General features: G+C 63.8%; 60 protein-coding genes and 2 pseudogenes (2 of these 62 running past the window's edge). 58 read left to right on the top strand and 4 right to left on the bottom strand.

Features of this window, described 5'->3' with window-relative positions; translation table 11 throughout:
• The 53 genes and pseudogenes from AC4FS3_RS05305 to AC4FS3_RS05045 all read left to right on the top strand — a co-directional run.
• A pseudogene (locus AC4FS3_RS05305) lies at positions 1-393 on the top strand (transposase) (its annotated part extends 76 nt beyond the left edge of the window); the annotation flags it as partial.
• A 155-nt stretch (positions 394-548) separates the two neighbouring features.
• Complete coding sequence (locus AC4FS3_RS05300) at positions 549-767, top strand: hypothetical protein (protein ID WP_491019646.1); 219 nt, start codon at positions 549-551, stop codon at positions 765-767.
• On the top strand, positions 755-1,255 hold the full coding sequence (locus tag AC4FS3_RS05295; RefSeq protein WP_491019645.1) for a phage terminase large subunit family protein: 501 nt from the start codon (positions 755-757) through the stop codon (positions 1,253-1,255). Before AC4FS3_RS05300 ends, AC4FS3_RS05295 begins: the two co-directional genes overlap by 13 nt.
• Before the next feature lie 118 nt (positions 1,256-1,373).
• Complete coding sequence (locus AC4FS3_RS05290; RefSeq protein ID WP_491019644.1) at positions 1,374-1,601, top strand: DNA translocase FtsK; 228 nt, start codon at positions 1,374-1,376, stop codon at positions 1,599-1,601.
• Positions 1,591-2,133, top strand: a complete 543-nt coding sequence (locus AC4FS3_RS05285) for a hypothetical protein (RefSeq protein WP_491019643.1) — start codon at positions 1,591-1,593, stop codon at positions 2,131-2,133. The genes AC4FS3_RS05290 and AC4FS3_RS05285 overlap by 11 nt, the downstream gene beginning before the upstream one ends.
• 271 nt (positions 2,134-2,404) lie before the next feature.
• A complete protein-coding gene (locus tag AC4FS3_RS05280; protein ID WP_491019642.1) occupies positions 2,405-2,560 on the top strand; it encodes a hypothetical protein in 156 nt (51 codons plus the stop codon).
• A 3-nt stretch (positions 2,561-2,563) separates the two neighbouring features.
• Entirely contained in the window at positions 2,564-2,779 is a 216-nt protein-coding gene (locus AC4FS3_RS05275; RefSeq protein WP_283177597.1) for a hypothetical protein, read from the top strand.
• Positions 2,780-2,958: 179 nt separating this feature from the next.
• On the top strand, positions 2,959-3,219 hold the full coding sequence (locus AC4FS3_RS05270; protein ID WP_491019641.1) for a hypothetical protein: 261 nt from the start codon (positions 2,959-2,961) through the stop codon (positions 3,217-3,219).
• Positions 3,220-3,396: 177 nt separating this feature from the next.
• The gene (locus tag AC4FS3_RS05265) at positions 3,397-4,044 is read left to right on the top strand and encodes a site-specific integrase (RefSeq protein ID WP_491019640.1); all 648 of its coding nucleotides are present in this window, start codon (positions 3,397-3,399) and stop codon (positions 4,042-4,044) included.
• Positions 4,045-4,334: 290 nt separating this feature from the next.
• The gene (locus AC4FS3_RS05260) at positions 4,335-5,687 is read left to right on the top strand and encodes a tyrosine-type recombinase/integrase (RefSeq protein WP_030540685.1); all 1,353 of its coding nucleotides are present in this window, start codon (positions 4,335-4,337) and stop codon (positions 5,685-5,687) included.
• A gap of 67 nt (positions 5,688-5,754) precedes the next feature.
• Positions 5,755-6,201 (top strand): MerR family transcriptional regulator, encoded by a 447-nt coding sequence (locus AC4FS3_RS05255; protein ID WP_030540684.1) that lies wholly within the window; start codon positions 5,755-5,757, stop codon positions 6,199-6,201.
• Positions 6,191-6,766 carry a VapC50 family PIN domain-containing toxin gene (locus AC4FS3_RS05250; RefSeq protein ID WP_030540683.1) on the top strand — a complete coding sequence of 192 codons (576 nt, stop codon included), beginning with the start codon at positions 6,191-6,193 and terminating at the stop codon, positions 6,764-6,766. The genes AC4FS3_RS05255 and AC4FS3_RS05250 overlap by 11 nt, the downstream gene beginning before the upstream one ends.
• Before the next feature lie 205 nt (positions 6,767-6,971).
• A complete protein-coding gene (locus AC4FS3_RS05245) occupies positions 6,972-7,934 on the top strand; it encodes an ArdC family protein (protein ID WP_103023847.1) in 963 nt (320 codons plus the stop codon).
• Positions 7,931-8,326 (top strand): DUF2958 domain-containing protein, encoded by a 396-nt coding sequence (locus AC4FS3_RS05240; protein WP_030540763.1) that lies wholly within the window; start codon positions 7,931-7,933, stop codon positions 8,324-8,326. The genes AC4FS3_RS05245 and AC4FS3_RS05240 overlap by 4 nt, the downstream gene beginning before the upstream one ends.
• A gap of 126 nt (positions 8,327-8,452) precedes the next feature.
• Positions 8,453-10,564, top strand: coding sequence for a ParB/RepB/Spo0J family partition protein (locus AC4FS3_RS05235; RefSeq protein ID WP_030540762.1), 2,112 nt, complete (start codon positions 8,453-8,455; stop codon positions 10,562-10,564).
• Positions 10,565-10,661: 97 nt separating this feature from the next.
• A complete protein-coding gene (locus AC4FS3_RS05230) occupies positions 10,662-10,967 on the top strand; it encodes a hypothetical protein (RefSeq protein ID WP_030540761.1) in 306 nt (101 codons plus the stop codon).
• Positions 10,968-11,359: 392 nt separating this feature from the next.
• Entirely contained in the window at positions 11,360-11,524 is a 165-nt protein-coding gene (locus AC4FS3_RS05225; RefSeq protein WP_173830039.1) for a hypothetical protein, read from the top strand.
• A gap of 201 nt (positions 11,525-11,725) precedes the next feature.
• A complete protein-coding gene (locus tag AC4FS3_RS05220) occupies positions 11,726-12,274 on the top strand; it encodes a hypothetical protein (protein ID WP_030540760.1) in 549 nt (182 codons plus the stop codon).
• Between the two features lie 67 nt (positions 12,275-12,341).
• On the top strand, positions 12,342-12,821 hold the full coding sequence (locus AC4FS3_RS05215; RefSeq protein ID WP_030540759.1) for a DUF6878 family protein: 480 nt from the start codon (positions 12,342-12,344) through the stop codon (positions 12,819-12,821).
• An 11-nt stretch (positions 12,822-12,832) separates the two neighbouring features.
• Positions 12,833-13,252, top strand: a complete 420-nt coding sequence (locus tag AC4FS3_RS05210) for a DUF6915 family protein (RefSeq protein ID WP_030540758.1) — start codon at positions 12,833-12,835, stop codon at positions 13,250-13,252.
• A gap of 64 nt (positions 13,253-13,316) precedes the next feature.
• Positions 13,317-13,733 (top strand): hypothetical protein, encoded by a 417-nt coding sequence (locus tag AC4FS3_RS05205; protein ID WP_030540757.1) that lies wholly within the window; start codon positions 13,317-13,319, stop codon positions 13,731-13,733.
• Positions 13,726-14,370 carry a DUF8835 domain-containing pootine gene (locus AC4FS3_RS05200; RefSeq protein ID WP_103023845.1) on the top strand — a complete coding sequence of 215 codons (645 nt, stop codon included), beginning with the start codon at positions 13,726-13,728 and terminating at the stop codon, positions 14,368-14,370. The genes AC4FS3_RS05205 and AC4FS3_RS05200 overlap by 8 nt, the downstream gene beginning before the upstream one ends.
• A 150-nt stretch (positions 14,371-14,520) precedes the next feature.
• Entirely contained in the window at positions 14,521-18,843 is a 4,323-nt protein-coding gene (locus tag AC4FS3_RS05195; protein ID WP_030540755.1) for a strawberry notch family protein, read from the top strand.
• The gene (locus AC4FS3_RS05190; protein WP_030540754.1) at positions 18,843-19,880 is read left to right on the top strand and encodes a DUF7146 domain-containing protein; all 1,038 of its coding nucleotides are present in this window, start codon (positions 18,843-18,845) and stop codon (positions 19,878-19,880) included. The genes AC4FS3_RS05195 and AC4FS3_RS05190 overlap by 1 nt, the downstream gene beginning before the upstream one ends.
• Before the next feature lie 308 nt (positions 19,881-20,188).
• Positions 20,189-21,115: a DUF2493 domain-containing protein gene (locus AC4FS3_RS05185; protein ID WP_103023844.1), complete on the top strand. Its 927-nt coding sequence runs from the start codon at positions 20,189-20,191 to the stop codon at positions 21,113-21,115.
• Between the two features lie 152 nt (positions 21,116-21,267).
• A complete protein-coding gene (locus AC4FS3_RS05180) occupies positions 21,268-21,708 on the top strand; it encodes a hypothetical protein (protein ID WP_030540752.1) in 441 nt (146 codons plus the stop codon).
• A gap of 565 nt (positions 21,709-22,273) precedes the next feature.
• Entirely contained in the window at positions 22,274-22,600 is a 327-nt protein-coding gene (locus AC4FS3_RS05175; RefSeq protein ID WP_030540751.1) for a DUF736 domain-containing protein, read from the top strand.
• 193 nt (positions 22,601-22,793) lie between these two features.
• Complete coding sequence (locus AC4FS3_RS05170) at positions 22,794-23,051, top strand: helix-turn-helix domain-containing protein (protein ID WP_030540750.1); 258 nt, start codon at positions 22,794-22,796, stop codon at positions 23,049-23,051.
• 102 nt (positions 23,052-23,153) lie between these two features.
• The gene (locus AC4FS3_RS05165; RefSeq protein ID WP_081856769.1) at positions 23,154-23,420 is read left to right on the top strand and encodes a DNA -binding domain-containing protein; all 267 of its coding nucleotides are present in this window, start codon (positions 23,154-23,156) and stop codon (positions 23,418-23,420) included.
• A 117-nt stretch (positions 23,421-23,537) separates the two neighbouring features.
• A complete protein-coding gene (locus tag AC4FS3_RS05160) occupies positions 23,538-23,762 on the top strand; it encodes a transcriptional regulator domain-containing protein (protein ID WP_183754805.1) in 225 nt (74 codons plus the stop codon).
• A 223-nt stretch (positions 23,763-23,985) separates the two neighbouring features.
• Positions 23,986-24,312: a DUF2285 domain-containing protein gene (locus AC4FS3_RS05155; RefSeq protein ID WP_199797745.1), complete on the top strand. Its 327-nt coding sequence runs from the start codon at positions 23,986-23,988 to the stop codon at positions 24,310-24,312.
• A gap of 140 nt (positions 24,313-24,452) precedes the next feature.
• On the top strand, positions 24,453-24,725 hold the full coding sequence (locus AC4FS3_RS05150; protein WP_030540746.1) for a helix-turn-helix transcriptional regulator: 273 nt from the start codon (positions 24,453-24,455) through the stop codon (positions 24,723-24,725).
• A gap of 18 nt (positions 24,726-24,743) precedes the next feature.
• Positions 24,744-25,904 (top strand): replication initiator protein A, encoded by a 1,161-nt coding sequence (locus AC4FS3_RS05145; protein ID WP_030540745.1) that lies wholly within the window; start codon positions 24,744-24,746, stop codon positions 25,902-25,904.
• Positions 25,901-26,554 carry a ParA family partition ATPase gene (parA, locus tag AC4FS3_RS05140; RefSeq protein ID WP_030540744.1) on the top strand — a complete coding sequence of 218 codons (654 nt, stop codon included), beginning with the start codon at positions 25,901-25,903 and terminating at the stop codon, positions 26,552-26,554. The genes AC4FS3_RS05145 and parA overlap by 4 nt, the downstream gene beginning before the upstream one ends.
• Positions 26,551-26,805, top strand: coding sequence for a hypothetical protein (locus AC4FS3_RS05135; RefSeq protein ID WP_030540743.1), 255 nt, complete (start codon positions 26,551-26,553; stop codon positions 26,803-26,805). Before parA ends, AC4FS3_RS05135 begins: the two co-directional genes overlap by 4 nt.
• Positions 26,802-27,320, top strand: a complete 519-nt coding sequence (locus tag AC4FS3_RS05130) for a DUF2840 domain-containing protein (RefSeq protein ID WP_030540742.1) — start codon at positions 26,802-26,804, stop codon at positions 27,318-27,320. The genes AC4FS3_RS05135 and AC4FS3_RS05130 overlap by 4 nt, the downstream gene beginning before the upstream one ends.
• 17 nt (positions 27,321-27,337) lie before the next feature.
• Entirely contained in the window at positions 27,338-27,862 is a 525-nt protein-coding gene (locus AC4FS3_RS05125; RefSeq protein ID WP_369828446.1) for a S26 family signal peptidase, read from the top strand.
• Positions 27,841-28,233, top strand: a complete 393-nt coding sequence (locus tag AC4FS3_RS05120) for a DUF736 domain-containing protein (RefSeq protein ID WP_456071384.1) — start codon at positions 27,841-27,843, stop codon at positions 28,231-28,233. Before AC4FS3_RS05125 ends, AC4FS3_RS05120 begins: the two co-directional genes overlap by 22 nt.
• Positions 28,185-29,159, top strand: coding sequence for a transglycosylase SLT domain-containing protein (locus AC4FS3_RS05115; RefSeq protein ID WP_314187854.1), 975 nt, complete (start codon positions 28,185-28,187; stop codon positions 29,157-29,159). Before AC4FS3_RS05120 ends, AC4FS3_RS05115 begins: the two co-directional genes overlap by 49 nt.
• Positions 29,160-29,483: 324 nt before the next feature.
• The gene (locus AC4FS3_RS05110; protein WP_030540738.1) at positions 29,484-31,556 is read left to right on the top strand and encodes a relaxase/mobilization nuclease domain-containing protein; all 2,073 of its coding nucleotides are present in this window, start codon (positions 29,484-29,486) and stop codon (positions 31,554-31,556) included.
• Between the two features lie 231 nt (positions 31,557-31,787).
• Positions 31,788-33,773 (top strand): conjugal transfer protein TraG, encoded by a 1,986-nt coding sequence (locus AC4FS3_RS05105; protein WP_030540737.1) that lies wholly within the window; start codon positions 31,788-31,790, stop codon positions 33,771-33,773.
• Positions 33,774-33,801: 28 nt separating this feature from the next.
• Positions 33,802-34,245 carry a ribbon-helix-helix domain-containing protein gene (locus AC4FS3_RS05100; protein WP_491019639.1) on the top strand — a complete coding sequence of 148 codons (444 nt, stop codon included), beginning with the start codon at positions 33,802-33,804 and terminating at the stop codon, positions 34,243-34,245.
• A gap of 194 nt (positions 34,246-34,439) precedes the next feature.
• Positions 34,440-35,375: a P-type conjugative transfer ATPase TrbB gene (gene trbB / locus AC4FS3_RS05095; RefSeq protein WP_456071386.1), complete on the top strand. Its 936-nt coding sequence runs from the start codon at positions 34,440-34,442 to the stop codon at positions 35,373-35,375.
• Positions 35,372-35,704, top strand: coding sequence for a TrbC/VirB2 family type IV secretion system protein (locus tag AC4FS3_RS05090; RefSeq protein ID WP_030540734.1), 333 nt, complete (start codon positions 35,372-35,374; stop codon positions 35,702-35,704). The genes trbB and AC4FS3_RS05090 overlap by 4 nt, the downstream gene beginning before the upstream one ends.
• A complete protein-coding gene (locus AC4FS3_RS05085) occupies positions 35,704-35,985 on the top strand; it encodes a VirB3 family type IV secretion system protein (RefSeq protein WP_030540733.1) in 282 nt (93 codons plus the stop codon). The genes AC4FS3_RS05090 and AC4FS3_RS05085 overlap by 1 nt, the downstream gene beginning before the upstream one ends.
• 12 nt (positions 35,986-35,997) lie before the next feature.
• The gene (gene trbE, locus AC4FS3_RS05080) at positions 35,998-38,490 is read left to right on the top strand and encodes a conjugal transfer protein TrbE (RefSeq protein ID WP_103025280.1); all 2,493 of its coding nucleotides are present in this window, start codon (positions 35,998-36,000) and stop codon (positions 38,488-38,490) included.
• Entirely contained in the window at positions 38,487-39,260 is a 774-nt protein-coding gene (gene trbJ / locus AC4FS3_RS05075; RefSeq protein WP_030540731.1) for a P-type conjugative transfer protein TrbJ, read from the top strand. Before trbE ends, trbJ begins: the two co-directional genes overlap by 4 nt.
• Positions 39,261-39,273: 13 nt before the next feature.
• Entirely contained in the window at positions 39,274-39,540 is a 267-nt protein-coding gene (trbK-alt, locus tag AC4FS3_RS05070; RefSeq protein ID WP_030540730.1) for a putative entry exclusion protein TrbK-alt, read from the top strand.
• Between the two features lie 2 nt (positions 39,541-39,542).
• The gene (gene trbL / locus AC4FS3_RS05065; protein WP_030540729.1) at positions 39,543-40,916 is read left to right on the top strand and encodes a P-type conjugative transfer protein TrbL; all 1,374 of its coding nucleotides are present in this window, start codon (positions 39,543-39,545) and stop codon (positions 40,914-40,916) included.
• Positions 40,913-41,602 carry a conjugal transfer protein TrbF gene (gene trbF, locus AC4FS3_RS05060; protein ID WP_030540728.1) on the top strand — a complete coding sequence of 230 codons (690 nt, stop codon included), beginning with the start codon at positions 40,913-40,915 and terminating at the stop codon, positions 41,600-41,602. Before trbL ends, trbF begins: the two co-directional genes overlap by 4 nt.
• The gene (trbG, locus tag AC4FS3_RS05055) at positions 41,599-42,594 is read left to right on the top strand and encodes a P-type conjugative transfer protein TrbG (protein ID WP_030540727.1); all 996 of its coding nucleotides are present in this window, start codon (positions 41,599-41,601) and stop codon (positions 42,592-42,594) included. Before trbF ends, trbG begins: the two co-directional genes overlap by 4 nt.
• On the top strand, positions 42,591-43,721 hold the full coding sequence (locus AC4FS3_RS05050; RefSeq protein WP_030540726.1) for a TraB/TrbI/VirB10 family type IV secretion system protein: 1,131 nt from the start codon (positions 42,591-42,593) through the stop codon (positions 43,719-43,721). The genes trbG and AC4FS3_RS05050 overlap by 4 nt, the downstream gene beginning before the upstream one ends.
• A gap of 3 nt (positions 43,722-43,724) precedes the next feature.
• A complete protein-coding gene (locus AC4FS3_RS05045) occupies positions 43,725-43,952 on the top strand; it encodes a DUF2274 domain-containing protein (protein ID WP_030540725.1) in 228 nt (75 codons plus the stop codon).
• Between the two features lie 101 nt (positions 43,953-44,053).
• Here AC4FS3_RS05045 and AC4FS3_RS05040 read toward each other — a convergent pair whose 3' ends face one another.
• The 3 genes and pseudogenes from AC4FS3_RS05040 to AC4FS3_RS05030 form a co-directional block, all read right to left on the bottom strand.
• The gene (locus AC4FS3_RS05040; protein ID WP_030540724.1) at positions 44,054-46,705 is read right to left on the bottom strand and encodes an excinuclease ABC subunit UvrA; all 2,652 of its coding nucleotides are present in this window, start codon (positions 46,703-46,705) and stop codon (positions 44,054-44,056) included.
• Positions 46,706-46,856: 151 nt separating this feature from the next.
• Positions 46,857-48,722, bottom strand: a complete 1,866-nt coding sequence (gene nhaA, locus AC4FS3_RS05035) for a Na+/H+ antiporter NhaA (RefSeq protein WP_030540723.1) — start codon at positions 48,720-48,722, stop codon at positions 46,857-46,859.
• A gap of 54 nt (positions 48,723-48,776) precedes the next feature.
• Positions 48,777-50,089 (bottom strand): annotated as a pseudogene (locus tag AC4FS3_RS05030) (replication-associated recombination protein A).
• 328 nt (positions 50,090-50,417) lie between these two features.
• On the opposite strand from AC4FS3_RS05030, the gene AC4FS3_RS05025 reads away from it, so the two are divergent.
• The 3 genes from AC4FS3_RS05025 to AC4FS3_RS05015 all read left to right on the top strand — a co-directional run bounded on the left by AC4FS3_RS05025 (position 50,418) and on the right by AC4FS3_RS05015 (position 52,316).
• Entirely contained in the window at positions 50,418-50,681 is a 264-nt protein-coding gene (locus AC4FS3_RS05025; RefSeq protein WP_030540722.1) for a DksA/TraR family C4-type zinc finger protein, read from the top strand.
• A 207-nt stretch (positions 50,682-50,888) separates the two neighbouring features.
• The gene (locus AC4FS3_RS05020) at positions 50,889-51,233 is read left to right on the top strand and encodes a metal/formaldehyde-sensitive transcriptional repressor (protein ID WP_456071383.1); all 345 of its coding nucleotides are present in this window, start codon (positions 50,889-50,891) and stop codon (positions 51,231-51,233) included.
• A 162-nt stretch (positions 51,234-51,395) separates the two neighbouring features.
• Positions 51,396-52,316, top strand: a complete 921-nt coding sequence (locus AC4FS3_RS05015) for a LysR family transcriptional regulator (RefSeq protein WP_103025176.1) — start codon at positions 51,396-51,398, stop codon at positions 52,314-52,316.
• Positions 52,317-52,364: 48 nt separating this feature from the next.
• Here AC4FS3_RS05015 and AC4FS3_RS05010 read toward each other — a convergent pair whose 3' ends face one another.
• Positions 52,365-53,039, bottom strand: coding sequence for an SDR family NAD(P)-dependent oxidoreductase (locus AC4FS3_RS05010; protein WP_103025177.1), 675 nt, complete (start codon positions 53,037-53,039; stop codon positions 52,365-52,367).
• 400 nt (positions 53,040-53,439) lie between these two features.
• Here AC4FS3_RS05010 and AC4FS3_RS05005 point away from each other — a divergent pair, with 400 nt between their 5' ends.
• Both AC4FS3_RS05005 and AC4FS3_RS05000 read left to right on the top strand, forming a co-directional pair.
• Positions 53,440-54,651, top strand: a complete 1,212-nt coding sequence (locus AC4FS3_RS05005) for a glutathione-independent formaldehyde dehydrogenase (protein WP_229825135.1) — start codon at positions 53,440-53,442, stop codon at positions 54,649-54,651.
• Positions 54,652-54,988: 337 nt separating this feature from the next.
• Positions 54,989-55,488 carry the 5' portion of an S-(hydroxymethyl)glutathione dehydrogenase/class III alcohol dehydrogenase gene (locus AC4FS3_RS05000; protein WP_103025179.1) on the top strand. 610 nt of this gene lie beyond the right edge of the window, so 500 of the gene's 1,110 nt are visible here — the first part of the coding sequence; it begins with the start codon at positions 54,989-54,991; its stop codon lies off the right edge, out of view.

Raw genomic sequence — 55,488 nt, 5'->3', positions numbered from 1 at the left:
GCGGCATGGATGCGTCGATGATGAGCCAGATGAAGGCGCTTGAAGACGAGAACCGGCGGCTGAAGCGCATCTTCGCCGAGCTGAGCATGCAGTCCGAGTTGCTCAAGGAAACCCTTGGAAAAAAATGACACGGCCAGCTCAACGCCGGGTGAGCCAGCGAGCCGCCCTTGGTTCGAGGCCGCTGGCGAAGGCCGAGAAGGCTGTGGCGACGAAGGGGGTCAGCATCGCGCTGGCCTGTCGGGCATTTGGGTTGAGCCGAGACCTGCTTTCGCTACAGCCAAAGCGCGATGCCGAGAACGAGTTCATCGCAGACCTTCTGGAAGGGCTGACAAAGGCGCACCGGACCTGGGGCTTTGGATTGTGCTTGCCTCACACATGCGCAACGTCCAGGGGCAACGGTCGGCGACAGCGAGCCGCGTCACTGGCTTGAGCCGCGCCCAGATGGTGCAACTCGACGCCGAACTTCGGGAAGCGCTGCGCGAGATCGCCGCTGACCCCGAAAATCCCGCCGCCGCATCTGTTGACTGAGTTTTCCCGAGGCTGACCCTATGCAAACCGAACTCGCCCCTGCTGCGCCCGCTCTGGCGATCCTGCGCCGTGAGGCCCTCGCACTTCTCGCCCCGCCAGAACGCCTCGACCTGGCCGATTGGGTGGAGGAGAACGTGCGCTTGCCCTCGACCGTGGCGGCAACCGCAGGCCGGATGAGGCTCTTCCCTTATCAGCGCGAGATCGCCCGCAGCATGGGGACCCCGGAGTGGAGAGGGTGACATGGCTCAAATCTGCCCGCGTCGGTGCGACACAGCTCGGAGTCGCGGCCCTCGGGCACTACGCCTTGAACGATCCGGCCCTGACCCTTGTCGTGATGCCAAGTGAAAACGATTGTCGCATGCTGATGACTGCGATCATCGAACCGACTTTCGAGGCCTCGCCCGCGCTGCGGCAGGCCCTGCAGAAGGATGTGGCGAAGCGGGACAACATGCTCTTCCGCCAGTTCCCCGGTGGCAGCCTGACGCTTGTCAGCGGGGCCAGCCCGAAGAACCTGCGCGCCCGCACTGCCCGCGTCCTGATCCTGGATGAGGTCGACGCCTTGGAAGTGTCGGCAGGCGAGGAAGGCGGCGCTCTGGACGTGCTTGCCGATGGCCCGCCCGCTGCACCTTGCCGAGGAAACTGGTCGCGAACGGTTCTGGGCTGGCGCTGGCTTAGCTCGGCTGCCTTGGGCGGCCCGGCTCTACGACATTTACGAGGCTGGCGGTGACATGGGCGATGCCCTCGCGCTGGTCAGAGACATGCAGGACGCCGCCGATCGGGATTTTCTGGTCACGATCCTGCGCAAAAACCTTCCGCGCTGACTGCGCGAGACATAGGAGAGAGACGTGAGCGACAATAACGATATGCAATACGCATCCGCCGTGGGACTGATCGTCCTGACCGGAAAGTGCAGCACCAGCTTTATCCAGCGTAAGCTCTGGATCGGTTACAATGCGGCATCCCGGCACGTCGAGGCCATGGAGGACGCCGGCATCGTCGCGCGCCCAAACCATGTCGGCAAGCGCGAGGTTCTACTGCTCGCCGCCCGCACGGAGGCCCCTCATGACCACTGACACCGATACGCTGGTGGCGAGGCTCACCGAGGACGAGCTGACAGCGCTGAATGACGGCCTGATCGGCGCGGTCTATCTCGGGGCGGCGCAGATCCGCATGGATCTGGATCACGCGACCAGCTTGATTGCGATGGTGCGCGATAGCCTCGCCAGCCGCGCCCGCATCGAGGCGCTTGAGGCCGAGGTGGCGCGGTTGCGAGAAGAGCGTTGGCAGCTGGCTTATGTGATCGTGGGCGGTGAGGATGCGCCCGGCTACCTGCACAGCCTGACCGTCGAGGATCTGTCCTTGGTCGCTCTCAAGAATAAGCGGGATCTTGAAGCGGAAAGCGAGCGCTTGACCGCCCAACTCACCGAGGCCCGGGCGGGAGAGGATGAGCTGGCAGAGGCTGCCGCTCTGACGCTGGGCGTGAAACGCGCAACTTATTTCGGGCCGAACGCCACGCAAAACCACAATGCAGCGCTTCGTGGCGCTCACCGCAAGTTGAAAGCCGCCCTCGCCTCTCACGACAAACGGAAGGAGGGGCGCCCGTGAATTACTCCACCCGAACCGCGCCGCTTCCGCCGAGAGCGGCCCCCGCAACTGCGCCGACCGGTCCAGCCACAACCGCACCAGTCGCGGCGCCAGTGGTGGCGCGTGTCGCAGTATTTGGTCCGCATGCAGCAAGCATGAGCGAGCCGGCAGACAGAATAACTATCGAGAGAGTTTTCATAGCTGATCCTCCAGTTTTAAAGGCTGATGCATATCAACTGCCGACTCAGCTTAATTGTTCCGCCATCCTCCGCGCCTATCGGGGGATACAGGGATGAGCGGGCCGGATATCACATTCGCCAATTCCGAAATGGTGATCGGGCCGCGCGGTCTGCCGGTGCTGGTCCCGCGCCCACCGCGCACCATGGTGGAAATCGTCAGAAGGCAGCTGGAAGATCACCGCGCCGCGCTCGCGAAGATGGGGGAATAGGGGATGTATTATTTCGAACGCGGCCGTTTCAATATCCCGCTGTTCTGGCGAGAGAATGGCATACCGTTCTTCTTCGGCAACACTCGGGTTTCGCGGCGCAAGATCGTCTGGTGGATGCCGACGAACTGGGTCGCCTTCCCGCTGATCCTGCTGATTTGGCTGCCAGTCCTCGCTTGGCGCCTCGCCCGCGCCGCCGCGCAAGAGAAAGGGGGCGGATGATGGGGGCAATGCAGAACCGCATCGAAGATCGCACCGCTCTGTGAGATAAAGGATGCAGCCAGGGCGCTTGGTATCCCGCCAGCAAGCCTGAAATCCGCAGCAGAGAACCACGGCTATATCGTGCGAATGGGCCGCGCAATTCGTTTGGAGCGCGACCGTCTCAATGACCTGGTGAAAAAATGCCGAGACAAGCCAAGGGAGCCCGCCTCCATAAGTTCGCCCATCGCCCCCACTGGTACATCCGGGACACGGGTCAGCCCGACCGCAGCACGGGCTGCGAACGCCGTGAGGATGCTGAAAAAGCCCTCGCGGCCTACATCGCCACCAAAGGGCGCGACGGTGCTGCCAATGAGCCGGGAAATGTAACGCTCGGAGAGGTGTTGACGATCTATGCCGAGGAATATGCGCCGACCGTCGCGGACCCGGCGCGTATTGGCTAAGCGCTGGACGCTCTGCTGCCATTCTGGTCTGCGCTCAAGGTCTCACATGTGAAGGGTGAGACCTGCCGCCGATATGCAAAGACCCGTAAGAAGGTTGCAAGGCGCGGTCCGGAGACCCGCGAACCTGTCGAATGGGCCCCGGTAGCGCCTGCCACGATTCGGCGGGAACTTGGAACCTTGCAGGCCGCGATCAATTACGCTCACCGCGAGGGATATCTGACGAGCGCGCCTGTTGTGACGCTACCGGAGAAGGCAGATCCTCGCGATCGATGGCTCACGAGGTCGGAAGCTGCGCGCCTCCTGTGGGCCGCATACCGAGGACACAAAGCCGGCCACCTGGCCCGGTTTATCCTGATTGGCCTGTACACTGGCACCCGCAAGGACGCGATCACACGCATGGGGTTCACGCCCAATACGCGCGGCGGCTGGTTTGATCTCGAGCGTGGGATCATGTTCCGCAAAGCCGAGGATGAGCCGAGCACGAAGAAGCGCCGAACCCCGGCCCCTATTCCGCGCCAGCTGCTGTCGCATCTTCGGCGCTGGCAGAACAAGGGCGCAATTTGGGCGGTCGAGTACAACGGCGCGCCCGTGGTCGACGTGAAGCGCGCCTTTATCAAGGCGGTGGGTGAAGCGAATTTGCAGGCGGTAACGCCTCACACCCTCAAACACACGGCGATCACATGGGCGATGCATAACGGGGTTACCACCTGGGAGGCGGCCGGTTTCTTCGCGACCAGCCAGGAGACCATCGAAAAGGTCTATGGACACCATTCTCCGGGCTTCATGGAATCAGCCAGACGCGCGATGGAAAACCCGCGAAAATAGACGTTCCTGTTATGCGTAACAGTTTCGCCAAATCCTCAAACAGCGTAAGTGATTGATTTTGTGGCGCACCCGACAGGATTCGAACCTGTGACCTCTGCCTTCGGAGCATTTTGTCCTGGCTATCCTAAATACACGCCAGGGCACGCTATGATACGACAACGATTTGAAACATATGGACAATTCTGCTTTTCCCGCCGAAATCCATATCCAGAACTTCGCTCCGAATTCCATCCGGGTGCTTCCGTGGTGCTTCCGCGGAAGCAACCCTTCCTCAGCGGGAGGAATGGCTAATGTCAAAGCTGACAAAACGTGTGGTGGACGCCGCTGCCGTCCGTGAAAAGGACTATTTCATCTGGGACGACGAGCTGCCCGGCTTCGGCCTTCGTGTCTTCGCGTCCGGAAAACGCAGCTACCTTATCCAATATCGCGCCGCAGGTCGAACCCGTCGTTACACTATCGGCCTCCATGGCATCTGGACGGCAGAAACCGCCCGGCAGGAAGCGAAGATACAGCTCGGCCGGGTGGCCCAAGGTGACAACCCTTCCGAAGAACGCCAGCTCGATCATCAGGCGCTCACCGTCAAGGAGTTGTGCGCGATGTATCTCAAGGATCTCGACGCTGGTCTCATCCTCGGCAAAGGCGGACGCCCAAAAAAGGCAGGCACCATCGTCAGCGATGTGGGCCGAATTCGCCGGCACATCATTCCGCTGATCGGCAACCGCAAGGTCAAAGATCTGGTCAAGGCCGATGTCGCCAAGGTGTTGAAGGACGTCATGGCCGGCAAGACGGCGGTATCGGTCAAAACCAAGAAGCTGCGCGGCAAAGCCATCGTGCGCGGCGGCGCCGGCACGGCTACGCGGACCGTCGGGCTCCTCGGTGGCATTCTCACATACGCCATGGAGGCCGGAATCATCACCTCCAATCCCGCGCATGGTATCCGCAAGCCCAAGGACAATGTGCGCGATCGTCGTCTCACCGAAGCCGAATACCGCATCCTCGGCGAGATGTTGCGGGCGGCAGCCGAGAATCCGAAATATGAGATGACGGTCGAGATCATCCGGCAGATCGCGCTCACCGGCTGTCGCCGCAGCGAGATGATCGGCCTCAAATGGGCCGAGGCGGATATCGACGCGAGTTGCATACGCCTCAAGGAAAGCAAGGAAGGCGCCTCCATTCGGCCCGTTGGCCTGCCGGTGATCGAATATCTGGAAGAACGTCGCAAGACGGCGACGGGCACCTATGTGTTCCCCGGCCAAGGCGAGGACAACGCCTTCGGCGGCTTTCCCAACCACTGGAGACAGATGTTCAGGGACAGCCCGCTGGCCGACGTGACGCCGCATGTCTTGCGGCACAGCTTCGCCAGCATCGCCAACGATCTCGGTTTCACCGAGGTCACGATCGCCGCGCTGGTCGGGCACGCCAAGGGGTCGGTCACGAGCAAGTATATCCATTCGCTCGACACGGCCCTGATCATGGCCGCCGACACGATCTCCGGCTACATTCAGGGATTGCTCGACGGGATCGAATTCAAGCAGACCGCCTATGCGCTGGATCGCGATTCCCGCAAGGCTGCACTGTCGCGCTTCCTGCTTCAGGCGATCGGTGAGCCAGAAACCGAGGAGGATGAGCGCCTTGCAGCCTGATACCAGATTTTCAGTTATTGCAGTTAGCGTTCAGGGCGCCTATATTGGTCAGGAAGGAGAAACCGCCATGGCCAGCCAGGTTGTCAAATTCGCCGGTCTTTCGGACCGGGACCGCAAGAAGGTGCTCGCCCTTCCCAGTCTCGGGGCGGGCGACCGCTTCGAGTTGCGTGTCCGCCGCCGGGACGGAGAGGAGCAGACCGTCGTACTGCCGCCTGCCGCGGCCGATGTGGTCGAGGCCCTGCTGGACCATCTGCGCAGCGGCGAGCGCGTCGCCGTGCTGGCCGAGGATCAGGAACTAAGCCCCGCCGATGCCTCCGAAATCCTCGGCATCTCGCGGCCGCTCGTCGTCCATCGCATGGACATCGGCGATCTGCCGTTCCGCTATGTGGGAAAGCATCGCCGCGCATCGCTCAAGGACGTTCTGGCGCTGAAGGCGCAGATCGACGGCCAGCGCAAGGCGATGGAAGGCCTGGCGGCCGATGCCGAGGATCTCAACCTCCGCTATGGCATTTAATCCCGTTGTCGCGGTCTGCGATGCCTGTGTCCTGTATCCGTTTCATCTGAGGAACGTCATCGTGCAGGCGGCAGTCGACCGCCTGTTCCACGCGCGCTGGACCGATGCGATCCATGACGAATGGATGCAGAACCTCATCGCCAATACGCCGGGCCTTCCGCCCGATCGCCTGATGGGCACGAAGCGTCTCATGGACCTTGCATTGCCCGAGGCGCGTATTGCCGGATACGAACAGCATATCCCTGCCATCAGTCTCCCCGACCCCGATGACCGTCATGTCGCCGCAGCCGCCATCGCGGCAGGCGCATCGACGATCATCACTTGGAACCTGCGCGATTTCCCGGTTGGCGCGTTGAGAAAACACAATCTGGTGCGTCAGACACCAGACGCCTTCCTGGCCGATCTCCATGAACAGCTTCCGGAGCAGACCACCGGGTCGCTGGCGAATGCTCGGCGCAATCTCAGGCGGTCGCGTGTGTCCGCGTCCGACTTCCTCGACATCCTGCGAGGTCAGAAACTCACCAGGCTGGCAGCGCAGATCGAGAAGCATATCGACGATCTCTGAACCGGACGTCCATGCCTGCCGAAGCCCTGATTTACGGATTGCGGGGGAAAGTCTTCCCCCTGGCCGGCGCCTCGGTCGCCGGCGCACCCCCTTCTGCGGGGAGACCCCGCAACGCCCCCTTCAGAGTGAGAGTGCGGACGGGTTTTCCGTGACGGGTTGAGGGCCGGAGGAGAGGCTTCCGGCGCCCGTCGCGGAGATCATCCCGATGGCCAGAGAGCAACGCGCGGCTCGCAAGGGCGGCACGCGCACGAATCTTTACGACGACATCACCGACAAGATCATCGCCGACCTGGAGGAAGGGCGCTTTCCCTGGGTCCAACCTTGGGGCACGGCGGCGGCGAAAGCGCCGCTCGCCATGCCGAGGAACGCGGCGACCGCCCGGCAATATTCCGGCATCAATGTCCTGATCCTCTGGGGGGCCGTGATCCAGCATGGCTATCCCACCCAGCATTGGCTCACTTTCCGCCAGGCGCTGTCGCTTGGCGGCAATGTCAGGAAGGGCGAGCACGGCACCACCGTCGTCTATGCCGATCGTTTCACGCCGGAGGACGAAAAGCGCCGCGCCCGTGAGACCGGGGAGGAAGCCGGCAGCATTCCGTTCCTCAAGCGGTTCACCGTATTCAACGCCGCGCAATGCGAAGGCCTGCCCGACAACATCGCCGTCGAGGCCCCACCTCCACCGCCCGGCATGATCGAGCCGCAGGTCGAGGCGCTGATCGCGGCGACCGGCATCGATTTCCGGATCGGCGGGAACCGCGCCTATTATGCCCCCGCTCAGGACTATGTGCAGGTGCCGCCGCCGCAAGCCTATTTCGAGCCGATCAATTGGCACCGGACCGCCCTCCACGAGATAGGTCACGCCACAGGGCATGAGACCCGGCTCGGGCGGGATTTCTCGGGTAGCTTCGGTACGAAGAAATACGCCTTCGAGGAGATGATAGCCGAGATTTCGAGCGCTTTTTGCTGCGCCTCGCTCGGGATCGTGCCGACGGTGCGCCATGCCGACTATGTTGGTTCGTGGCTGGAGGTGATGCGCGAGGATTCCCGCGCCATCGTGCGCGCCGCCTCGCAGGCGAGCAAGGCGGCCGACTGGATTCTCTCGCATCTGCCGGAGGGCGACGCCGCAGAAGCCGATATGGCGGCCACCGAGCGGAGGGCCGCGGCATGATCCTCCTGACAGATGAACAGCGCGCGCAGCTTCTCGCCAATGGCCGCCAACCGGACGCCGATCACATCCCGGTCGTCAAATTCTTCAACCCCTTCGGCGCGGGTGTCTGGCTTGCGACCGAATTGGACGAGGATGGCGACACCATGTTCGGACTGGCCGATATCGGCTGTCCCGAACTGGGCTCATGGCGCTTCGAGGAACTGCGATCCCTCCAGTTGCCGTTTGGCATGGGCATCGAACGGGATCTGCTTTTCATCGGAGATTTCCCGATCTCGGTCTGGGCCGAGGCGGCGCGTGAGACCGGCAGCATCCGTGATGCCGAGCGCGTGCTTTACCGCGCGGCTCAATCCTTGAGCCGGAAATCCTCCGATACGGAAAGCCGGTTTCCCTGAATTCCGGGTTCCAGGCTCTGCGGGTTCGGCGTCGCTCTCTTCAGAGGAAGAGGGCGGCGCTTCGCTTCGTGACGGGCTGGTTGCCGGAGAGAGAGGCTCCCCGGCGTCCGTCATGGAGTCACTGACATGGCCACTGCCGTTCAGAAAATCACCCTGTCGTCCTCGCGCGACATCCCCTTCAACAAGCTGGTGCTCAGCCAGTCCAATGTCCGGCGCGTGAAGGCTGGCGTCTCGGTCGAGGAACTGGCCGCGTCCATCGCCCGCCGGGGCCTGATCCAGTCCCTGCATGTCCGGCCAGAGCTGGATGCGGAGGGCAAGGAGACCGGCCTCTTCGAGGTGCCCGCCGGCGGACGGCGCTACCGGGCACTGGAGCATCTGGTCAAGCAGAAGCGCCTCAACAAGACCGCGCCGGTGCCTTGCATCGTCTCGGAGGCCAGTGACGACATCCTGATCGACGAGGTGTCGCTGGCCGAGAACATCGAGCGCGCGCCGCTGCATCCGCTGGATCAGTTCCGCGCCTTCCAGACCCTGCGTGAGAAGGGCATGAGCGAGGAGGAAATCGCCGCCGCGTTCTTCGTCGACGCCAAGGTGGTAAAGCAGCGCCTTCGCCTCGTTTCGGTCTCGCCTTCGCTGCTCGATGTCTATGCCGAGGACGGCATGACGCTCGAACAGCTCATGGCCTTCAGCGTTTCCGAGGATCACGCCCGCCAGGAAAAGGTTTGGGAAGCGATCCGGGACGGCTGGCAGAAGGAACCTTATTATATCCGCCGCCTTCTCACCGAAACCACCGTGCGCGCTTCCGACAAGCGGGCGCTCTTCGTCGGGGTTGGCGCATACGAGGACGCCGGCGGCTGCGTGCTGCGCGATCTCTTCCAGCAGGACGATGGCGGCTGGCTCCAGGACCCGGTGCTGCTCGACAGGCTTGTCGGGGAAAAGCTGAAGGCCGACGCGGAAACCATCGCTGAGGAAGGCTGGAAATGGATCGAGATCGCGGTGGACTTCCCCTATGGCCACACCAGCGGGATGCGCCGTCTGGCCGGCGCCACCATCGACTTGACTGACGAGGAGCGTGCCGAACGCGAGAAGCTCCGCGACGAGTTCGACGCGCTGGAGGCGGAATATGCCGAGGCCGACGAATTGCCCGACGAGGTGGATGCGCGGCTCGGCGAGATCGAGGAAGCGCTGGATGCCCTCGAATCCCGGCCGATGATCTATGCCGCCGACCAGATGGCCCGTGCCGGTGTTTTCGTCAGCATCCGTCACGACGGTCAGCTCGCCGTCGAGCGCGGTTATGTCCGCTCCGAAGACGAGGTGGTGGAAGGCCAGGAGGGCGATGGCGCCCAAGGTGCATCTGTTGAAGGCGGCGAGCCCGGCAGTGTCCAGCGCGCCGTCATCACCGTGGGCGGTGCAGCGCCGGAAACCGAGGAGGACGAAGAGGTCGAGACCATCCGGCCGCTGCCCGATCGCCTCGTCAGCGAGTTGACTGCGCATCGCACCTTGGCGCTTCGGGATGCCGTGGCGACCAACCCGCATGTGGCGATGACGGCGTTGCTGCACCGGTTGGTCACGGATTGCTTCCTGCCTCATTCCGCCAGGGGCTGCCTCGAGGCCCAGGTCCGGGAGGTTCACTTCCCGGCGCAGGCAGAGGATCTGGGCGAAAGCGCCTCGGCAAAGTCCATCCAGGATCGGCATGAACGCTGGGGCGATCACATCCCGGCCAACGATGCCGCGCTCTGGGACTGGCTGGCCGATCAGGACGACGACACCCGGATGGAGTTGCTCGCCCATTGCGTTAGCTTCGGCGTCAACGCCCTGCACGAGAAACCCAACCCCTATAGCGGCATGGGCGTCAGCCAGCATGGTCTCGACGTGCGCCTGTCGCAGGCAGACCGGCTCGCTCGGGCGACCGGACTCGACATGGTGGCGGTGGGCTGGCGGCCCACGGTCGGGAACTATCTCGGCCGCGTGACCAAACCGCGGATCATCGAGGCGGTGCGCGAGGGCGCCGGCGACTGGGCGGCGCAGCTCATCGATCATCTGAAGAAAGGCGACATGGCGAAAGAAGCCGAGCGCCTGCTGGCCGAAACCGGCTGGCTGCCGGAGCCGCTGCGCATGGTGGACCGTGATGCCAAGGTCGATACGGACGCGGACGATCTGCCCGAGTTCCTTGTCGACGATGGCGAGGATGAAGAAGCCACCGAGGAGGAGGACGCGCAGTCGATGGTCGCTGCCGAATGATCCTCAGGCGGGGCGGCTTCCGCTGCTCCGTCTCCTCCGTTCCGTTTCCACACTTCGCCCGGTCCTCGTGACCGGGCTTTTTCTTTGGAGATATCCGATGCCCGCAAATATCGACATTGACCAGATCTTTCGCGAGGACAGCGCCACCCCTCCTTCGGAACGCTCGCTGCCGTGGGAGGAAACCCGCGATGGCATTACCGTCGTAGTGGAGCCAAAGCCCCATTGGGCCGACGACATGCGCGCCTTTCGTCTCGATATGCGCCAATATTGCCGCTACGCGGATTGGACCGCGCAGGGCAATGATGCCCGGTTCTACGATCACATCGACACTTGCGGCGATGACGTGATGATGAAGGCGCAAGCCATGATCGCGCGCGAGATCGCTGACGGACTTTGGGATTGAAGGTCGTCACGGACCCGGTACCGGCCTCAATGGTCCCGATACCAGCTTCATCATGATTCCGATGATCCGGTCTGGGCAACGGGTTCCATCCCCGGCCTGGAACACGATCCTGATGCCGCATGAGGGCAAGGCTGGCGCGGAGAAACATCTGCGACGGGTCTTCGGCATCCTGTCAGAGGCAAAACACCACCCCCGCTTCCATTCGCAAACCTTGGTCTGATCCGTCTCTTTGCAGTCAACCCGCAAGGGGTCGGCCTACGCGCGCGTGCCGCTCTCGCGGATTCGGGACACATGCCCGAACGCACGAGAGTGATTGCAGATCCAGTCAGACACTTCGGGCGCCTGTCGCGCGGGGGATGGTCCCCCGCCTCCAGAGACAGGAGCCGATCCCGATGTCCTACGCAGATGCCACCGCCTTCGCCGCCAGCCTCGCCGACACGCTGATGGTCGAGATCGTCGTGTTCCAGGCCGGGGACGGAACCCACGGTGCTTGCCCCGCCGCCGAATTCGACGGCGACAACGACATGGTGAAGCTGGAACTGGACCCATGGGCCTGAGGCGCGACACGCGCCTCATTCCCTCCGCCCGGATCGCGGCTTATCCCGCGACCGGGCGTCCGGTCCTGCGATGACCGCCTATCGCCGGCAGCGCAACCGGGGACGCGCCCCGGCCAGAGAGGAAGAGTGCGGGCCGTTCGGCCGTGACGGGTTGGTTGCCGGAGAGAGAGGCTCGCCGGCGCCCGTCATGGAGTGATCCCGATGACCCATTTCCGATCCGATACTTTCCGGCCCATCGGCCAGATTCTCGCAACCGAGGTGATGCCCGCGCTCTTTCGCGCCCGGAGGCTGCCGCTGCGCATCTCGTGCCTCGGCATCGCCAGCGATGACGGTAATGACAAGGCCGACCGGTTCGACCGCACCATTCCGCTTGGGGAATGCCAATCACCCGAAGAGGCCATGCGCTTTGCCTGCCTGCGCCTGTCCCAGAGCAATATCTGCACCGGCCCCGACAGCTTCCCACACTTCCGCCCACGGATCATGGTCATCGAGGATTGCGAGCATCGCCTGGTCCTCGCCGGTGAAATCCGTGCCGGTGTCATTCTCTGGCAGCAGCCCGTTGCCTCGGACCCCGAGGCGCGCCGGATCGTCTCCGAGGCCAGCCGGTTGCGCGGCATGGCCTTCCGGTCGCCCGATCCCGACGAGGCTCGCGAGTATCGCTACCGCGCCGCCACGCTGGAAGCCCGGCTGGTCGATCCGTTCTGGCGCGAGACCACCACCGAGCTGCTCCGCCTGCCTCAGGCGGCCTGACCTCACGCCAACCTTCCCATCCACTTCGCCCGGCCATCCGCCGGGTTTTTCATTTCAGGAGCCTGATATGGCCGACAACAGCAAAACCGCATCCGAACCGCGCCCGCCGTTCTCCGACTGGGAAGCGCAGGCCGCCCTTCAATCCCGGCTCGAGGCCGATCTGTTCGCCATCAACAAGGCGACATTGTTCGATGCGCTGGTCTTCACCGGCGTTACCACCATCATCGTCACCTTCGACGGATATGGCGATTCCGGCCAGATCGAGGACGTCGAGGTCAAGGCCGGCGACGATAACATCGCCATGCCGGGGGCCATGATCGCATTCGCCAAAACCGTCTGGGGCCAGTCGGAGCCGGAGCGCTCGACCGTCACCATCGCCACGGCTGTCGAGAATCTCGCCTATGACGTCCTCGAACGAACGCATGGCGGCTGGGAGAATAATGACGGCGCCTATGGTGAGGTCATATTCGACGTCGCAAAGCGGGAGATCACGCTCGACTACAACGAGCGTTACACCGCCTCCGAAAACTACATGCACAGTTTCTGAGGGAGGCGATGATGGGACATTGTTATCATCACGCGCTGTCCTCGGCGCGCAAATGGGGTGGCGCGGCGGAAGACTATCTGCCGCTGCACCAATGGTTCGACGAGTCCAAGGAGATCATCGCGGATTTCCGGCATAGGGCGCTCCGCCATCATGCCCAGGGCATATTCGAACTGGAGCGGACGTTCGGCGCCACCATCACCATCTCGACCGGCCGCGTCGTGCCCGTGCGGTTGATCGGCGAACAGCATGTGCTGGAGGATTTCGGCTTCATACCTAGCTTCGCCGATTGGGTGCGCGCGATCCGTCCCCAGCCATGGATGGGCCGCGCCCAGCCGATACACAAGCTGGTCGATCCCTTCGCCGCGACCGCGGAGACCGAACCGAACACCGGCGGCTCGCCGCATCCGGTTCCCGATCCATCGGCACGCTGACCGCCGCCTTTCCTCCCAATTCCGCCCGGCCTCGCGCCGGGCGCTTTCGTTTCAGGAGCCTGACATGGCCGACTATTTCACCCATTTCTCCTGCCTGCTTGAAGTGGGCACCCCCGAAAACGCTGCCCGCGCGCTCGACCTCTATAATGCGCTCTCGGATGATAACGCCGCGGAAGATCCGCCTTCGGACGGATTTCTGCTCTCGATCCAGCCCGAACATGGGGGCTCGCATCTCTGGATGCGCGATGACGGCACGGGCGATCCCGAGCATGTCATCCAGTTCGTCAAACGCTGCGCGGCCGAGTTCGGCCTGACCGGATTATGGGGCATGCAATACGCCAACACCTGTTCCAAACCCCGCGTCGATGGGTTCGGCGGCGGCGCCCATGTCCTCGATCTCGCCACCGGCGAGACTGTGGACTGGATCTATACCGATGGCTGGCTGTCCATCGTGCTGGAGGGAGGCGACCCTCATGCCTGAGATCATCGAAACCACGGTCTACAGGCTCGACGAGCTGTCCGATGCGGCCAAGGACAAGGCTCGCGCCTGGTATCGCGAGGGCGGATTCGACTACGAATGGTACGATGCCGTCTATGAAGATTTCCAGCGCATCGCGGAAATCTTGGGCCTGGACCTCAAGACACGGCCCGTCCGGCTCATGGGCGGCAGCACACGGCAGGAGCCCCGCATCTGGTTTCGGGGATTCTGGTCGCAGGGCGACGGGGCTTGCTTTGAAACGCGGTATTCCTATCGAAAGGCCGCGCCGCGCCGTATCAGGGAATATGCCCCGCAGGACACCGAACTGCACCGCATCGCCGATGCCTTTCACACGATCCAGCGCCGAAACTTCTATCAGCTTCGCGCCGAAGCCACCCATCGCGGTCATTACTATCATGAGTATTGCATGGCGATCTCCGTCGAGCGCGATAGCCCGGCCTGGCAGGACATGACGGACGACGCCGAGGAAACCGTCATTGAGGCGCTGCGTGACCTCGCCCGCTGGCTCTATCGCCAGCTTGAGCGCGAATACGACTATCTGTCCTCAGACGAAGCAGTTGATGAGACCATCATCGCCAATGACTACACCTTCACCGACACGGGACGCCGCTTCGGCTGATCCTGATAAGCGCCCCGCCGTCACGGCGGGGCGCTTTTCCACTGTCATCATCTCAAGAGGCAGAGAGGTGCCGGGACGGGTTGAGTCCGGGTGGTCGAGAGAGAGCGCCCTCCGGGCTTTCCCGTTCCCGCTCTCCTGAGGTTTTCCGTAATGAACATTTCGTCTCCCGCGGCCGAGCCGGTCGCGCCGCTGGCGGCTGCGCCTTCCATCCTGGCCGCCGCCAATCTCATCCTTCCCTATCTCGAACGCGGCCAGCGCGTCGATGTCGCGATCCTGCGCGGCGCGATGGAAACCGCCTTCGGTGCGTCCGACGCCAGCGGCGCCTGGGACTGGAAACTGGCGTATGAAGCCTGCGAGGTCGCCACGGTTCTGTTCCTGCGAAAATACGGAAAGGCGCTTTTCCGTAAAGCCGCGTCTCCGCTTTCCCGGCTCGATCCGCTGGCGAAGATCGCCGGCCTGCTGCCGACGCAAACCCGCCGTTCCGAAGAAAGCCAGAGCTTCCAGCAATTCAGCACGCCTTTGCCGCTCGGCCTCGCCGCGCTGACCGCGGCATCGATCACCCCGGACGATATAGTGCTCGAACCCTCGACGGGCACTGGTCTTGTGGCCATCCTGGCACAAACCCTCGGTGGTTCGCTGATCCTCAACGAACTGGCCGAAATCCGCGCCGATCTTCTCTCTTCTCTCTTTCCGGCCTTTCCCGTCACCCGGTTGGATGCCGCCCAGATCGACGATCATCTGGCCCCGGATGCCGTGCCGTCCGTCGTGATGATGAACCCGCCATTCTCGGTCATGGCGAACGTCACCGGACGCGTAGCGGATGCCGCATGTCGGCATGTCGCTTCCGCGCTCGCCCGGCTGGCCCCCGGCGGGCGGCTAGTCACGATTACCGGCGCGAATTTCAATCCCGAGGCCCCGGCCTGGCGCGATGCCTTCATCCGCTTGCAGGCACGTGGCCGCGTGGTGTTCACCGCCGCCATCGGCGGGGCGGTCTATGCCAAGCACGGCACCAGCATCGACACACGGTTGACGGTGATCGACAAGGCGCCCGCCGACGACCCTGCCATCTTCCCGGTCTCACCTGGGATTGCGCCCGACGTCGCCACGCTGATCGGCTGGATCGAGAGCCAGGTTCCGCCACGCCTGCCGGTCTCCTTGCCGAAAGCCGCTATCGCATTGCCCGCCGAGGCTCCGAAGACGGTGCGCGGTTATCTTGCCCGCGCCGCATCCTCCCGCCCCGTTGCTGCTCCGGCCAACGATCCCGAGGGCATGGAACTCGCCTATGAGCCAGTGGACTGGGCGCCGCCGGAAGGCGCGCGGCTGTCGGACGCGATCTATGAGGAATATGCGCTGCAATCGCTGCGCATCCCCCTCGCCGAGCCACATCCGACCAAGCTGGTGCAATCGGCCGCCATGGCCTCGATCGCGCCGCCCAAGCCTTCTTACCGGCCCATGCTTCCCGCCGACATCCGTACCCGCCTGTCGGATGCGCAGTTGGAGACCCTGATCTATGCAGGAGAAGCCCATGCTGATCATCTCGCTGGCGCCTGGATGGTGGATGAGCATTTCGACAATGTGAGCGCCGCACTCGAGGATGCAGCCGGCGCTGTCCGCTTTCGCCGAGGCTTCATGCTGGGCGACGGGACCGGCGCGGGCAAGGGTCGCCAATCGGCCGGGATCATCCTCGACAATTGGCTGCGCGGACGGCGCAAGGCGGTTTGGATTTCGAAATCCGACAAGCTGATCGAGGACGCTCAGCGCGACTGGTCGGCGCTCGGCATGGAGCGACTGCTAGTCACACCTCTGTCGCGCTTCCCGCAGGGCAAGCCGATCACGCTGACGGAAGGCATCCTGTTTACCACCTATGCCACGCTGCGCTCCGATGACCGGGGCGAAAAGGTTTCGCGCGTGCGTCAGATCGTCGATTGGTTGGGCTCCGATTTCGATGGAGTCATCATATTCGACGAGAGCCATGCCATGCAGAATGCCGGTGGCGGTAAGGGAGAACGCGGCGATGTCGCCGCCTCGCAGCAAGGACGCGCGGGCCTGCGGCTCCAGCACGCTCTGCCGGATGCCCGCGTGGTCTATGTGTCGGCGACGGGCGCCACCACCGTCCACAATCTCGCCTATGCGCAGCGGCTCGGCCTCTGGGGCGGCGAGGATTTCCCGTTTCAGACCCGCGCCGAATTCGTCGAGGCGATCGAGGCCGGCGGCGTAGCGGCGATGGAGGTTCTGGCCCGCGATCTCCGCTCTCTTGGTCTCTATACCGCGCGGTCGCTCTCCTATGATGGCGTTGAATATGAACTGGTCGAGCACCCGCTGACCGGCGAGCAACGCCGCATCTACGATGCTTACGCGGCCGCATTTGCCGTGATCCATGGAAACCTGGACGCGGCGATGGAAGCGGCCAATATCACCGGCAGCGAGGGCACTCTAAACCGGCAGGCCAAATCCGCCGCGCGTTCCGCCTTCGAGAGCACCAAGCAGCGCTTCTTCGGCCATCTGCTGACCTCCATGAAAACCCCGACCCTGATCCGGTCCATCGAGGCAGATCTTGAAGCAGGCCATGCCGCCGTCATTCAGATTGTCTCGACCGGCGAAGCCCTGATGGAACGGCGACTGGCCGAGATCCCGACCGAGGAATGGAACGATATTTCCGTCGATATCACGCCGAGGGAGTATGTCGGCTCGTATTTGCAGCATTCCTTCCCGGTACAGCTCTATGAACCCTTCAGCGATGGCGAGGGCAACCTGTCGTCACGCCCCGTCTTCCGCGACGGTCAGCCGGTGGAATGCCGCGAAGCCGTGGCGCGGCGCGACGAGATGCTGGAGCAGCTGGGTTCGCTTCCACCTGTACCCGGTGCGCTTGACCAGATCGTCCAGCGTTTCGGCACGGATGTGGTGGCCGAGGTCACGGGCCGCTCGCGCCGGATCGTGCGCAAGAGCGACGGAGCATCGGCACGCCTTGCGGTCGAGAACCGTGCGCCGTCCGCCAACCTTGCCGAGACTTCGGCCTTCATGGATGACCACAAGCGCATTCTGGTCTTCTCGGATGCCGGTGGCACCGGGCGCAGCTATCACGCAGAACTCTCGGCACGAAACCAGCGGCTGCGAGTCCATTATCTGCTGGAACCGGGCTGGAAGGCCGATGCCGCCATTCAGGGGCTGGGGCGCACCAACCGGACCAATCAGGCGCAGCCGCCTCTGTTCCGGCCGATTGCCACGGATGTCAAAGCCGAGAAGCGCTTCCTCTCGACCATCGCCCGCCGCCTCGACACGCTGGGCGCGATCACACGCGGCCAGCGCCAGACCGGCGGACAAGGGCTGTTCCGCCCCGAGGACAATCTGGAATCCGGCTATGCCCGCGACGCGCTTCGCCAGCTCTATCTGCTGATCGTGCGCGGCAAGGTCGAGGGATGCTCGCTCGAACGGTTTGAATCCGCCACCGGCCTGAAGCTGATGGACAGCAATGGTGTGAAGGACGACCTGCCGCCGATCACCACCTTCCTCAACCGTCTGCTGGCGCTGACCATCGAATTGCAGGGTATTCTGTTCTCGGCCTTCGAGCAGCTTCTGCAGGCCCGGATCGACGGGGCCATTGCATCCGGCACCTATGACATGGGGCTGGAAACGCTGAAGGCGGAAAGCTTCATCGTCACCGACCGGCAGGTGATCCACATCCATCCGGGCACAGGGGCGGAAACCCGGCTCCTGACGCTCACCGAGCGCAAACGCAATCAGCCGGTCACGCTCGATGCCACGCTGGCTGAACTGGATGATCCCCGCGCAAGATTGCTCATCAACGAGCGGTCGGGACGTGCCGCCGTGCAGATTCCGACCACCAGCGTTATGCTGGATGATGGCGAGATCGAACGGCGCGTGCGGCTGATCCGGCCGATGGAGGCGATAAATATTCCGGTGCGGGCGATGGGCGAAACCCACTGGATCGAGGCCGATCGTGTCGCCTTCAGCGCAGCCTGGACTGCGGAACTGGCCGAGGTGCCGGAGTTCACCGACAGCATCCTGCATATGGTGACAGGGCTGCTTCTGCCGATCTGGAAACGCCTGCCGCAGGAATCCTCCCGCGTCTATCGCCTCCAGACCGACGAGGGCGAACGCATCATTGGTCGCCGGGTCTCGCCGGCATGGGCCGCCAATGCCTCGACCAGTGGCGTCACCAGCAGCCTGACACCGGATGCCGCCTATGCCGCGCTGATCGAAGGTCGCACGATCCTTGATCTCGCCGAGGGGCTGCAACTGCGCCGCGTCCGGGTCATGGGCGCCAACCGGATCGAACTGACCGGCTTTACTGACGCGATGCGCGACCGGCTGCGGGCCTATGGCCTCTTCAGCGAGATCATCTCGTGGAAGCTGCGTTTCTTCGTGCCCGTCGATGCAACGGGACCGGAGATCACCGGCAAACTGCTTGACCGCTTCCCGGTTGAGCGCATCGGTGAGCGGGAGGCCGCATAATGGCGCGTCTCAACGCTTCCGAACTGGCCCAGCGTCTCGGCCGACAGGCCGAGGCGGTGTGCCGCCACTATCTGTCGAATGGTCGTAAACAGGGCAATTACTGGCAGGTTGGCAATGTCCGAAACACGGCTGGACGCTCCATGTTCGTCCGGTTGCACGACAGCGTGAAAGGCATTGCCGGAAAATGGCAGGACTCGGCCACGGGTGAACATGGCGATCTGCTCGACGTGATCCGGGACTCGCTCGGCCTGATCGACTTCGCAGATGTTGCCGAAGAGGCCCGGCGCTTCCTCAGCCTGCCGCATGCTGACCCTGATCCGTCATCCCGCCAGTCTCGAACGCCAGCACCATCGGGATCGTCCGAAGCGGCACGTCGCCTCTGGCGCATGACGCAACCGCTCATCGGCAGTACCGCAGAGGCGTATTTACGCGGACGCGGCATTACGGATTTACGCCAAACCGCAAATCTGCGCTTCCATCCCAACTGCTACTGGCGGCCTGAGGACGATGGCCCGACCGAGACATGGCCCGCCATGATCGCCGCCGTCACCGGCCTCGATGGCAGGATTACCGGCGCACACCGCACATGGTTGGCCCCGGACGGTTCCGGCAAGGCACCTGTCGATCCGCCGAGGAAGGCAATGGGCGACCTGCTCGGGCATGCGGTTCGTTTCGGTGATGCGCAGGATGTCATGGCAGCGGGGGAAGGCATCGAAACCATCCTGTCGCTGCGTCAGACTCTGCCCACCATGCCGATGGTTTCCGCACTCTCTGCCGGACACCTCGCTGCCATCCTGTTCCCGCCACAACTGCGCAGGCTCTATATCGTCCGCGATAACGATCCGGCAGGTGACAGCGCCTGCGATAGCCTGGTGGGCCGGGCGCACGAGGTCGGGATCGAGGCCATCACGCTCTCGCCCATGATGGGGGACTTCAACGAAGATCTCGCAACTCATGGGCTGGATGCCGTTCGGGCAAAGATCCGGGTGCAAATCGCTCCCGAGGACGTCAGCCGCTTCATGGCCTCGATAGCATAGCCGGTACGGGGGCCGTGATCGGGGCGTTCCGATCCTTTCATGCGCATTGGCTGCATCCTGTCATCAGCAGAGGACCGCGCCTTGGCCTTCCGAGAGGGCGATCGGCCCACAAACGCTCCGGTCAGGCAATGGCGGCGCCCGACTGATTTCCGTCGGCGGGCAAGCCCGCCTTTACAGCGCGAAACAAATCAGCCGGGCTTTGCCATCAAGGCCCTCGCCAGAGGCTCGCGCTGCCAGACCGGAGCGCCCGTGGGCTTTCGTCGCCATGAAGGCCGCGACGGTCGCGGTCCAACTGACGGAAGCATCCCATGTACGCGCACGACGATTTCGAACCCGATCACAGCACGTCCCCGACCGGCCATGCCATCGAAGAACTCGAACTCTACGGCTACCGCCCCTCCGAAGACGAGGCCGATCCCCGGATCACACCCGAAGATCACGTCATCCAGGGCGCAGTCTCCGACATCTTCGATGCCCTGATTTCCACCATGGCCGACACCAGCCTCGATTTCGACCTCGACGAGATCCTCTGGTCCACCGTCAACACCTTCCACCGCGCTGTCGAATGGATCGAGACGAAACTCGACGATAACGAGCAGGCACAGAAGCGTCTTCAGCGTGAACAGGATGGCAGCGAGGTCAAATCCGTCCAGCTCGAAACCCTGATCGGCGCGGGCCAAAGCCTGATCGAGCGCCGCGACAGCATGGAAACCTTCCGCGATAGCGCCGCGGACATCTATCTGCGCACCACCGGAACGCCCTGGTCGCAACGCTCCGGCTCACGGGTCAACCATCGCAAGATGACCTCGGCCATGATCGACAGCCGCGACTTCATCGCCGCAAAACGCCGGGCCGACAACGAGGTGCTGCTGCCCGCAGGTCCGAAGATCGCCTTCTCGGGCGGTGACACCACCGATCACCGGACGATCTGGGCCAAGCTCGATCAGGTCCACGCCAAGCACCCGGACATGGTGCTGATGCATGGCGGATCGCCCAAGGGCGCGGAACGCATCGCGGCCACATGGGCCAATAACCGCAAGGTCGCACAGGTCGCCTTCAAACCCGACTGGGCAAAACATGCCAAGGCAGCACCGTTCAAACGCAACGACCAGATGCTCGGCATTATGCCGATCGGGGTCATCATCTTCCCCGGCACGGGCATTCAGGACAACCTGGCCGATAAGGCCCGCAAGATGGGCATCCCGGTCTATCGCTTCGGGACAGGCAGCGCGTGAGCGCTGCCTTCCCAGCTTCATCATGAGCATGGCGATAGCTCACGCCGATCATTCCATGTCGCACAGACAGACATGTTCATGCTAAAGGTCGCGGTGCGCCGTGGTGGTGGTGGAAGGCGCAACCGTCCAACATTTTGCACGGAGACACCACCATGATCGTCCTCGGAATCCTTGTTTCCATCGCAGCCATCGGCACCATGTGCTGGCTGCTGTTCAACCTTGCCGTCTTTGCTCTTCCGTTCTTTATCGGCATAAACGCAGGAACCTGGGCCTATGGCACGGGGGCTGGCTGGCTCGGCGGCATCCTCATTGGTTTTCTCGCCGCCGGTCTGACACTGGCAGTCGGTCAGGGCCTGCTCATGCTGGTCCGCCCGATCTGGGCGCGACTGCTGATCGCTCTGGCCTTTGTCGCTCCGGCGGGTATGGCCGGGTTCTACGCCACCCTCGGTATCGTCAAGCACATGATGCCCTCAGAGACATGGCAACTCATCTTCTCGGTCATCGGAGCGGTTGCGGTGGGCGTGACAACGTTCCTGCGCGTTGCGGGCATGGCCGCGACCGGCCCAGCGGACGGCGGCTTTGTGCGCACTTGAACCACAGTGATCCGTTGATCGCGACCAGAAGCGGATACGGATCATCTTCCATCTTCGTCAGGAATATGGCGGTAGATAGCGGGCAAGCATCGGATCAGCGTGAGACACAGCCGCGCCCCATAGGAGCGTAGGACGGTCAGCGCCAGCGTTCGTGGACTGACCAGAAACCGATGGGGCGACGCCGGTTGGAATAGGCCGGAATGAGAGATGCGCATGGCCTGAGACGCGCGGTGACAAAAGAGCCGGTACGGCCGGTCTGGTCATCCTGTTGAGCCCCAAGGTTGCCACCGTCTCCGTTCAGCCCCCGTGTCTCGACCGCTCCAAACGGCCTCTTCAATGGCCTGATCTGGCCGAAGAACAGCGCGATGCGCTTCGACCGCTTTAGCGCAACAGCGTCGTCACAACTTTCTTCCCCTGCCGGCAGAGCCGCCATTCCGCGCGGAACAAGAAAGTTTCTCCTGTGCTGTCCAGCCCCTTTGGGGTGCGCCAGCGTTCGTCTCCGGCCGGTCGATCGCCATCGAGGCCGCAATGGTGCGGGCTCGGAAACGGAAAACGGAGACTTAAAATGGCAACCATCGGCACCTTCAAGAAGACCGGCTCGAACGAATTCACCGGCGAAATCGTCACCCTCAGCGTCCAGGCCAAGGGCGTGCGCATCGTTCCCGACCTGCGTGCCACCGGCGAGAACGCCCCCAGCCATCGGGTCCTGGTCGGCCGCGCCGAGATCGGCGCCGCCTGGTCCAAGCGCTCCAACGAGGGCCGCGACTATTTGGGCCTCAAGCTCGACGATCCGAGCTTCACCGCCCCGATCTACGCCAACCTCTTCGACGACGAAGACGGCGAGAGCTACGCTTTGATCTGGTCCCGGCCCAATCGCCGCAATGGCGAGTAAGCCCGTCGCGCGAAGATGCCCCGCCCGGACGATCCGGGCGGGGCAAAGCGCTTGAGGGCAACCGAATCAGTCGGCAGCAGTTCAATCTATCCCACCCGTAAACCTGTCAAATTGTCTGGCCAGACCCACGAGGAGCGACTATTATAGTCGTAGTTCTGGCGCGAGAGCTGGTCCGAATGGGAGGTGATCATGCATGATCACCGCCCGACAATCGCGGGCCGCACGCGCGCTGCTTGGTTGGACTCAGGAGACGCTCGCTGACAAGGCCCGAATATCGCTGACCGCGCTCAAACGCCTCGAGTCTGAAAGCAGACTCGACGTGTATGAGACGACGCGCGATCAGGTTCGCAGGGCGTTCGAGAGCAGCGGCATCATCTTCCTGAACCCCGACCAGGGTATCGGAGTGCTGCTGGTCGATGAGAAACACCGACGGTCCCCACCGCCACTCTAGCGCTCACGTCCCGGTCTCGCCTGAAAACAGGCTTGGGATTTCGGTCGCATCGTGGTTAATAAATTCCTTCTATGCGGATAGAGATATCCCAAAGGGGGCATCGTGACCGATTCCAACTTTCTGGATGAGCCGCCGGAAAGCTTTGCGCTCACCGACTACGATCGAGCGCATATGAAGCTCTACATGCGTCTGTTGGATGCAGCAGCTGACGGTGCTGACTGGCGTGAAGCCGTAAGTGTCCTCTTCGGCCTTGATCCCGAGTGCGACCCCGAACGTGCCCGTCATGTCCATGACCGGCACCTGGCCCGCGCCCGCTGGATGACCACCCATGGCTATCGCCAGCTTGTTCGTGAAGGACAAAGCCACTGATCTGGTGATGCGCTGGCCGCAATACCCATTGCAAGCAATGCGGCTTCCACCTTTTGCCCGAGCCGGCAATCGTCTTCGCCTCGACACACCAGAACCGCGAAAAGGCTGGAGGGCAGGATGTCTCCCGACACATCCCGGTGGCGAACACCGTCGAATTATGACTACACCGACCATCTGAACGCATCCGATGTCGGCTGGGAGTGGTTGAGGCGCAACCAGGACTATCAGCGCGACTTCGATGCTCTGCAAAATGCCGCAACTCACACCCCGGCTTTGATTAAACGAGCGAGCCTCCGCTGGGGGCTGCGATTTCGCCGCCCCACCGAGCCTCAACGCTACTGAAACTCCGGTTTTCTGGCTTCCCGAAGACGACGCAGGCGCTGTCATACTCGCGCCGGCGCCCCCGATCCTGCCACATGGCACAATCGCGGCAACTGCTCTGTCCGACGCGCACGAGAGAGTCGGGCCTGAAGCGCATCACATCCTGCATCCGCTCGGCGGCGGCGATCATCTCCATCTCGTTCTGCCGAATGACGCCCCGGTCGATATAGGGCTCGTCGCCATCGTGCCGCTCGGACTAGAAGGATTCGATCGCGTCAAGGCGATTGTCCGTCTGCTTGCTTCGCTTCACCACCGATCCGTCCCGCCAGACACGCGGTTGACGGGTCAGCAACGTGCGCGTGCGCGGCGCATGTTGCAGGCTTTCGATGGGCGGCAGACCGGCGCCACCCATAAGGAAATCGCCGAAGTAATCTTCCACACCGGCAAACTCACCCGCGATGAATGGCAAGCGGCTTCGGAGCGGCATGCCGTGATGAGCCTCCTGGAAGGGGCCGAGGCCATGATTGCCGGTGGCTATCGCGGCCTTCTTCGGCATCGTCGCCGATCATAATTCGCGCCAGCCTCGCAGCCGGTGTGGAGTTTTAGGCCCCCCTTACTTCCCACTGCAACTCGCCGTCCCGCCTTCGCCATCGTGGCCTGCGTCAGCCGTTGCTCGCCAGCGGCCTCAACGCACCCACGGAGGCCCCATCCATGCGACCCGATCTCGCCGCCCTTCCGCCACGCTACCTGCGCACCAAGGAAGCCGCCGAATTCCTGAGCCTGTCGTCCCGCACACTGGAAAAGCACCGCACCTATGGCACCGGCCCCGCCTACCGGAAACTCGGCGGGCGCGTCGTCTATGCCGTCGATGACCTGACGGCCTGGGCCGATAGCGGCTCGGTCAGGTCCACATCCGATCCGCGTGGCGCGGTGCAGCCGGCAAAGCGGCAGGCAACCGCACCCGTTGCCCGTCGTGCGCGATAGCCGCGAGGCGGCTCCCTCATGCCGATGCGCAAAAGCTCAACATCAGAACGTGGGCAGCTCGATCTGTTCAGGGCGCTTCCGGGCGATTTCTCGCCTCGCGATGCACAGGATCTCATGGCCTATCCCTTCTTCTCGCTCTCGAAATCTCACCGGACAGCCCCGATCGATTTTGTCGCCGGCGGCGTCGCGATCCGTGTCGAAGCCGTACCCGACCATGGCATGGCCACCATCTGGGACGCCGACATCCTGATCTGGGCGGCCAGCCAGATCGTCGAGGCCCGCGACGCAGGATTGCCAACATCGCGTCTGATGGCCGCCACGCCCTACGAAATACTGACCTTCATCCGGCGTGGTGTCGGCGCGCGCGACTATCAGCGTCTGAAGGCCGGGCTTGATCGGCTCCAGTCGACAACGGTGTCGACCTCGATCCGGCAGTCCGCGGAAGGCCGCCGCCATCGCTTCTCCTGGATCAACGAATGGCGCGAACGCACCGACCATCGCGGCAGGTCGGCAGGCATTGAACTGATCGTGCCGGACTGGTTCTACAGCGCAGTCCTCGACGACGCGCTCGTTCTCACCATCGATCGGACCTATTTCAACCTGACGGGCGGCCTGGAGCGCTGGCTCTATCGTCTGGTACGAAAGCATGGTGGCAAGCAGCGGCGAGGCTGGCGGTTCGATCTGCGTCACCTCTACCTGAAGTCGGGAAGCCTCTCGCCCTTCAAGCGCTTTGCTTTCGAGTTGCGCGACATCATCCGTCGTCAGCCGCTTCCGGGATATTGGCTTTGCCTTGAGATCGAGGTCAGTGGCCGCACCCTGCTCGCGTTCGAGCCGTGGAAACCCTGTGGAAAAGCTGTGGATGGCGTCGTGCCATCAGGAACCCCGACCCTTGTGCCATCGGGAACCGCGCGCACGTGCCATCGGGAACTCAAACAGGCCGTAACCGATGAAAAAGAAAAAAGAAATCGTGCCCTTAACTTAGAATCTAACCAAGAATCTAACATTGAAGAGCGCGCGCGCGATGTGGATAGAACCACGCGCACATCTTCAGGCAGCGCCCATAATCGCGCGTCGTGCAATCGCCGCAGAACATCTTCCCGGCCAGTCTCGATAGATACTTCCGGCTCCCCAGCCGCCGTTCACCTCCCCTTCGATGATGAACCGGGAGGGAAGCCATGATCGTCGCTCTCCTCAACCAGAAAGGCGGCGTCGGCAAAACCACGCTGGCGCTGCACCTCGCGGGAGAATGGGCCGCAAGGGGAAAGCGCGTCACGCTGATCGACGCTGATCCACAAGGCTCCGCGCTCGACTGGTCGCAGACACGCAGCCATGAGGGGCTGCCAAGGCTGTTCAGCACTATCGGCCTGGCCCGCGACACCTTGCACCGGGAAGCGCCGGAGCTGGCCCGCGACGCCGATCACGTTGTCATCGACGGGCCGCCGCGCGTCGCAGCTCTGATGCGCTCGGCGCTGCTTGCCGCCGACCTGGTGTTGATCCCGGTGCAGCCATCCCCCTTCGATGGTTGGGCCTCGGCCGAAATGCTGGCGCTTCTCAAGGAAGCGCGCATCTACAGGCCTGAGCTGGTCGCCCGTTTCGTGCTCAACCGTTGCGGCGCGCGCACCGTCATCGCCCGAGAGACGGCCGAGACGCTGGCCGACCACGATCCGCCCTTGCTTGCCGCCACCATCGGCCAGCGCGTCGTCTTCGCCGACGCCGCGCAGTCCGGCCGGCTTACCAGCGAGATCGACGCCGACAGCCGGGCCACGCGCGAGATCGCCGCGCTTGCCACGGAGATCGACCATCTCGGCATCGGGCGGAGCGCGCCATGACCCGCGCTCCCGGCAAGCCTCGCTTCGCATCCCGGCCGAGCGATCCCGAGAGCTGGATCAAGGCTTCGGACACGCCGCAGACCGGCAAAACCACAGGCGAGGCGTTCACCGCTCGCCTGACGATCGACATCACGCCCGAGATGCGCGGGCGCATCAAGGTCGCGGCTTTCCGGCGCGGCATCACCGTCGCCGACATGCTGCGCGACCTGCTCGCGCGCGAATTTCCATCCACCGAAGGAGATCCGATATGACCGGCAACGCGGCCCGCCGCTTGCACGGCCGTCCGCTGCCGGACGGGCCTGCGCCTTTCACCACATTGGTCGAACTGACCTTCGACAAGCGCAAGGTCGAGCGCTGGATACGGTTCGGCCGCAAGAGCTACGAACAGATCATCGACCGTCGCCGCAGCCTCGTCGGCTTCGCGCCGGAAAGCGTCTTCGCCTTCGTCCGCTGGGCGGCGGGCGAGCATGGCACGGTGATTTCCCGCATCGACATCGTGCGCGCCATCGGCCGCGGCGAGCCGTTCCAGACGCTGCCTTTCGTCCGCCCCGGCGGCGACATCCTGTTGCGCCTCGATAGCTGGGCGAAGGTGCAGCGCGCGCTGGCCGCCATCGACGCGGTGGAAGCGCTCGGCCTCGATCCGGCCGACGCCGCGCCCGATCACTGGCGGCATGTCCACAACCGCCTGACCGCCGGTCTGGAGCCGCGCGACTACACGCCGGAACGACACGCCGCCTGGCTCCATCGCCGGAGGATCGAACCATGACACGGTTCGGCTACGTCATGGTGACGTATTTTGCGGCGATGGGCGTCGCCATCGCCGCGTTCATCCCGACGCCTACGAAACTGATCTGGAACGCCACGGCCAGCGCGCCCATCGGCTTCTACACCGTCGAACCCGCCGAGCGGATCGAAGTGCCCGAGCTGGTCGCAATCATGCCGCCCGAACCGCTCGCCGCCTTCATGGTCGAGCGCGGTTATGTCGGGCGCGGCGTGCCGCTCCTGAAGCGCGTCCTCGGTTTGCCCGGACAGCGGGTTTGCCGCACTGGCCGCACCGTCACCGTCGATGGCGTGGAAATGGGCGAAGCGCTGGACCGCGACCGGATCGGCCGCGATCTGCCGGTCTGGCAGGGCTGCCGCGTCATCGGCGACGGCGAAATCTTCCTCATGAATTGGGAGATCCGCGACAGCCTGGACGGCCGTTACTTCGGACCCATCCCCGCAGATTCCGTCATCGGCCGGGCGCTGCCGCTCTGGACCGATGAGGAAGGCGACGGCCGCTACGAATGGCGCGTGCCGACGCATTAATCCTCCCTGAAACCTGCAACCATTGGAGACTTGTCATGCCACAGATCGGTCAATTCACCGCCGAAAATGAAACCTTCGTCGGCCGTGTTCATACGCTCACCCTTTACCGTGAACTGACCATTGTTCCCGCCGAACCATCGGATGCGGACAACGCGCCCGCCTATCGCGTCCTTCATGGGGCCGAAGATGGCCCCGAGGTCGGAGCGGGCTGGAAGGAGGTCGGCGAAAAAGCCGGCGATTACATTTCGCTGGTGATCGACGATCCCGCCTTGCCGCAGCCGATCCGCGCCAACCTCTTCCAGAACAGCAACGACAAGACGGCGTGGTCACTGCACTGGAACCGCCCGAAGCCGCGTGGCGGGCGGGACTGAAAGCCATGCGCTATTGCGTCATCCTCGCGTTCAAAACCCTCATCCCGTTGTTCGCGGCAAGGCCGTCTCATCCTGTCGTCCCGCTCGGCCACCGGACGGCCGGCGCGCACAGCGAAGGTCAGGGGCGGCCTCTCGCCGGCGCTCGCGCCTTGCCCTTGACCGCAGCGAGCACGCTGGCAGGCTGGAGGTCGAACAGAGACAGGAAGATCGTGCGATATGCCGGTCTGCTGCTGGCTGGCGTGCTCGCGGTCGGAGTCAGTCCGGTTGCCGTATCGGCGCAAGCCGCACCCGTCGCGCGCGCGAATCCCTCCGATCCCTATGCCGGCTTCATTACCGAAGCCTCGCAACGTTTCGGTATTCCCGAACACTGGATTCGCGCAGTGCTCCGCGCCGAGAGCGCGGGCGACGTGCGCGCAATCTCGTCGGCCGGAGCGATGGGATTGATGCAGGTCATGCCCGACACTTGGGCGGGCCTGCGCGTCCGCCATGGCCTCGGCCGCGATCCTTACGACCCACGCGACAACATCATGGCGGGTGCGGCTTATCTGCGCGAAATGTGGGACCGCTACGGCAACGTCGCCGCGATGCTCGCGGCCTACAATGCCGGTCCTGGCCGTTACGACGAACATCGCACGACAGGCCGTGCCTTGCCCGCCGAGACGCGCGCCTATGTCGCTGCGCTTGCGCCAGTTCTGGGCAGTTCGGCCGGGGGCGAAATACCCGCGCCAGAACCGCCACCGCCGCCCGACTGGCGCGCGGCTCCGCTGTTCGTCACGCGCTCGACCGACATGCGAACTACCGCCGCGCCGTCATCCGAAGTGCAATCCGGTGACATCCGCGCGCCCGTTCCGGTGCGCAATGCCGCCGATACGGAGCCGACCGGCAGCATTTTTGTGGCCCGCGCCGACGACGGGGGAGCGCCATGACAGGCGTGTTCCCGCGCTCGGCGCGATACGTTCCGGTGTCCAGTCATGCAGGGTTTCGCCTGGCTGGATTCCCGGCAGGAAGGGCGGAAAGGGCAGTAAAGGCGGAGGGCAAGATAAAGGAAACCGGCACTACGTTGGCCCGATTTCTGAATTTGTTGTTGTCTGCACACTGGTTGGGGGAGCCGGGACTGGCACCATGGTTTTCGCCCCGTGGTGCCGGAGATTCGCGCAAAGCCTTGGCCTTGCGGGGTTTTGACCGGCACTACAGCCGCATTTTAGCCGATTTCCGGCGGGTTCGGCATTTTTTTGGCCAGAGGCGCACTCATGAGCGCCGATGATGAAAACCGCTTCCGTCCGAAGCCCGGCCGCATCCGAGCGGATGCGCCGAAGCTCGGCAAGGCCAAGAGCTTTCTCACCCAGGCCAAGAAGCTCGCGCGCCAGCATAGCAACATCCCTGGCAGATCGTCTCCATCGGCATCGCGATCCCCGTCACGCACCACTTCGGGTTCGGCCGGAAAGAGCGGGAAGGTTTCGCGGGCCAGCAAGGGGCCGGGCGTCAAGCGCGGACGCGGTGCGGCCTTCGTGAATGCTCGAACCCTGTCGGGCGGCTGGCGCCACAGCGCGCCGGGAATGCGCCGCGTCGTCGTCAAGACGCGCTACGTCCAGCAGGCCGGCAAGAACGGCAAGGCCGCCGCCCATCTTCGCTACATTCAGCGTGACGGAACCTCGCGCGATGGCGAACGCGGCCAGCTCTATTCCGCCACCGAAGATCGCGCCGACGGCGATGCCTTCGTCGAGCGCGGCAAGGACGATCGCCACCAGTTTCGGTTCATCGTCTCGCCCGAGGATGCTGTCGATCTCTCGGACCTCACCGAGCACACCCGCGATCTGATGAAGCAGATCGAAGGCGACCTCGGCACGAAACTCGATTGGGTCGCGGTCAACCATTACAATACCGGTCATCCCCATGTGCATGTCATCGTCCGGGGGAAGGACGATCTCGGCGAGAACCTCGTCATCAACGGCGACTATCTCGCCAACGGACTCCGCGAGCGGGCGAGCGAGCTGACCACGCTGGAGCTTGGTCCCGTCACCGAGATCGAGCAGACCCGAAAACTGTCGGCCGAGGTCGATCAGGACCGCTTCACCCGCATCGACCGGGCGATGACCGAAGAAGCCGACGAAAAATTCCTCGATCTGCGCCATGAGCCCGACGATCCGCGCCGCCAGTTCAATCGCACGCTGCGCCTGCGCCGTCTTGCCAAGCTGGAGAAGATGGGGCTGGCGACCGAACACGCGCCGGGCGTCTGGGAGTTGAGCGACCGGATGGAGCCGACCTTGCGCGAGATGGGCGAGCGCGGCGACATCATCCGCAACATGCACAAGGCGCTGAAGGCCGATGGCCTGGAGCGCGATCCGATGACCTTCCAGCTTCATGATGCCGCGCCCGAAACGCCCATCGTCGGCCGGGTCGTGGACAAATATCTCACCGACGAGATGGGCGAGAACCTGACCGTCGTGGTGGACGGCATCGACGGCCGGACACATCATGTTCCGGGCATCGACCCGGCCCGCGTCGAGGATGCCCGGATCGGCAGCGTTATCGAGATCGGCCAGGCCGACACCGCAAGCCGTCCGTCCGACCGCGCGATAGCGGCCATCGCCGAGGACGGCACCTATCGGCCGAGCCGCCATCTGGAACAGGCCAAATTCGACGGCCGCGTTCCGGGTGGCGACTATGACGGGTTCGTCGATGCTCATGTCCGGCGACTGGAGGCGCTTCGCCGCGCCGGGATCGTCGAGCGGATCGACGCCGATCGATGGCGCATCCCCGAGGATTTCGAGAGTCGTGCCGCCACCTACGACGCCGGCCGCAACCGGCAGGCCAGTATCCGCGTCATCTCGACCTTCAATCTGGAAAGCCAGATCGGTTCTGATGGCGCGACCTGGCTCGACCGGAGGCTGGTGACGCCTGACGCATCGGATCTCGCTCCGGCCGGTTTCGGTCAGCAGGTGCGCGAGGCGATGGACAAGCGCCGCGAACATCATATCGAACAGGGCGACGCTACCCGAGCACGGGACGGCCGCATTTTCTACCGGCGCAGCCTTCTCGCCACTCTGCGCGAGCGCGAAGTTGCCCGCGTCGGCACGGAGCTGGCCGAGAGCAAGGCGCTTCCGTTCCGGGCGGCGGCGGATGGCGAGAAGATCAGCGGCAAGTTCACCGGAGCGGTGCATCTATCGAGTGGCAAGTTCGCCGTGGTCGAACAGAGCCACGAGTTCACCCTTGTCCCATGGCGGCCTGTTATCGACCGGCAGCTCGGCCGCGAGGTCGCAGGCATGGTGCAGGGCGGATCGGTATCGTGGCAGCTGGGGCGGCAGCGAGGAATGGGGCTATGAGGAATTCCGCGCTCATGACGCCCTTCAATGTAATTCCAGAGGCAGATCGCTTTTACGTTCAGATCGAGTCGTGATCACTGATTCCAAGAGAGTGCCGGAATAGTGCCGGCGCGACCGTCCGATTTACCGCCGACAGTATCCTGTCGCCCTACGGCTGCACCTTTATTGTTGATCCCTGCGAATTTGGCCATTTTCTGATCGGCTCCACCTCTCTTACCGATTGGAGCCTGTATGCGCGGAGGTCGAATACTCTGGGGGCAGATTGCCGTCGTCTTCGCCATTGTCATGGTGATGACCTGGGTGGCGACGCAATGGGTCGCCTTCCGCCTCGGCTTCCAGCCCCAGCTTGGCAATCCGTGGTTCGAACTGGCGGGCTGGCCGGTCTATTATCCACCGGCCTTCTTCTGGTGGTGGTTTTCGTTCGACGCCTATGCGCCCACCATTTTCGTCGAGGGTGCGATCATCGCCACGTCCGGCGGCTTCATCGCCATCGCCGCCGCCATCCTCATGTCGATCATCCGGGCGCGTGAAGCCCGCAACATTGCGACCTATGGCTCGGCACGATGGGCCGAAGATCGCGAAATCCGCAGCGCCGGGCTGCTCGGCCCCGATGGCGTCCTGCTCGGTCGATACGATCGCGACTATTTACGCCATAACGGGCCGGAGCACGTCCTATGCTTCGCCCCCACGAGATCGGGCAAAGGCGTCGGGCTGGTGGTGCCGACGCTGTTGACCTGGCCGGGAAGCTGCATTGTCCACGACATCAAGGGGGAGAACTGGACCCTTACGGCCGGCTTCCGCGCGAAGCATGGTCGCGTCCTACTGTTCGATCCGACCAACGCGAAGTCATCAGCCTACAATCCGTTGCTCGAGGTGCGCCAGGGCGAATGGGAAGTCCGCGACGTGCAGAACATCGCGGACATATTAGTCGATCCCGAAGGCAGTCTCGACAAGCGGAATCACTGGGAAAAGACCAGCCACAGCCTGCTGGTCGGCGCGATCCTGCATGTTCTCTATGCCGAGAAGGACAAAACCCTGTCTGGCGTCGCCAACTTCCTGTCCGATCCCCGTCGCCCGGTCGAGGCAACCTTGCGCGCGATGATGGACACGCCGCACCTTGGCGATGTCGGCGTGCATCCCGTCATCGCCTCGTCGGCGCGCGAGTTGCTGAACAAGAGCGAAAACGAGCGTTCGGGCGTGTTGTCCACCGCCATGTCGTTTCTCGGCCTCTACCGCGATCCGGTCGTGGCACGCGTCACGGATCGTTGCGACTGGCGCATTGCCGATCTCGTTGGCAGCCATCGGCCGGTCACACTCTACCTTGTCGTCCCGCCGTCCGACATCAACCGGACGAAACCGCTGATCCGGCTCATCCTCAACCAGATTGGCCGCAGGCTGACCGAGGAACTGACCCTATCCGGCAAGCGGCATCGCTTGCTCATGATGCTGGACGAGTTTCCAGCATTGGGCCGGCTCGACTTCTTTGAATCCGCGCTCGCCTTCATGGCTGGCTACGGCCTCAAATCCTTCCTGATCGCCCAATCGCTCAACCAGATCGAGCGCGCCTATGGGCCAAACAACAGCATTCTCGACAACTGCCACGTCCGCGTCGCCTTTGCCACCAATGACGAGCGCACCGCCAAGCGTGTGTCGGACTCGCTCGGCACGGCGACCGAGATGCGCGATTCCACCAACTATGCCGGTCATAGGCTCGCGCCCTGGCTTGGGCACTTGATGGTATCGCGGCAGGAAACCGCGCGGCCGCTGCTGACTCCCGGTGAGATCATGCAGCTTCCGCCCGCCGATGAAATCGTCATGGTCGCCGGCACTCCGCCGATCCGGGCGAAGAAAGCCCGCTATTTTGAGGACGGGCGATTTCAGGAGCGCATCCTGCCGCCGCCAGAGCTGCCATCCGCTCCGGCAACGAAGCCGGCCACCGACGACTGGACGAGCCGCGTCATCGTAGCGGCGGAAAGGCCAGTGACGAGTGTTGCCAGCGGCGCGGAGGGCGACCCCGACAATGCCGGCATCCGCCGCGAACCGGAATTGCCCGAGCATGAGGAAATCGTCCCGCCGTCGACACCGCCCGCCCAGGAGTTCGACATTCTGGACGACGAGCCAGACGTGGATGCCGCCAAGGCGCGCGCTCTTCGCTCGCGGATGCGGATGATCGCCCGGCAGGCGTCGATGAATCCCGATGACGGGATCGAGCTTTGAGGGGGAGCCAATGACAGCCCGCACCCGCATGAATGTCTATTTCGACCCGGAACTGCTCAAACAGGTCGAGGCGCTGTCGCTGCGCCGGGGGGTGTCGAAGTCCGCCATCATCGAGGCGGCAGTCGCATCCTTCCTGTCGGGCGACACGTCGGATCGGCTGGAAGCGGCGATGTCGCGCCGCCTGGACAAGATCGGCCGACAGATCGGCACGCTGGACGAAGATCTCGCCGTGCTTGGCGAGACCCTTTCCTTGTTCGTCCACTTCTGGCTGACGATGACCCCGCCGTTGCCAGACAGCGCCAAGCAGTCCGCACGGATCAAGGGGAATGAGCGTTTCGAAGGTTTCATGCAGAACCTCGGCCGCAGGCTGGCGACCGGAGACAGGTTCCTGAAAGAGCTATCGCGCGACATGGATTCGCTTCACGACAGTCCGCCGCAAGATCAGACCGGCACGGATGGCGACGCGGCCTAGGTTTTCAATCCATCCTATTTACCGCCGATAGCCGCCGATGCCAGCACGGACGTAAATACTTGTTGAACAGGCCCAATTTCGGCCTCTCTTAATCGACCCCGATCCGGGGATCGCCTGTCACGTCCCCGCCAAGAAACGGGGCCGACATGACCGCCAACCATCACAGACCGGAAGCGATCCAACGCGGTGCGCGCATGCTGCGGACCGCGCTCGGGCCTTCCATTGCGCGGTTTCTGGAAGATCCGGCCGTGGTCGAGGTGATGTTGAACCCGGACGGGCGGTTGTGGATCGACCGTCTGTCCGAGGGGCTTGCCGATACGGGCGAGCGCCTGTCCGCCGCCGATGGCGAACGCATCGTGCGGCTGGTCGCGCACCATGTTGGCGTGGAGGTTCACGCCCGAAGCCCCCGCGTATCCGCCGAGCTGCCGGAGTCGGGCGAGCGGTTCGAGGGCCTGTTGCCACCCGTTGTTGCCGCCCCGACCTTCGCCATTCGCAAGCCCGCCGTCGCGGTGTTCACGCTCGACGACTATGTGGCCGCCGACATCATGACCGCCAATCACGCGGCGATGCTGCGCTCGGCGGTCGCCTCTCGCGCCAATATCTTGGTCGCGGGCGGCACGTCCACCGGCAAAACCACGCTGACCAACGCGTTGCTCGCCGAGGTGGCGAAGACTTCGGATCGCGTCGTCATCATCGAGGACACGCGCGAGCTGCAATGCGCCGCGCCCAACCTTGTCGCCATGCGGACGAAAGACGGCGTGGCGACGCTTTCCGATCTCGTCCGTTCCTCGCTGCGCCTGCGCCCGGATCGCATCCCCATCGGCGAGGTGCGCGGATCGGAAGCCCTCGACCTTCTTAAAGCGTGGGGCACCGGCCATCCGGGCGGTATCGGCACCATCCATGCCGGGACCGGCATCGGGGCGCTTCGCCGGCTCGAACAACTCATCCAGGAAGCCGTCGTCACCGTCCCGCGAGCCCTGATCGCCGAGACCATCGACCTTGTTGCCGTCCTTTCCGGGCGCGGTTCCGCGCGTCGGCTGGCCGAACTCGCCCGCGTCGAAGGTCTCGGCCCGGACGGCGACTACCGCATCAACCCCGCAACCCCGATCAGCACAGGAGAACCTTCATGATCCGCACCATCTCGCGCGGCTATCGCCGCATGGCAACCGCAGCCTCTACTCTCGCCATCAGCATCATGCTCGCCCCGGCCGCCCATGCTTCCGGTTCGTCGATGCCGTGGGAAGCACCACTCCAAAGCATCCTTCAGTCCATCGAGGGGCCTGTCGCCAAGATCGTCGCCGTCATCATCATCATCGTGACCGGCCTGACGCTGGCCTTCGGCGATACAGGCGGTGGCTTCCGCAAGCTGATCCAGATCGTGTTCGGCCTGTCGATTGCGTTCGCCGCGTCGAGCTTCTTCCTGTCGTTCTTCTCGTTCGGCGGCGGGGCGCTCATCTGATGGCGGGCGGCCTTGAACAACTCGACGCGGTGCCGGGATTTTTGGTCCCGGTCCACAGGGCGCTGACCGAGCATATCCTGCTCGGCGGCGCTCCGCGCGCCATCGCGATTCTGAACGGGACGCTGGCCGGGGCCGTGGGCCTCGGCCTGCGCCTATGGCTGGTAGGCCTCGCCATCTGGGCCATCGGCCATTTCGCCGCCGTCTGGGCGGCGAAGCGCGATCCGCTCTTCGTCGAGGTCGGGCGGCGGCATATCCGCATCCCCGGTCATCTGTCGGTCTGAGGGGGCGCCGCCATGATGAACCTTGCAGAATACCGCCGCACCGCAGCCCGTCTCGCCGACTATCTGCCCTGGGCCGCGCTGGTCGGCCAGGGCATCGTGCTCAACAAGGATGGCAGCTTTCAGAGGACGGCGAAGTTTCGCGGTCCCGATCTGGATTCCGCCGTCGCGGCCGAGCTGGTCGCGGTTGCCGGCCGCATCAACAACGCCGTGCGCCGTCTCGGTTCCGGCTGGAGCATCTTCGTCGAGGCGCAGCGCAGCGAGGCCGCGACCTATCCCAACAGCACCTTTCCCGACGCCGCATCTGCGTTGCTGGACGCCGAACGGAAAGCTGCATTTGAGGAAGCCGGGACGCATTTCGTCTCCGGCTACTTCCTGACCTTCCTCTATCTGCCACCGGCCGAGGAAGCTGCCCGCGCCGAAACCTGGCTCTACGAGGGCCGGGAGCAATCCGGCGTCGATCCGTGGGAAGCCCTGCGCGGCTTCGCGGATCGCACCGACCGCGTGCTGGCGCTGCTCGACGGCTTCATGCCGGAATGCCGCTGGCTCGATGACACCGGGACGCTGACCTACCTTCATTCCACCGTGTCGACCAACCGGCATCGGGTGCGCGTGCCCGAGGTGCCGATGCACCTCGACGCGCTGCTGGCCGACCAGCCATTGACTGGCGGGCTGGAGCCGCGCCTTGGCGACGCGCATCTGCGCGTCCTGACCATCGTGGGATTCCCGACCGCGACGACGCCCGGCCTGCTCGACGACATGAACCGGCTGCCGTTCCCGTATCGCTGGAGCACCCGTGCCATTCTGCTCGACAAGACCGACGCGACGCGGCTGCTGACGAAGATCCGCCGCCAGTGGTTCGCCAAGCGCAAGTCGATCGCCGCCATCCTGAAAGAGGTGATGACGAACGAGGCGTCCGCGCTCGTGGACACCGACGCCGCCAACAAGGCGCTCGACGCCGACATGGCCTTGCAGGAACTTGGCGCGGACGTGGCGGGCATGGCCTACGTCACGGCGACCGTCACCGTTTGGGATGCCGACTCCCGCATTGCTGACGAAAAGCTACGCCTGGTCGAGAAGATCGTTCAGGGCCGCGACTTCACCGTCATGGCCGAGACAGTCAACGCGGTCGATGCCTGGCTCGGCTCTCTGCCCGGACATGCCTACGCGAATGTGCGACAGCCGCCCATCAGCACATTGAATCTCGCCCACATGATCCCGCTTTCGGCGGTGTGGGCGGGACCGGAACGGGACGAGCATTTCGGGGCACCACCCTTGCTCTATGGCCAGACCGAAGGCTCAACCCCGTTCCGGTTTTCCCTCCATGTCGGCGACGTGGGGCACACCCTCGTCGTCGGACCCACGGGCGCGGGCAAGTCCGTGCTGCTCGCGCTCATGGCCTTGCAGTTCCGCCGTTACGAGGGCTCGCAGGTCTTCGCCTTCGATTTCGGCGGCTCGATCCGCGCCGCCGCGCTCACCATGGGCGGCGACTGGCACGACCTCGGCGGCGGATTGACCGAAGGGTCTGACGCCTCGGTTTCGCTCCAGCCGCTCGCCCGCATCCACGACACCTATGAACGCGCCTGGGCGGCGGACTGGATCGCCGCCATCCTCATGCGCGAGGGTGTTGCGATCACGCCCGAGGTGAAGGAGCATCTTTGGACCGCGTTGACTTCGCTTGCGTCCGCGCCGGTCGAGGAACGCACCATCACCGGCCTTGCGGTCCTGCTGCAATCCAACGATCTGAAACAGGCGCTCCGGCCGTTCTGCGTCGGCGGTGCCTATGGCCGGCTGCTCGACGCCGAAGCCGAACATCTCGGCTCGGCGGACGTGCAGGCGTTCGAGATCGAGGGCCTTGTCGGGACCGGCGCGGCCCCCGCCGTGCTCGCCTATCTGTTCCATCGCATCGGCGACAGATTGGACGGGCGGCCCACGCTGCTCATCATCGACGAGGGCTGGCTTGCGCTGGACGACGAGGGTTTCGCCGGCCAGCTCCGCGAATGGCTGAAAACGCTGCGCAAGAAGAACGCCAGCGTCATCTTCGCCACGCAAAGCCTGTCCGATATCGACGGCAGCACCATCGCGCCCGCCATCATCGAGAGCTGCCCGACCCGGCTCTTGCTGCCGAACGAGCGCGCCATCGAGCCGCAGATCACGGCCATCTATCGCCGCTTCGGCCTCAATGACCGCCAGATCGAAATCCTCGCGCGGGCGACGCCCAAGCGGGACTACTACTGCCAGTCGCGGCGCGGCAATCGCCTGTTCGAGCTTGGCCTGTCCGAAGTCGGCCTCGCGCTCTGCGCCGCATCCGCCAAATCCGACCAGACGCTCATTGCGCAGATCGTCACTGAGGCCGGCCGCGACGGCTTCCTCGCCGCATGGCTGCGCGAGCGCGGCGTCGATTGGGCGGCCGACCTGATCCCCAACCTCACCAATCTTGCCGACCGGCCGGAATCCGCCGCGCCGGCTCGGCTCGATACCCACCCCACACAGGAGATTCTTCCATGACCTATCCCAAGATCGTCGGAGCCTCGGCTCTCGCGCTGGCGCTCGCCGTGCCTGTCGCGTTTTCGCCCATGCTGGCAAGTCCGGCCCATGCTCAGCTTTTCGGCCGGATCGTCTATGACCCATCCAACTACGCGCAAAACGTCCTCACGGCCGCCCGCACTCTGGAGCAGATCAACAACCAGATCACCTCGCTCCAGAACGAGGCGCAGATGCTCATCAATCAGGCCCGCAATCTTGCGAGCCTGCCGCATTCCTCGCTCCAGCAGCTCCAGCAGAATGTCCAGCGCACGCAGCAGCTTCTCGGGCAGGCGCAGAACATCGCCTTCGAGGTCGGGCAGATCGACCAAGCGTTCCAGCAGCGATACGGCAATGTTTCGCTTTCGGCGACCGACGCCCAGCTTGTCGCCGATGCGCGTTCGCGCTGGGAGAACACGGTCGGCGGCTTGCAGGACGCGATGCGCGTGCAGGCGGGGGCGGTCGGCAATATCGACAGCAACCGCGCCGAGATGGCCGCGCTTGTCGGCCAGAGTCAGGGTGCGACCGGCGCATTGCAGGCGACGCAGGCCGGCAACCAGCTTCTCGCACTCCAGTCGCAGCAGCTCTCCGACCTGATCGCAGTCATCTCGGCGAACGGCCGAGCCGACGCGCTGACCGAGGCCGAGCGCGCGACGGCTGCCGAACAGGGCCGCGAGCAGCGCCGCCGTTTTCTGACGCCCGGCACCGGCTACCAGCCGGGCAACGCGCAGATGTTCAACAACGGCAACAACTGACGGGAGGCTCGCCATGGACGGCAAGATGCTGGCGCGGCTCGGGGCCGTTGTGTTCATCGCCATCGCCGTCACGGCGACCGCAATCGACATGGCGCGGAAGGACCAACCTTCCGCGCCTCGCCCCGCGCCGGCCTTCCAGCCGCCGGCCGATCCGCTGCGCGAAACTCTGCGCCGCTGCCAGCAGCTCGGCGAGGCTGCCGCCAGCGATGCCGGCTGCCTCGCCGCATGGGCTGAATCCCGCGACCGCTTCCTCGGCCGTGACCGCAGCGAGGCGCGCTGACCATGGGCAATACGGGCGTCATCGACAATTTCCTCGGCGTATTCACATCCTACATCGACAGCGGGTTCGGCCTGCTCGGCGGCGAGGTCGCGTTTGTGGCGACCACGCTCATCATCATCGACGTGACGCTTGCCGCGCTATTCTGGGCATGGGGCGCGGATGACGACATCATCGCGCGGCTGGTAAAAAAGACGCTGTTCGTCGGCGTCTTCGCCTACATCATTTCCAACTGGAACAACCTCGCGCAGATCGTCTTCGAGAGCTTCGCCGGACTTGGCCTCATGGCGTCAGGCACCAGCTTTTCCGTTGCCGATCTCATGCGGCCGGGCCGCGTCGCGCAGACAGGCCTCGACGCCGGCCGGCCGCTGCTCGATTCCATCTCCGACCTGATGGGCTGGATTAGCTTCTTCGAGAACTTCATCCAGATCGCATGCCTACTGTTCGCATGGGCGCTGGTGGTTCTGGCCTTCTTCATCCTCGCCATCCAGCTCTTCGTCACCCTGATCGAGTTCAAACTGACCACGCTCGCCGGTTTCGTGCTGATCCCCTTCGGGCTGTTCGGCAAGACCGCCTTCATGGCCGAGAAGGTCTTGGGCAACGTGGTGTCGTCCGGCATCAAGGTTCTGGTGCTCGCCGTCATCATCGGCATCGGCTCGACCTTGTTCAGCCAATTCACCGCCGGTTTCGGCGGGGCAACCCCGACCATCGACGACGCCATGGCGATCGTGCTCGCCGCGCTGTCGCTGCTCGGCCTCGGCATCTTCGGCCCCGGCATCGCCAACGGCATCGTGTCGGGCGGCCCGCAACTCGGCGCGGGTGCGGCCGTAGGCACCGGCCTTGCCGCCGGCGGCATGGTGCTCGCAGGAGGCGCGGCGGCGGGAGGTGGAGCGATGCTGGCCGCCAGAGGCGGCGCCGCCGCTCTGTCCGGTGGAGCCGCGGCCGTTCGCGGAGGTGCTTCCGCCGCAGGCGCGGCGACGGCCGCCTACAGCGTCGGCTCGCTCGGCCAGACCGGCGCGGCCAGTGTCGCCTCCGGCCTCGGCGGTGTCGCGCGGACCGCAGGTTCTGCCGCTGTATCGCCCTTGAAGCGCGCCGCGTCGAAAGCATCGGAAAGCGTCAAATCCAGCTTTTCCGATGGCGCACGCGCCGCCTTTGGTGTGACCGGCGGCACGTCCACCGCAGGCACGGTCGGCGGCGCGAGCGCTACTCCCGCCGCCGCACCGTCCGCCGTCGCAGGCAGTGCTCCGGCCTGGGCGCAGCGGATGCAGCGCTCCCAGGCCATGAACCACGGCACGACCATGGCAGCCCATGCGGTGCGCTCCGGCGACAGCCACGGCTCCGGTTCCTCCATCAACCTTTCCGAAAGTGACCGCTCATGACCATCTTCAAACGACCAGCAACCCACTACGGCAAGTCGCCGGAACCCGAGACACCCTATCAGAAAGCCGCGCAGGCATGGGACGAGCGCATCGGCTCGGCCCGTGTTCAGGCGAAGAACTGGCGCTATATGGCGTTCGGCTCGCTGATCCTGTCGGCCGGCTTCGCTTCCGCCCTTGTCTGGCAGTCCGCGCGCGGGACCGTCGTGCCCTGGGTGGTACAGGTCGACAATATCGGCCAGGCGCAGACCGTCGCGCCCGCAAACGCTGACTATCGCGCCACCGATCCGCAGATCGCTTTCCATCTCGGCCGCTTCATCGAGCAGGTCCGCGCGATCCCGGCCGACGCCATCATCGTTCGCCAGAATTGGCTTCGCGCATACGAGTTCACCACCGACAGGGGCGCGGCTGCCTTGAACGACTATGCGCGGGCCAACGACCCGTTCACGCGGGTCGGCCGTCAGCAGGTCGCCGTCGAGGTCTCGAGCGTCATCCGGGCATCGCCCGACAGCTTCCGCGTGGCTTGGACCGAACGCCACTACGAAAACGGCCAGCTCGCCACCACCGAGCGATGGACGGCGATCCTGACCATCGTGATCCAGACGCCGCGCGATGCCGAGCGCCTGCGCGCCAACCCGTTGGGAATCTACGTCAATGCAATTTCGTGGTCACGGGAGATGAGCCAATGAGGACGATCACCCGCACCCCCACAATCGCGGCCGTGCTGCTTTCGGCCACCATGCTCGCAGGCTGCGCCACCAACCGGACGCAGCAATGGAGCTATGACGATAGCGTGCCGCCGCTGCCAGTGGTGCAGGCGGCCGCGACCGACGAAACGCCCCGGCCGCTGCACACGCCGCCCGCGTGGACCGTCGCGCGCGGCGGCGCCGCTGCTGGAACACCGACCGGCCGCGTCGAGAACGCCAACGCCGCCGCTCGCGTCGAGCCGCGCCGCGCAGGCTATTACAACGCGATCCAGATTTATCCGTGGAGCGAGGGCGCGCTCTATCAGGTCTATGCCGCAGTCGGGCAGATCACCACCATTGCGCTGGAGCCGGGCGAGAGCCTGACCGGCGCGGGGCCGATCGCGGCGGGTGATACCGCAAGGTGGATCATCGGCGACACGGAATCCGGGTCCGGCGCGAACCGCCGTGTCCATATCCTCGTGAAGCCGACACGCCCGGACATTGCCACCAACCTTGTCGTCACCACCGACCGGCGCACCTACATGATCGAGCTGCGCGCGCGGGAATCGCTCTACATGCCTGCCGTCGCCTGGGCCTATCCGGCACCGCCAGCGGGCCAGCGCCAGACCGTTCCAGCCGCACCCGTCATTCCCGCCGAGGCCGCGCGGAACTATCGCTACGGCCTGACCGGAGACAGCCCGCCGTGGCGGCCGGTTTCCGTCTTCGACGATGGACGGCGCGTCTATGTCGTCTTCCCGGCCGGGATCGTGCAGGGCGAGATGCCGCCGATCTTCGTACTCGGCTCCGATGGCGAACCGCAGATCGTCAACAGCCGCATCCACCAGAACATCCTGATCGTGGACCGCCTATTCGGTGCGGCCGAGCTGCGCCTTGGCGGCGGCACCCGCCAGCAGGTCGTCAGGATCGTCCGTATCAACCCGACGCAGGCGGCCGCCGATCAGCCTGCCAGCGCGACCGGAGACTCCCCGTCATGACAGACACCACCAACACCACGGACGCCTCGCCGATGCGGCTGCGCGCCGAACCGCCGCGCGTCACCCGCCTGTCACGCAAGATGCTCGCTGGCGTCGGCGCTGTAGCCTTGTTCGGCGTCGGCGGCGCGCTGATCTACGCGCTCCAGACCCGCGATGCAGGTCCGGGCAATGAAGAACTCTATTCGACCGAGAACCGGCCCACGGCGGACGGCTTGTCCGGCCTACCGCGCGACTATACCGGCCCGGTCCTGGGGCCGGCGTTGCCCGGCGACCTCGGCCGCCCGATCCTCGATGCGCAGAACCGGGGACAGCCGGTTGCGCCGCCGGTCATGGCGACGCCCGCCGTCGATCCCGAGGAACAGCGCCGTCTCGCCGAGGAAGAAGCCGCGCGCGTCAGCCGCGTCTTTTTCCAGACCGCGCCCGGCACGGGGACGGCAACCGGCATCGCCATGCCCGGCCTTGGCCTTCCGTCCGGCGCGACCGGCCCCCAGGACCGGCACACCGCCTTCCTAAACGGGCCGGTGGATCGGCAGACCGTCGCCCTGGACCGCATCATGGCTCCAGCGTCGCCCTACATCCTACAGGCCGGAGCCGTCATCCCCGCCGCGATGATTACCGGCATCCGCTCCGATCTGCCCGGTCAGATCACCGCGCAGGTCACGGAAAACGTCTATGACAGCCCGACCGGCAGCCTCCTTCTGATCCCGCAGGGCACGCGCATCATCGGCCAATACGACGCCGGCGTGACCTTCGGTCAGCGCCGCGTGCTGCTGGTCTGGAATCGGCTGATCCTCCCCAATGGCCGCTCCATCGTGCTGGAGCGCCAGCCCGGCGCGGATGCCAGCGGCTATGCCGGGCTTGAGGATGGCGTCGACTATCATTGGTGGGATCTGATGAAGGCCGCAGGGCTCTCGACCTTGCTTGGCGTCGGCACGGAGTTGGCGACCAGCGATGATGACCGGCTGATCCGCGCCATCCGCGACGGGGCGCAGGACACCATCAACCAGGCCGGCCAACAGATCATCCAGCGCCAATTGCAGGTCACACCCACGCTGACCATCCGGCCAGGCTTCCCGGTCAGGGTCATCGTGACCCGCGACCTTGTGCTCGAATCCTACGGAGGCTGAGCGATGGCGAAGTTGAAGCTGGGGCCGCTGCCCGACGACAAGCCCGTCAAGGTGACGGTGGAGCTGCCGGCACCGCTCCACCGCGATCTGATCGCCTATGCCGAAGTGCTGGCCCGCGAGACCGGCCAGACCGTCGCCGATCCCATGAAGCTGATCGTGCCTATGCTGGAACGCTTCATCGCCACGGATCGAGGCTTCGCTAAGGCGAAGCGGGAGCCAGGAAGATCGTGACAAGTCAACGCGAGGTTCATCACTCGACGTAGCGTTTTGCGATCATCGTCTCGGCACCCAAAGCAACGAAGCGGGCGGACGGCTATCGTTGGCATGTCGGACTACTTGGCCCGCGCCAGTTCTTCGACAAGAAACGGCGCCGTCCGGCTACCGGGTGTTCGGGCCACCTGTTGAGGGGAGCCGGCCACGACTATCTTGCCGCCAGCATCGCCAGCACCTGGTCCTACATCGATTACCCAATCGGCCTGCGCCACAGCGCGCATGTCGTGCTCGATCATCACCACACTATTTCCGGCATCGACCAGCCGCTGCAATTGTACCAACAGCCGGTCGGCGTCCGAGGCATGCAGGCCGGTGGTCGGCTCGTCGAGCACGTAGAGACTGCGCCCGCGCTGGCTGCGCTGAAGCTCGGTCGCCAGCTTGATGCGCTGTGCTTCGCCACCGGACAGTTCGGTGGCCGGTTGGCCAAGTCGCAGATAGCCCAGCCCGATCTCGCGCAGTAATTGCAATGGTCGTGCCACCGCGTCCTCACCCGCGAAGAAGCCGTGGGCCTCGTCCACCGTCATGGCCAGCACCTCGGCGATGTTGCGCCCGTTCCAGCGCACCTTCAGCGTGGCATCGTTATAGCGCGCGCCATGACAGGTCGGGCACGGCGCATAGACGCTCGGCATGAACAGCAGTTCCACGCTGACGAAGCCCTCGCCCTCGCACGTTTCGCAGCGCCCTTTGGCCACATTGAACGAGAACCGTCCGGCGTCATAGCGGCGGCGCCGCGCATCGGGGGTGGCGGCGAACAGCTTGCGCACATGGTCGAAGAGGCCCGTATAGGTCGCCAGGTTCGAGCGCGGGGTGCGGCCGATCGGTTTCTGGTCCACCTGCACCAGACGCTGCACGGCATCCACGTCGCCGGCGAGATGACCGCCGGTGACTTCGATGACCGTCGCGCCTTCGCCAGAGCCGCTTTCGGCCGCGTCGTCCTCGGGTTCGTGACCCAGATGCAGCAAGATCAGTTCCGGCAAAGCCTGCGCGACGAGGCTGGATTTGCCCGAGCCAGAAATGCCGGTAACGGCCGTCAGCACGCCGAGCGGAATGCGCGCATCCACGCCGCGCAGATTGTGGCGATGGATGGCTTGCAACTCCAGCCAGCCCGAGGGCTCGCGGCCTCGGCTCGCGGGCGCGGCGATCTCGTCGAACAGATAGCGCGCGGTCCGGGATTCGGCGATCTGGCGCAGGCCCTCCGGCTCGCCGCTAAAGAGCACGTGGCCCCCGTGTTCTCCGGCATCGGGTCCGACATCCACCAGCCATTGCGCGCGGCGCATCAGGTCCAGATCGTGCTCGACCACGAACACCGAATTGCCCGCGTCGCGCAGCCTGTCGAGAGCGTCGTAGAGGGCCTGGCTGTCGGCCGGGTGCAGCCCCGCCGAGGGCTCGTCCAGAACATAGACGACGCCGAACAGCAGGGAACTCAACTGCGTGGCCAGCCGCAGGCGTTGCAGTTCACCCGCCGAAAGTGTCGGGGTGGCCCGGTCCAGCGTCAGATAGCCGAGGCCCAGCCCCCGCAGTTGATGCAGGCGGGCCATCACGCCACCGGCGATGCGTTGCGCGGCGAGACGCTTTTCTTCCGAGAGTGCGGAGGTGCGGCGCACATCGGGCGACACTGCGTGAACGGCCTTACCGGAGGCCGCCCGTTCGGCCCGGTCGCGCTGGGTCGCCTCCCTGTCCGTACCTTCCCCCGCCGTATGGGCGCTGAAATCGCCCTGGACGATGGGTTCGAGCAGGGCCGCCAACTGGTCCAGCGGCATTTGCATGAAGGCGCCGATATCCACTCCGGCGAAGGTGATCGCCAAGGCTTCGGGTTTCAGTCGCTTGCCGTCGCAAGTGGGGCACTGCTTGCCCTCCATGAAGCGCGATACGCGCTTGCGCATCAGGGCGCTCTGGGTGTTAGCGAAGGTGTGCAGCACATAGCGCCGGGCGCCGGTGAAGGTGCCCATATAGCTCGGCTCCAGCTTACGCTTGAGCGCCGCTCGGGTTTCGGCGGGCGTGAAGCCCGCGTAAACCGGCACGGTGGGCGTGTCCTCAGTGAACAGAATCCAATCTCGGTCCGCCTTGGGCAAATCCTTCCATGGCCTGTCCACGTCGTAACCCATGCTGACGAGGATATCGCGCAGGTTTTGACCCTGCCAAGCGGGCGGCCAGGAGGCTATCGCCCGTTCCCGGATGGTCAGGGAGGGATCGGGCACCATGATGGCCTCGGTCACCTCATAGACATGCCCCAGGCCATGACAGGTGGGGCAAGCCCCCTGCGGCGTGTTGGGGGAAAAATCCTCGGCGTAGAGCATCGGCTGACCGGCCGGATAGGCGCCGGCGCGCGAATACATCATCCGCACCAGGCTCGATAGCGTGGTGACGCTCCCCACGGAAGAACGCGCGTTGCTGGCGCCGCGCTGCTGCTGCAAGGCGACCGCCGGTGGCAATCCGTCGATGGCATCGACGTCGGGCACGCCAGCCTGGTCGATCAAGCGCCGTGCATAGGGGGCTACCGACTCGAAATAGCGTCGCTGCGCCTCGGCGAAGATGGTGCCGAAGGCGAGCGAGGATTTGCCGGAACCCGAGACACCGGAGAATACCACCAGAGCGTTGCGCGGGATGGAAACGTCCACGTCCTTGAGGTTGTTCTCGCGCGCACCGCGCACCTGCACGAGACCGCTCGCTGCGGCAGTACAAGAGGATTCACCGAAAGGAGAGTCTGGCATGTTCTTATCCTGTAGTTCGTGAGCTAGCGATGGGCCGGATTCGGGGAAGATCGGTCAAGCGTCCGCGCTTGGCGGCGTCGCGTGATCGAGCGAGCGCCAGCCCCCCTCGCTCGCCCGACCCGCTCCGGTGCCTCCCGGCTCGAGACCCCGCTCAGGACTGGGCTTCTTGCGTCCGGGTGCCGCGGCGGCTGGCTTCGAGCGCAGCAGTGAGCGTGCGGGCGTCGTAACTGCCGAGCAGACGACGCCCCTCGACGAAGAACGTTGGAGTGGCGTGCGCACCGCTGGCGACCGCACTGGCGAGGTCGCGCTCGACGCGCTCGATCACCGCGGCGCTGTCGAGATCCGCGATAAACCGGTCGACGTCGAGGCCAACCTCTGCGGCGTAGCCGATCAAGTCCTCGCGCTCCAGCGCATGTTGGCGGGTGAACACGAAGTCCAGCCACGGCCAGAACATCCCCTGGTTCGACGCGGCCTCGGACGCCCGCGCGGCGATCAGCCCGTGCGGGTGGTGCGGCAGCTGGCGCACCACATACCTGAGGTCGTCCCCGAAGTGCTCGCGCATATCCTCCCACGAACCGGTCGCGTGCGCACAGTACGGGCACTCGAAGTCCACGTACTCCACGAGCGTGAGCTGGGCGTCCTCCGGACCACGGATGTGGTCGACCTCGGGATCCACCGGCGGCTCGAGCACCATCGGCAGATCGGCGGTCTCCTCACCCCATCTCCGGGCGGCAACCTTGAAGATGAGCCACCCGAGCAACGTGGCGAGCACCATCGACACGAGCACACCGACCGTCGCCTGGCGGCCCAGGTCGGAGGTCGTGCCGAACGCGAGCCCGATGATGAGCAGCGACACGGTGAACCCGATCCCGGACAGTGCCGCTCCACCGAACACGCTCCCCATCCCGACGCCCTCGGGCAGCCGACCCAGGCCGAGGCGGATCGCGGCGAGTGTGATGAGTCCGATGCCCAGGACTTTGCCGAGCACGAGCCCCGCAATGACGCCCCAGGTCACGGGCGAGCCGAAGGCCTCAGCGAGCAGCCCGCCACGCAGGTCCACCCCGGCGTTCGCCAGGGCGAACACCGGCACGATCAGCAGCGCGGTCGGTAACCGCAGGAACTCGTGCAGCCGCTCGTTCACCGAGATACCTCGGGACAGCCCGCGGTCCACCGCGTGGGCCGATGCGGCACTCGGAGACTGCCAGAAATCTCGGAACAGCTGTCTTGCCGCGACGACCTTGTGACGCTGTGTCGCGTAGGCAGGGATCAGGAGCCCCGCGGCCATCCCAGCAAGGGAGGCATGGATGCCGGAATACACGGTTGCGAACCACAGCCCGATCACGATCAGCACATACGGCGTTGCCCGCCACTGGCGGGTGCGGCCTAGCAACCACAACCCGACGAGACTGGCGAGGGCGATTAGCAGCGGGACGATCCGGATCTCCTCGCTGTAGACGATGCCGATGATGGACACGGCGAGAAAGTCGTCGACCACGGTCAGGGTGAGCAAGAACACGCGCAGCTGACCGGATAGTCGCGGACCGACGATCGCCAGGGTGCCCAGCATGAACGCCGTATCGGTGCCGACCACCGCACCCCACCCATGCAGGCCCTCACTTCCGGCCAGCCCCACGATCAGGACATACACCAGTGCGGGAAGCACGACACCCGCGACCCCTGCGATCAGAGCGAGACGGGCACGGCTGCGGTCCCGGAGAGATCCGTGGGCAAACTCCTGACGCACCTCCAGGCCGATCAGGAAGAAGAAGACGACCATCAGGCCGTCGTTGACCCAGTGATGCAGATCCATGTGCAGGCCGAACGGGCCGAAATTGAACCCGACATCCAGGTGCCACAACGCAAAGTAAGCGTCGGACAGCGGCGAGTTTGCCCACACGAGCGCCACGACCGTGACGATCACCAGCAACACCGCAGCACCAGGCTCCGTGCGCAGATAGTGGGCAACTCGTCTCCGTCTGATATTCGCCGTGGATTCACCGAAAGAAGAGTCTGGCATGTTCTTGTCCTGTAATTCGTGCGGTAGCGATGAGCCGATTTCGGGGGAGATCGGTCAAGCGTCCCCGCTTGGCGGCGTTGCGTCATCGAGCGAGCGCAGCCAAGCAAGCCTTTCTCCCAGCCTGCGCTCGACGCCTCTGTCGGTTGGCTGGTACCAGCCCGGCCGCGCTACGCCCTCGGGAAAATAGGTTTGCCCGGCGGCATAGCCGCTGGGCTCGTCATGGGCATAGCGGTAGCCTTCGTGATACCCCATCTGCTTCATCAGCTTCGTCGGTGCATTGCGAAGATGGAGGGGAACAGGCTGGGAGCCGCTGCGCTTGACGAATGCCTTGGCCTGGTCCCAGGCGGCATAGGCGGCATTCGACTTGGGGGCGAGGGCGAGGTAAGTCACCGCCTGCGCCAGCGGTATCTCGCCCTCTGGCAAGCCCAGCCTGTCGTAGGCCAGCGCGGCGTTGAGTGCCAGTTGCAGCGCCTGCGGGTCGGCATTGCCGATGTCTTCGCTGGCCATCACTATCATGCGGCGGGTCACCTGGCTCACGTCGCCGCTGCCGTCGAGGATGCGGGCCAGCCAATACAAGGCTGCATCGGGGTCGGAGCCCCGCAGCGACTTGTGGAAGGCCGAGAGCTGCCAGTAGAACTCGTCGCCGCCCTTGTCGAACCTGCGCAGTGATGGGCTGGTGGACAGCCTGGCGAACTCGCCATCGACCACAGCCTTGCCAGCGCCCGACGCAGCATTCGTCACCTGCTCAAGCAGATTGAGGAAACGCCTGCCATCGCCATCTGCGAAGCCCTTGAGCAGGTCCAGTGCGTCCGCATCCAACGTGACGCCCCGAAGATGCGGCAGGGCGCGTTCGTAGAGCTGGTTCAACTCGTCGCCGGATAGCGGTTCGAGGGTATAGACCTGTGCGCGTGAGAGCAGTGCGGAATTCACCGCCAACCCGGGATGCTCGGTGGTTCCCCCCACCAGGGTCAGGAGCCCCGACTCGACATGGGGCAGCAAGGCGTCCTGCTGCGCCTTGTTGAAACGATGGATCTCATCGACGAAAAGCACTGTCGATCGACCATGGTTGTCCAGTTCAGCCTGGGCCTCGTCGATGGCCTGCCGAATGTCCTTCACCCCGGCAAGCACGGCCGAGATGGCGATGAATCGGCTGTCGGTCGCGCGTGCCGCCAGGCGCCCAAAGTGGTCTTGCCCACACCTGGCGGTCCCCAGAGGATGAACGAGTGCAACCTGCCGGACTCGAAGGCGAGGCGCAGTGGTTTTCCCGGACCCAGCAGATGCCGCTGCCCCACGAATTCATCGAGAGATCCGGGGCGCAGGAGTTCTGCCAAAGGCGGTCTGGGCTTTGTCGTGAACAAATCAGTCAAGATCGCCTCATGGGGTCATTGCATCGAATGGCGCAGCGTTCCCACGCCAAACCGAATCCACCAGCCAATAATGATTATACTCGGTCCTACTATACCGTATACGCACTCCAGGGCGCAACATTCGAATCTCATCCGTTCGGAGCGCTCATCGCCGAGAGACCGCCCGACAGCGCTGCGGAAGGCGACCTCCGCTGGAGGGATCGAGCAGGCAACTGTCATAGCCCTTGATACTGGGCAGGAGTATTCCTAAATGTGCGTAGCTGGGATATTTGGGCCTCGTGCGCCCATGTAACCATTTGACCTCGCATGCGCTTTGAAGGAGCCGGAAATGGCGAACGGATGGGGACCCGAAGGCGGGGTTCAGGACCAGATTGACGCTACTGTAAGGGATGCGCTCTCAGCGGCACGTTCTCGACTTCCTTTGGGAGACGGCACCCTCGAATGTGAGGTGTGTGGAGAAGAGATCCCGCTGCGACGTCGCCAAGCCATTCCATCAGTCAGGACATGTATTGCTTGCCAAGGCGAACGCGATAAGCGACCAACGTTCTCCGCGATCAACCGCCGGGGCAACAAGGATAGCCAACTGCGTTGAATGGCAGGTGCAGATCGGCTCTTAAGCTTGCTTCGGAGTGGACGTGAGTCGTCATCTTCGTTCGACGGTCAACCGTCGTTCCTAGTGGCCTGAAAGCCGATCAGAATCCGCGCACGAAGGCACAAGACCGGTCCTCTGGCTTGGCCGCATCCAAAGGCCTCGCGGCGGGAAGTCGGCGTCCACCCGATAAAGGCGTGGACATCACACATGGATGAACATATCTCCTGTATAGTATGCCTCAGCGCCGAACAGGAAGATTTGATGCCATACACACCAGAAGAGAAAAGTCGGGCCGTCACTCGCATTCGTCGTATCAGGGGCCAAGCCGAAGCGCTTGAGCGTGCGATCCAAGCTGGGGCCAGCTGCGCAGCGTTGCTTCAGCAGATCGTGGCGATGCGTGGCGCGACCAACGGCTTGATGGCGGAAGTGATGGAGAGCCATCTTCGGGAGACCTTTGATCCACGGATCAAGTCCAAAGCCGCTCCAAAGGCCACTGATTACGATGAAGACCTTGAAGGTGTGATGAAGATCTTACGAACCTATCTCAAATAGCGCATCCCTGTCGTTACGAAACGCGCTTCTTACATCAGTATTTTTCTTTGTTCATCAGATGCTTGAGACGTCCAGCCCCGCAACAGATCGACTGATTCTGCGAAGGCGTTTTGAGTTTGACAACGGGTGCTCTCCTCGCCGTTCTAGCATAGGAGGCGATCTATGATCGTGAGAAATTTTGGATACCTGCTTGCGTTGTATCGCGAGGGGCACTTCGGCAGAGCGGCCAAGAGTTGCAACGTATCGCAGCCCACGCTTTCCGCCGGCATCAAGCAGCTCGAGCAAAACTTGGGCGTCGAGATCGTGCGGCATGGTCGGCGCTATGACGGCCTCACCTTGGAAGGTGAGACCGTGCTGGCTTGGGCAAAGAAGATCGAGAGCAACTGCGAGGGGCTGGAGCGCGACATTTCGGCTCTCAAACGTGGGCTTGAAGGGCAATTCCGCTTAGGCCTCCTGTCGAGTGCGTCGGTGGTGGCGCCGATCCTCAGCTTGGCCCTCGCTGAAAGGATGCCTCTTCTTGAACAATCCATTCGCGCGACCCAGCTCTCGTCGCTGACCAAAGCCTTGCTGGCGCATGAAATAGACATGGCGCTGGTCTATCTCGAAGACGTAACAGAGGAGGACTTCGATACTCACCTTCTATACCGAGAGCAGATCGTCATATTCCAAGCGACCAGAGACCCGTTGCCGCGACAGGTCTCATGGGATGATGTCGCAAATCTGCCCCAGTGCATCTTGGACTGCGCGCTACCCAAAGCCGCGCACTCCAGACTCGGGCACTGTGCCGCAAAGACGATCAGGACCAACAATGTCGATGTTCTCACCGCCCATATAGCGAGTGGGCGATATGCCACCGTCCTTCCGCAATCCCTCGCAACCTATTTTGCTCGGATTCCCGACATTCGGGCGGTTGAAGTCACAGGTGAAGGCACGGATGCCGCTGTTGGGTTGGCTACGATCAGAAATGAGCTGAAATCGACGCCTTCGACCGCACTTTTGGAGATAGTCCGCTCTCCCGAAACAATCGCCGCGATACAGGATGCTTTGGACCTGTATCGCCAGTTTCAACCCGATGGGAGCTGACCGACCGTTCATGCCGTGGCAACGCGGCATGAACGGTCCCGCGACCCGCTATTCCACGTAGATCATTTTCTTGGTCATCCCGCCGTCGACCACAAGCGTTTGCCCCGTAACAAAGCCGGCCGACGCCAGATATAGAACGGCCTCGGCAATGTCCTGGGGACGACCGACCCGGCCCACCGGATGCTGCGCCTCGTCCTCGGCGCGCAGATTTGTTTCGTTCGTGATCCAACCAGGTGCGATTGTATTGACCCGAATTTTTGGGCCAAGTTGCACAGCTAGCGCCTGCGCGAGTGCCACCATGCCACCCTTTGCAGCGGCATAGGCAAAGTCGACGCCTTCCGACATCAACGCGCGCGTGGAAGCCATCATGACAATTGAACCACCGCCGGTGAGTAGGGGCGATGCCGCTCGCGACATCAAAAAGGCCCCTGTCAGATGGCTACCGATAGTGTTGTTCCACTGTTCGAGTGAGGTGTCCCCGAGCTGCATGAATGTGTCGTAAACAAGCCCGCCATTGTTGACGAGCAAGTCTAGTTGATCCCAGCCAAGGGTGCGGAAAGCTTCGGTTACAGATTTTTCGCTCGAAAGATCGCAATAAATCTGCTGACCGATTGCCCCCTCCTTCAGATCAAACGATGCGACTTCCCATCCATCACTCAACAAGGCGGAGCATATCTCCTGACCGATCAGCCCAGACCCTCCTGTTACAATCGCGCGCTTCATAAGGACTCCTTTCTGTCTAGGAATGATAACTAGACTGGCCGCGTTCCGCCAACACAACTAATGCCGGATGAGTGTGCGTGGAAGGCGCCTCGATGAACTTTAACTGCTCCTTCTCTTCGACAGGCATTATGTCGCTACGTTTGTGATATGTTATATCGTATTGTTTTGACGCAGCCGCCATCATCTCGCGGCGTGTTCATAGAAATTTCTGATCCTGGGATAGAATCTTCGAGTTTGCCGCGACGAAGAAGCGAGGGCATCCTGCTTCTACGGTAATGATGAGCCACTCAACGGCGTTATTGTGCTGTGTCGAAGTTATTCGGCTCGGCAGATTGAGGCGCGTCAAATTTTATTCTCATCAATGCTTAGGGGGCACTGAAAAGAACGTAGGAGATATCTGATGGCTACCGGCAACCGGATCGTAACCTTCGAGAAACCGATGGAAATGAAGGTCAACACCTTCAAATTCCCGGAGCTGATTACCCCGCAGGGCAAGAGGGCACCGCACGGCGCCATTCTCAAGATCGTCACCACGAACATCTGCGGCAGCGACCTCCATATCTATAGAGGGTCGTTCGAAGTCCCCAAGGGAATGACGATGGGCCATGAGATGACCGGCGAGGTGATCGAGGTCGGCTCTGATGTCGAGTATATCAAGGTCGGCGACATCGTATCTGTCCCCTTCAACGTGGGCTGCGGGCGCTGCTACAACTGCAAGCACATGCGCTCGGAGGTGTGCGAAAACACCAATCCCGAAGTCGATTGCGGAGCCTATGGCTTCAACCTGGGCGGTTGGACCGGTGGGCAAGGGGACTACCTGTTCGTCCCCTATGCGGATTTCAACCTACTGGCCTTCCCTGACAAGGACGCGGCCATGGAGAAGATCCGTGATCTGACGCTGCTGTCGGACGTGCTGCCGACCGCGTTCCATGGTTTCGCCGCACCCGACTGGCCGGCGCAGCCCTCCTATATCGTCGGTGAGAATGTGCTGATCTTCGGCGCGGGGCCTGTCGGTCGTGCGGGTGCTGCTTGCGCGCGACTGCTGGGCGCAGGCGCCATTATCGTCGCCGACTTCATTCAGGAGCGGCTCGACCTGCTCAAGCCGCACGGGATCGAAACCATCAACCTGTCGGACGGGACGCCGATCGAGGACCACCTCGAACGCATCACCGGCAAGCGTCAGGTCGATCGCGTAATCGACTATGTGGGGCTGGACTGTCGAGGCTTCGGGCCGGATTCCGACAAGATCGTCGAGAATGCCGTGACCAACGCGCTCCTGAAATATGTCCGTTTCGGTGGGATGACCAGCACGGTCGGCGTTTACTGCCCCAATCCGATCTCCAAAGATCCGCTCAGCAAAAAAGGCAGCATGGAAGTCGATTGGGCCAGTGGCTGGATCAAGTCGCCGCGCATGTCGGCGGGTCAGTCGCCGACCGCGAATTACAACCATGCCCTCATGCGGGCGATCCTGAATGATCGGATGCCCTATCTGACCCCGATGATGAATATCAAGTTCATCGCCCTGGAGGATGCCCCGGCGGCCTACAAGGAGTTCGATGACGGATCTGCATTCAAGTACGTCATCGATCCCCATGGCTCGGTGAAGCACTGATCCTCACAACCGGAATGTCTCACGATCATGATCGGGGGGCATTCCGGTTTCGCAGGACGGCTTGACGCAAGAATGCCAATCTTGGCTTGCCAATCGCGCACGCCGCCAGATCGACGAGCCAAACCATTCCGGACCGCACTATCGGCCAGCTACTGCGGTTTTCCGAGTCTCTAACCTCCCTTCACTCCCTGGCAATCCTTGATTTGGACATCCTCTTGCATACTGCATGGGAGTATACTAGGTGTACTCCCATGCAGTATATGCGGCCCACGAATCGACATGTCACAACAGGCATGGCCGCTGGCAGCCCGCTTCAACCCACGAGGAGAATCCAAAGATGAAATCTCGCGCCGCTGTTGCCTTCGAGGCAGGCAAGCCACTCGAAATCGTCGAGATCGACGTCGCCCCGCCCCAGAAGGGTGAAGTGCTCATCAAGGTTACGCATACCGGGGTGTGCCACACCGATGCTTTCACGCTGTCCGGCAATGATCCGGAGGGCATCTTTCCGGTCGTTCTCGGCCACGAGGGCGCGGGCATCGTCGTCGAGGTCGGCGAGGGCGTCACCAGCGTCAAGCCGGGGGATCACGTCATTCCGCTCTACACGGCCGAATGCGGCAAGTGCGAGTTCTGCACGTCCGGCAAGACCAATCTGTGCGTCGCGGTTCGCGAAACGCAGGGCAAGGGCTTGATGCCGGATGGCACCACGCGCTTTTCGTACAATGGCCAGCCTCTATACCACTATATGGGCTGCTCGACATTCAGCGAATATACGGTCGTTGCCGAAGTCTCGCTCGCCAAGATCAATCCCGAAGCGAATCCCGAGCATGTCTGCCTTCT

The organism is Pseudogemmobacter sp. TB195 (assembly GCF_058313095.1).
The sequence above is the reverse complement of the archived record's forward strand: the minus strand, read 5'-3'. Positions and strand labels throughout refer to the sequence as shown.

Bases quoted from the DNA above. Each gene is read 5' to 3' on its own strand.
- AC4FS3_RS05195 (WP_030540755.1), top strand. From the start codon at position 14,521: ATGAACATTTCGTCTCCCGCGGCCGAGCCGGTCGCGCCGCTGGCGGCT.
- AC4FS3_RS05110 (WP_030540738.1), top strand. From the start codon at position 29,484: ATGAGCGCCGATGATGAAAACCGCTTCCGTCCGAAGCCCGGCCGCATC.
- AC4FS3_RS05255 (WP_030540684.1), top strand. From the start codon at position 5,755: ATGGCCAGCCAGGTTGTCAAATTCGCCGGTCTTTCGGACCGGGACCGC.
- AC4FS3_RS05100 (WP_491019639.1), top strand. From the start codon at position 33,802: ATGAATGTCTATTTCGACCCGGAACTGCTCAAACAGGTCGAGGCGCTG.
- AC4FS3_RS05230 (WP_030540761.1), top strand. From the start codon at position 10,662: ATGCCCGCAAATATCGACATTGACCAGATCTTTCGCGAGGACAGCGCC.
- AC4FS3_RS05145 (WP_030540745.1), top strand. From the start codon at position 24,744: ATGCCGATGCGCAAAAGCTCAACATCAGAACGTGGGCAGCTCGATCTG.
- AC4FS3_RS05220 (WP_030540760.1), top strand. From the start codon at position 11,726: ATGACCCATTTCCGATCCGATACTTTCCGGCCCATCGGCCAGATTCTC.
- AC4FS3_RS05025 (WP_030540722.1), top strand. From the start codon at position 50,418: ATGGCGAACGGATGGGGACCCGAAGGCGGGGTTCAGGACCAGATTGAC.
- trbG (WP_030540727.1), top strand. From the start codon at position 41,599: ATGAGGACGATCACCCGCACCCCCACAATCGCGGCCGTGCTGCTTTCG.
- AC4FS3_RS05150 (WP_030540746.1), top strand. From the start codon at position 24,453: ATGCGACCCGATCTCGCCGCCCTTCCGCCACGCTACCTGCGCACCAAG.
- AC4FS3_RS05175 (WP_030540751.1), top strand. From the start codon at position 22,274: ATGGCAACCATCGGCACCTTCAAGAAGACCGGCTCGAACGAATTCACC.
- trbE (WP_103025280.1), top strand. From the start codon at position 35,998: ATGATGAACCTTGCAGAATACCGCCGCACCGCAGCCCGTCTCGCCGAC.
- AC4FS3_RS05130 (WP_030540742.1), top strand. From the start codon at position 26,802: ATGACCGGCAACGCGGCCCGCCGCTTGCACGGCCGTCCGCTGCCGGAC.
- AC4FS3_RS05240 (WP_030540763.1), top strand. From the start codon at position 7,931: ATGATCCTCCTGACAGATGAACAGCGCGCGCAGCTTCTCGCCAATGGC.
- AC4FS3_RS05170 (WP_030540750.1), top strand. From the start codon at position 22,794: ATGATCACCGCCCGACAATCGCGGGCCGCACGCGCGCTGCTTGGTTGG.
- AC4FS3_RS05285 (WP_491019643.1), top strand. From the start codon at position 1,591: ATGACCACTGACACCGATACGCTGGTGGCGAGGCTCACCGAGGACGAG.
- AC4FS3_RS05040 (WP_030540724.1), bottom strand. From the start codon at position 46,705: ATGCCAGACTCTCCTTTCGGTGAATCCTCTTGTACTGCCGCAGCGAGC.
- AC4FS3_RS05260 (WP_030540685.1), top strand. From the start codon at position 4,335: ATGTCAAAGCTGACAAAACGTGTGGTGGACGCCGCTGCCGTCCGTGAA.
- AC4FS3_RS05205 (WP_030540757.1), top strand. From the start codon at position 13,317: ATGGCCGACTATTTCACCCATTTCTCCTGCCTGCTTGAAGTGGGCACC.
- AC4FS3_RS05225 (WP_173830039.1), top strand. From the start codon at position 11,360: ATGTCCTACGCAGATGCCACCGCCTTCGCCGCCAGCCTCGCCGACACG.
- AC4FS3_RS05250 (WP_030540683.1), top strand. From the start codon at position 6,191: ATGGCATTTAATCCCGTTGTCGCGGTCTGCGATGCCTGTGTCCTGTAT.
- trbB (WP_456071386.1), top strand. From the start codon at position 34,440: ATGCTGCGGACCGCGCTCGGGCCTTCCATTGCGCGGTTTCTGGAAGAT.
- AC4FS3_RS05005 (WP_229825135.1), top strand. From the start codon at position 53,440: ATGGCTACCGGCAACCGGATCGTAACCTTCGAGAAACCGATGGAAATG.
- AC4FS3_RS05210 (WP_030540758.1), top strand. From the start codon at position 12,833: ATGGGACATTGTTATCATCACGCGCTGTCCTCGGCGCGCAAATGGGGT.
- AC4FS3_RS05120 (WP_456071384.1), top strand. From the start codon at position 27,841: ATGGCGCGTGCCGACGCATTAATCCTCCCTGAAACCTGCAACCATTGG.
- AC4FS3_RS05200 (WP_103023845.1), top strand. From the start codon at position 13,726: ATGCCTGAGATCATCGAAACCACGGTCTACAGGCTCGACGAGCTGTCC.
- AC4FS3_RS05050 (WP_030540726.1), top strand. From the start codon at position 42,591: ATGACAGACACCACCAACACCACGGACGCCTCGCCGATGCGGCTGCGC.
- trbJ (WP_030540731.1), top strand. From the start codon at position 38,487: ATGACCTATCCCAAGATCGTCGGAGCCTCGGCTCTCGCGCTGGCGCTC.
- AC4FS3_RS05125 (WP_369828446.1), top strand. From the start codon at position 27,338: ATGGTGACGTATTTTGCGGCGATGGGCGTCGCCATCGCCGCGTTCATC.
- AC4FS3_RS05045 (WP_030540725.1), top strand. From the start codon at position 43,725: ATGGCGAAGTTGAAGCTGGGGCCGCTGCCCGACGACAAGCCCGTCAAG.
- AC4FS3_RS05185 (WP_103023844.1), top strand. From the start codon at position 20,189: ATGTACGCGCACGACGATTTCGAACCCGATCACAGCACGTCCCCGACC.
- AC4FS3_RS05235 (WP_030540762.1), top strand. From the start codon at position 8,453: ATGGCCACTGCCGTTCAGAAAATCACCCTGTCGTCCTCGCGCGACATC.
- nhaA (WP_030540723.1), bottom strand. From the start codon at position 48,722: ATGCCAGACTCTTCTTTCGGTGAATCCACGGCGAATATCAGACGGAGA.
- trbK-alt (WP_030540730.1), top strand. From the start codon at position 39,274: ATGGACGGCAAGATGCTGGCGCGGCTCGGGGCCGTTGTGTTCATCGCC.
- AC4FS3_RS05090 (WP_030540734.1), top strand. From the start codon at position 35,372: ATGATCCGCACCATCTCGCGCGGCTATCGCCGCATGGCAACCGCAGCC.
- parA (WP_030540744.1), top strand. From the start codon at position 25,901: ATGATCGTCGCTCTCCTCAACCAGAAAGGCGGCGTCGGCAAAACCACG.
- AC4FS3_RS05275 (WP_283177597.1), top strand. From the start codon at position 2,564: ATGTATTATTTCGAACGCGGCCGTTTCAATATCCCGCTGTTCTGGCGA.
- AC4FS3_RS05245 (WP_103023847.1), top strand. From the start codon at position 6,972: ATGGCCAGAGAGCAACGCGCGGCTCGCAAGGGCGGCACGCGCACGAAT.
- AC4FS3_RS05015 (WP_103025176.1), top strand. From the start codon at position 51,396: ATGATCGTGAGAAATTTTGGATACCTGCTTGCGTTGTATCGCGAGGGG.
- AC4FS3_RS05215 (WP_030540759.1), top strand. From the start codon at position 12,342: ATGGCCGACAACAGCAAAACCGCATCCGAACCGCGCCCGCCGTTCTCC.
- AC4FS3_RS05280 (WP_491019642.1), top strand. From the start codon at position 2,405: ATGAGCGGGCCGGATATCACATTCGCCAATTCCGAAATGGTGATCGGG.
- AC4FS3_RS05105 (WP_030540737.1), top strand. From the start codon at position 31,788: ATGCGCGGAGGTCGAATACTCTGGGGGCAGATTGCCGTCGTCTTCGCC.
- AC4FS3_RS05160 (WP_183754805.1), top strand. From the start codon at position 23,538: ATGTCTCCCGACACATCCCGGTGGCGAACACCGTCGAATTATGACTAC.
- trbF (WP_030540728.1), top strand. From the start codon at position 40,913: ATGACCATCTTCAAACGACCAGCAACCCACTACGGCAAGTCGCCGGAA.
- AC4FS3_RS05135 (WP_030540743.1), top strand. From the start codon at position 26,551: ATGACCCGCGCTCCCGGCAAGCCTCGCTTCGCATCCCGGCCGAGCGAT.
- AC4FS3_RS05270 (WP_491019641.1), top strand. From the start codon at position 2,959: ATGCCGAGACAAGCCAAGGGAGCCCGCCTCCATAAGTTCGCCCATCGC.
- AC4FS3_RS05300 (WP_491019646.1), top strand. From the start codon at position 549: ATGCAAACCGAACTCGCCCCTGCTGCGCCCGCTCTGGCGATCCTGCGC.
- trbL (WP_030540729.1), top strand. From the start codon at position 39,543: ATGGGCAATACGGGCGTCATCGACAATTTCCTCGGCGTATTCACATCC.
- AC4FS3_RS05180 (WP_030540752.1), top strand. From the start codon at position 21,268: ATGATCGTCCTCGGAATCCTTGTTTCCATCGCAGCCATCGGCACCATG.
- AC4FS3_RS05020 (WP_456071383.1), top strand. From the start codon at position 50,889: ATGGATGAACATATCTCCTGTATAGTATGCCTCAGCGCCGAACAGGAA.
- AC4FS3_RS05010 (WP_103025177.1), bottom strand. From the start codon at position 53,039: ATGAAGCGCGCGATTGTAACAGGAGGGTCTGGGCTGATCGGTCAGGAG.
- AC4FS3_RS05190 (WP_030540754.1), top strand. From the start codon at position 18,843: ATGGCGCGTCTCAACGCTTCCGAACTGGCCCAGCGTCTCGGCCGACAG.
- AC4FS3_RS05085 (WP_030540733.1), top strand. From the start codon at position 35,704: ATGGCGGGCGGCCTTGAACAACTCGACGCGGTGCCGGGATTTTTGGTC.